This window comes from Achromobacter sp. Root170, from assembly GCF_001428165.1.
In the GTDB taxonomy this organism is placed as follows: Bacteria; Pseudomonadota; Gammaproteobacteria; order Burkholderiales; family Burkholderiaceae_B; genus Achromobacter; species Achromobacter mucicolens.
The window spans coordinates 1-57,405 of the sequence record NZ_LMHN01000021.1 but is presented as its reverse complement, the minus strand read 5'-3'; the positions used below and the strand labels follow the sequence as shown (position 1 = coordinate 57,405).

At 65.9% G+C, this 57,405-nt stretch carries 48 protein-coding genes (1 of these 48 only partly in view); 27 read left to right on the top strand and 21 right to left on the bottom strand.

What is annotated here, in order from left to right:
* From ASD87_RS25945 to pmbA, 3 genes are all read right to left on the bottom strand, one after another.
* Positions 1–222: the 5' end (the start) of an ABC transporter substrate-binding protein gene (locus tag ASD87_RS25945; protein WP_056327833.1), read on the bottom strand. It extends 933 nt beyond the left edge of the window; 222 of the gene's 1,155 nt are visible here — the first part of the coding sequence; it begins with the start codon at positions 220–222; its stop codon lies beyond the left edge, outside the window.
* A gap of 255 nt (positions 223–477) precedes the next feature.
* Positions 478–1,572 carry a TRAP transporter substrate-binding protein gene (locus ASD87_RS25940; RefSeq protein ID WP_056327832.1) on the bottom strand — a complete coding sequence of 365 codons (1,095 nt, stop codon included), beginning with the start codon at positions 1,570–1,572 and terminating at the stop codon, positions 478–480.
* 164 nt (positions 1,573–1,736) lie between these two features.
* Positions 1,737–3,101, bottom strand: a complete 1,365-nt coding sequence (gene pmbA, locus ASD87_RS25935; protein WP_056327831.1) for a metalloprotease PmbA — start codon at positions 3,099–3,101, stop codon at positions 1,737–1,739.
* 58 nt (positions 3,102–3,159) lie between these two features.
* On the opposite strand from pmbA, the gene yjgA reads away from it, so the two are divergent.
* The 6 genes from yjgA (at position 3,160) to ASD87_RS25905 (ending at position 8,132) form a co-directional block, all read left to right on the top strand.
* Positions 3,160–3,711, top strand: a complete 552-nt coding sequence (yjgA, locus tag ASD87_RS25930; RefSeq protein WP_056327830.1) for a ribosome biogenesis factor YjgA — start codon at positions 3,160–3,162, stop codon at positions 3,709–3,711.
* A 17-nt stretch (positions 3,712–3,728) separates the two neighbouring features.
* Positions 3,729–4,403 carry an alpha/beta hydrolase gene (locus ASD87_RS25925; protein ID WP_056327829.1) on the top strand — a complete coding sequence of 225 codons (675 nt, stop codon included), beginning with the start codon at positions 3,729–3,731 and terminating at the stop codon, positions 4,401–4,403.
* 367 nt (positions 4,404–4,770) lie between these two features.
* Positions 4,771–5,775: an ABC transporter substrate-binding protein gene (locus ASD87_RS25920; RefSeq protein WP_056327828.1), complete on the top strand. Its 1,005-nt coding sequence runs from the start codon at positions 4,771–4,773 to the stop codon at positions 5,773–5,775.
* Positions 5,775–6,590 carry an ABC transporter ATP-binding protein gene (locus ASD87_RS25915; protein ID WP_056327928.1) on the top strand — a complete coding sequence of 272 codons (816 nt, stop codon included), beginning with the start codon at positions 5,775–5,777 and terminating at the stop codon, positions 6,588–6,590. Before ASD87_RS25920 ends, ASD87_RS25915 begins: the two co-directional genes overlap by 1 nt.
* Positions 6,591–6,593: 3 nt before the next feature.
* Complete coding sequence (locus tag ASD87_RS25910; protein WP_056327827.1) at positions 6,594–7,430, top strand: ABC transporter permease; 837 nt, start codon at positions 6,594–6,596, stop codon at positions 7,428–7,430.
* A gap of 9 nt (positions 7,431–7,439) precedes the next feature.
* Positions 7,440–8,132 (top strand): isochorismatase family cysteine hydrolase, encoded by a 693-nt coding sequence (locus ASD87_RS25905; RefSeq protein ID WP_056327826.1) that lies wholly within the window; start codon positions 7,440–7,442, stop codon positions 8,130–8,132.
* A gap of 22 nt (positions 8,133–8,154) precedes the next feature.
* On the opposite strand, the gene ASD87_RS25900 is transcribed toward ASD87_RS25905, so the two are convergent.
* A complete protein-coding gene (locus tag ASD87_RS25900; RefSeq protein WP_056327825.1) occupies positions 8,155–10,596 on the bottom strand; it encodes a GNAT family N-acetyltransferase in 2,442 nt (813 codons plus the stop codon).
* Between the two features lie 134 nt (positions 10,597–10,730).
* Here ASD87_RS25900 and gltX point away from each other — a divergent pair, with 134 nt between their 5' ends.
* Positions 10,731–12,137, top strand: coding sequence for a glutamate--tRNA ligase (gene gltX / locus ASD87_RS25895; protein WP_056327824.1), 1,407 nt, complete (start codon positions 10,731–10,733; stop codon positions 12,135–12,137).
* A gap of 92 nt (positions 12,138–12,229) precedes the next feature.
* On the opposite strand, the gene ASD87_RS25890 is transcribed toward gltX, so the two are convergent.
* The 3 genes from ASD87_RS25890 to ASD87_RS25880 form a co-directional block, all read right to left on the bottom strand.
* Entirely contained in the window at positions 12,230–13,429 is a 1,200-nt protein-coding gene (locus ASD87_RS25890) for an MFS transporter (RefSeq protein ID WP_056327823.1), read from the bottom strand.
* 98 nt (positions 13,430–13,527) lie between these two features.
* Positions 13,528–14,034 (bottom strand): hypothetical protein, encoded by a 507-nt coding sequence (locus ASD87_RS25885; protein WP_056327822.1) that lies wholly within the window; start codon positions 14,032–14,034, stop codon positions 13,528–13,530.
* A 204-nt stretch (positions 14,035–14,238) separates the two neighbouring features.
* Positions 14,239–15,123 (bottom strand): LysR family transcriptional regulator, encoded by an 885-nt coding sequence (locus ASD87_RS25880; protein WP_056327821.1) that lies wholly within the window; start codon positions 15,121–15,123, stop codon positions 14,239–14,241.
* Between the two features lie 84 nt (positions 15,124–15,207).
* Here ASD87_RS25880 and ASD87_RS25875 point away from each other — a divergent pair, with 84 nt between their 5' ends.
* The gene (locus ASD87_RS25875; RefSeq protein ID WP_056327820.1) at positions 15,208–16,047 is read left to right on the top strand and encodes an alpha/beta hydrolase; all 840 of its coding nucleotides are present in this window, start codon (positions 15,208–15,210) and stop codon (positions 16,045–16,047) included.
* A 66-nt stretch (positions 16,048–16,113) separates the two neighbouring features.
* Positions 16,114–17,079, top strand: a complete 966-nt coding sequence (locus ASD87_RS25870; RefSeq protein WP_056327819.1) for a tripartite tricarboxylate transporter substrate binding protein — start codon at positions 16,114–16,116, stop codon at positions 17,077–17,079.
* Between the two features lie 63 nt (positions 17,080–17,142).
* Here ASD87_RS25870 and ASD87_RS25865 read toward each other — a convergent pair whose 3' ends face one another.
* Positions 17,143–17,592, bottom strand: a complete 450-nt coding sequence (locus ASD87_RS25865) for an Lrp/AsnC family transcriptional regulator (RefSeq protein WP_008159001.1) — start codon at positions 17,590–17,592, stop codon at positions 17,143–17,145.
* Positions 17,593–17,722: 130 nt separating this feature from the next.
* Between ASD87_RS25865 and ASD87_RS25860 the strand changes: the two genes are divergently transcribed.
* The 5 genes from ASD87_RS25860 (at position 17,723) to ASD87_RS25840 (ending at position 27,515) form a co-directional block, all read left to right on the top strand.
* Positions 17,723–21,229 carry an indolepyruvate ferredoxin oxidoreductase family protein gene (locus tag ASD87_RS25860; RefSeq protein ID WP_056327818.1) on the top strand — a complete coding sequence of 1,169 codons (3,507 nt, stop codon included), beginning with the start codon at positions 17,723–17,725 and terminating at the stop codon, positions 21,227–21,229.
* Between the two features lie 304 nt (positions 21,230–21,533).
* Positions 21,534–24,464 (top strand): ribonucleoside-diphosphate reductase subunit alpha, encoded by a 2,931-nt coding sequence (locus ASD87_RS25855; RefSeq protein WP_056327817.1) that lies wholly within the window; start codon positions 21,534–21,536, stop codon positions 24,462–24,464.
* Between the two features lie 20 nt (positions 24,465–24,484).
* The gene (locus ASD87_RS25850) at positions 24,485–25,684 is read left to right on the top strand and encodes a ribonucleotide-diphosphate reductase subunit beta (protein ID WP_056327816.1); all 1,200 of its coding nucleotides are present in this window, start codon (positions 24,485–24,487) and stop codon (positions 25,682–25,684) included.
* Positions 25,685–26,034: 350 nt separating this feature from the next.
* The gene (locus ASD87_RS25845; RefSeq protein ID WP_056327815.1) at positions 26,035–26,766 is read left to right on the top strand and encodes a histone H1-like DNA-binding protein; all 732 of its coding nucleotides are present in this window, start codon (positions 26,035–26,037) and stop codon (positions 26,764–26,766) included.
* 188 nt (positions 26,767–26,954) lie between these two features.
* Positions 26,955–27,515 (top strand): YggT family protein, encoded by a 561-nt coding sequence (locus ASD87_RS25840; RefSeq protein WP_056327927.1) that lies wholly within the window; start codon positions 26,955–26,957, stop codon positions 27,513–27,515.
* A 4-nt stretch (positions 27,516–27,519) separates the two neighbouring features.
* On the opposite strand, the gene ASD87_RS25835 is transcribed toward ASD87_RS25840, so the two are convergent.
* The 13 genes from ASD87_RS25835 to ASD87_RS25780 form a co-directional block, all read right to left on the bottom strand.
* Positions 27,520–28,968 carry a D-alanine--poly(phosphoribitol) ligase gene (locus ASD87_RS25835; protein ID WP_056327814.1) on the bottom strand — a complete coding sequence of 483 codons (1,449 nt, stop codon included), beginning with the start codon at positions 28,966–28,968 and terminating at the stop codon, positions 27,520–27,522.
* Between the two features lie 16 nt (positions 28,969–28,984).
* Positions 28,985–30,112: an MBOAT family O-acyltransferase gene (locus ASD87_RS25830; RefSeq protein ID WP_056327813.1), complete on the bottom strand. Its 1,128-nt coding sequence runs from the start codon at positions 30,110–30,112 to the stop codon at positions 28,985–28,987.
* A gap of 7 nt (positions 30,113–30,119) precedes the next feature.
* Positions 30,120–30,293: a hypothetical protein gene (locus ASD87_RS27245; RefSeq protein ID WP_128829895.1), complete on the bottom strand. Its 174-nt coding sequence runs from the start codon at positions 30,291–30,293 to the stop codon at positions 30,120–30,122.
* Positions 30,290–31,477, bottom strand: coding sequence for a D-alanyl-lipoteichoic acid biosynthesis protein DltD (locus tag ASD87_RS25825; protein ID WP_056327812.1), 1,188 nt, complete (start codon positions 31,475–31,477; stop codon positions 30,290–30,292). The genes ASD87_RS27245 and ASD87_RS25825 overlap by 4 nt, the downstream gene beginning before the upstream one ends.
* Positions 31,455–31,694, bottom strand: coding sequence for an acyl carrier protein (locus ASD87_RS25820; RefSeq protein WP_008159625.1), 240 nt, complete (start codon positions 31,692–31,694; stop codon positions 31,455–31,457). Before ASD87_RS25820 ends, ASD87_RS25825 begins: the two co-directional genes overlap by 23 nt.
* A 408-nt stretch (positions 31,695–32,102) precedes the next feature.
* Positions 32,103–32,606, bottom strand: coding sequence for a glycine zipper 2TM domain-containing protein (locus tag ASD87_RS25815; RefSeq protein ID WP_056327811.1), 504 nt, complete (start codon positions 32,604–32,606; stop codon positions 32,103–32,105).
* Between the two features lie 204 nt (positions 32,607–32,810).
* Entirely contained in the window at positions 32,811–33,752 is a 942-nt protein-coding gene (locus ASD87_RS25810; RefSeq protein WP_056327810.1) for a carbohydrate kinase family protein, read from the bottom strand.
* 12 nt (positions 33,753–33,764) lie between these two features.
* Entirely contained in the window at positions 33,765–35,228 is a 1,464-nt protein-coding gene (locus tag ASD87_RS25805; protein ID WP_056327809.1) for a DUF3426 domain-containing protein, read from the bottom strand.
* A 24-nt stretch (positions 35,229–35,252) separates the two neighbouring features.
* Complete coding sequence (prmA, locus tag ASD87_RS25800) at positions 35,253–36,185, bottom strand: 50S ribosomal protein L11 methyltransferase (RefSeq protein ID WP_056327808.1); 933 nt, start codon at positions 36,183–36,185, stop codon at positions 35,253–35,255.
* A 111-nt stretch (positions 36,186–36,296) separates the two neighbouring features.
* Positions 36,297–37,643 (bottom strand): acetyl-CoA carboxylase biotin carboxylase subunit, encoded by a 1,347-nt coding sequence (gene accC / locus ASD87_RS25795; protein WP_056327807.1) that lies wholly within the window; start codon positions 37,641–37,643, stop codon positions 36,297–36,299.
* A gap of 9 nt (positions 37,644–37,652) precedes the next feature.
* Positions 37,653–38,108: an acetyl-CoA carboxylase biotin carboxyl carrier protein gene (gene accB, locus ASD87_RS25790; protein WP_056327806.1), complete on the bottom strand. Its 456-nt coding sequence runs from the start codon at positions 38,106–38,108 to the stop codon at positions 37,653–37,655.
* Between the two features lie 88 nt (positions 38,109–38,196).
* On the bottom strand, positions 38,197–38,631 hold the full coding sequence (aroQ, locus tag ASD87_RS25785; protein ID WP_056327805.1) for a type II 3-dehydroquinate dehydratase: 435 nt from the start codon (positions 38,629–38,631) through the stop codon (positions 38,197–38,199).
* 89 nt (positions 38,632–38,720) lie between these two features.
* The gene (locus ASD87_RS25780; RefSeq protein WP_056327804.1) at positions 38,721–39,254 is read right to left on the bottom strand and encodes a TlpA disulfide reductase family protein; all 534 of its coding nucleotides are present in this window, start codon (positions 39,252–39,254) and stop codon (positions 38,721–38,723) included.
* Between the two features lie 97 nt (positions 39,255–39,351).
* Between ASD87_RS25780 and mpl the strand changes: the two genes are divergently transcribed.
* The 13 genes from mpl (at position 39,352) to ASD87_RS25715 (ending at position 56,462) form a co-directional block, all read left to right on the top strand.
* Complete coding sequence (gene mpl, locus ASD87_RS25775; RefSeq protein WP_056327803.1) at positions 39,352–40,722, top strand: UDP-N-acetylmuramate:L-alanyl-gamma-D-glutamyl-meso-diaminopimelate ligase; 1,371 nt, start codon at positions 39,352–39,354, stop codon at positions 40,720–40,722.
* 110 nt (positions 40,723–40,832) lie between these two features.
* Complete coding sequence (locus ASD87_RS25770) at positions 40,833–41,432, top strand: YqiA/YcfP family alpha/beta fold hydrolase (protein WP_056327802.1); 600 nt, start codon at positions 40,833–40,835, stop codon at positions 41,430–41,432.
* 75 nt (positions 41,433–41,507) lie between these two features.
* Positions 41,508–43,403, top strand: a complete 1,896-nt coding sequence (locus ASD87_RS25765; protein ID WP_056327801.1) for a ribonuclease catalytic domain-containing protein — start codon at positions 41,508–41,510, stop codon at positions 43,401–43,403.
* Positions 43,404–44,345: 942 nt separating this feature from the next.
* Positions 44,346–45,017 (top strand): response regulator transcription factor, encoded by a 672-nt coding sequence (locus tag ASD87_RS25760; protein ID WP_056327800.1) that lies wholly within the window; start codon positions 44,346–44,348, stop codon positions 45,015–45,017.
* Positions 45,004–47,541, top strand: coding sequence for an extracellular solute-binding protein (locus tag ASD87_RS25755; RefSeq protein ID WP_056327799.1), 2,538 nt, complete (start codon positions 45,004–45,006; stop codon positions 47,539–47,541). Before ASD87_RS25760 ends, ASD87_RS25755 begins: the two co-directional genes overlap by 14 nt.
* 143 nt (positions 47,542–47,684) lie before the next feature.
* Positions 47,685–48,782 (top strand): ABC transporter substrate-binding protein, encoded by a 1,098-nt coding sequence (locus tag ASD87_RS25750; protein WP_056327798.1) that lies wholly within the window; start codon positions 47,685–47,687, stop codon positions 48,780–48,782.
* A gap of 137 nt (positions 48,783–48,919) precedes the next feature.
* A complete protein-coding gene (locus ASD87_RS25745) occupies positions 48,920–50,698 on the top strand; it encodes an iron ABC transporter permease (protein WP_056327797.1) in 1,779 nt (592 codons plus the stop codon).
* A complete protein-coding gene (locus tag ASD87_RS25740; RefSeq protein ID WP_056327796.1) occupies positions 50,691–51,779 on the top strand; it encodes an ABC transporter ATP-binding protein in 1,089 nt (362 codons plus the stop codon). The genes ASD87_RS25745 and ASD87_RS25740 overlap by 8 nt, the downstream gene beginning before the upstream one ends.
* Positions 51,780–51,887: 108 nt before the next feature.
* Positions 51,888–52,760 (top strand): TonB family protein, encoded by an 873-nt coding sequence (locus tag ASD87_RS25735; RefSeq protein WP_056327795.1) that lies wholly within the window; start codon positions 51,888–51,890, stop codon positions 52,758–52,760.
* Positions 52,757–53,620 carry a shikimate dehydrogenase gene (gene aroE / locus ASD87_RS25730; protein WP_056327794.1) on the top strand — a complete coding sequence of 288 codons (864 nt, stop codon included), beginning with the start codon at positions 52,757–52,759 and terminating at the stop codon, positions 53,618–53,620. Before ASD87_RS25735 ends, aroE begins: the two co-directional genes overlap by 4 nt.
* A 5-nt stretch (positions 53,621–53,625) precedes the next feature.
* Complete coding sequence (gene mtgA, locus ASD87_RS25725; RefSeq protein WP_056327793.1) at positions 53,626–54,360, top strand: monofunctional biosynthetic peptidoglycan transglycosylase; 735 nt, start codon at positions 53,626–53,628, stop codon at positions 54,358–54,360.
* 93 nt (positions 54,361–54,453) lie between these two features.
* A complete protein-coding gene (gene lptG, locus ASD87_RS25720; RefSeq protein WP_056327792.1) occupies positions 54,454–55,632 on the top strand; it encodes an LPS export ABC transporter permease LptG in 1,179 nt (392 codons plus the stop codon).
* The gene (locus ASD87_RS25715; RefSeq protein WP_056327791.1) at positions 55,629–56,462 is read left to right on the top strand and encodes a symmetrical bis(5'-nucleosyl)-tetraphosphatase; all 834 of its coding nucleotides are present in this window, start codon (positions 55,629–55,631) and stop codon (positions 56,460–56,462) included. Before lptG ends, ASD87_RS25715 begins: the two co-directional genes overlap by 4 nt.
* Positions 56,463–57,405: the final 943 nt, after the last annotated feature.

Genomic DNA, 57,405 nt, shown 5'->3' with positions numbered 1-57,405 from the left:
CTCGTCTTCGATCACCAGCACGATCTTGTTGCCGTTGATGCCACCGGCCGCGTTGATTTGGTCAGCCGCGAGCTGGAAACCGTTGCGGATCGACACGCCGTACTGGGCGGCGCCGCCGGACAGGGCTTCAGCCACGCCCAGCTTGATGTCGGCTGCGTGGGCGGCCGGGACGATACCGGCGGCGATCAGCGCGGCCAGCAGCTTTTTGGTCTTGGATTGCATGGTTGTTACCACCTTAAAGTCTGTCTCGGAATATTGGTAATCCGGGCTGATGTAATCCTGCCGGATTGACGTCGATGCCGCCTAAAGGCCGCATGTATGCGCGTCAAGACCCGGGATATTACTCCTTTGTATCAGGCCGAAACTCGAATGCCGTTCAACAAAAGCCTCAAAACCGCCCATTTTTTTGTAAAAAACGTGTGGTTACTAGCACAAACCCTGAAACTCGCCGAATGCCATTCGGCACCGGCTTCCCTCCTAACTCCTGCCCGACAGCGCCACGCCCAGATACTGGCCGAACGCGCCCTCGGTCAGGCGAAACCACGTCATCTCGCTGTCGCGAAAGCCCATGTAACTATCGTGCAATGCCTTGAATCTGGGGTCTTTGGCGCTTAAGTCCTTGTAGACCTGTTGCGAGGCCTCGAACGCGGCGTCCATGATGGACCGGGGAAAAGCCCGCACTTGCGCTCCGTTGGCCGTCAGTTGAGCCAGCGCCTGCGGATTGAGCGCGTCATAACGCGCCGTCGCGGCGGTGTGCGCGGCCAGCGCCGCGGACTGCACCACCGATTGATAATGCTTGGGCAGCTGGTTCCAGGCTTCGTCGTTGATGTAGAGCGAGAGCTGTTCGCCGCCCGCCCACCAGCCGGGTGCGTAGTAATACTTAGCTACTTTATTCAATCCGAGCTTGGCGTCCTCGTAGGCGCCCGCCCCGGCCACCGCCTGCAGCCCCTCTTTTTCAAAGGCCTGCGCCAAGGCGGCGAGCTCAACCTGCTGGGGCGCCACGCCAAGCCTGGACAGCACCTCCCCCGCCAGGCCGTCCACCCGCATCTTCAGGTCTTTCAGGTCGCCTTCGCGCTTGATTTCCTTGATATACCAGCCGCCCATCTGGGCGCCGGTATTGCCCAGGGGAAAGTTGATGATCTTTTCGGGCTTGAAGAGTTCGCGCGTCAGGCGCAGGCCCTCGCCCTCGCTCATCCAGGCATTCATCTGGCGCGCGTTCAGGCCGAACGGCACGGCCGCATCGAAGCTGAACGCGGGATTCTTGGCGTGGTAGCGGCGCGAGGACACGTGGCCGCATTCCACCTTTTTGGTGGAGACCGCTTCCATCAGGTCGGCGGCGGCAACGACTTCGCCGTCCGGGAAGTGGCGGATGTTGAACTTGCCCGCGGTGGATTCGGCGACGAACTTGCAGAAGCTCTCGGCCGCGCCGACGCGCAGGTCCAGCGCGCTGGGAAAGCCCGAGGATAGGCGCCAGCTGATCGAGGGCATGTCCTGGGCGAACGCGGGCGAGCTGACGGCGGCGCCGGCGACGGCGCCCAGACTGGCGCGCTTCAGGAATGAACGTCGTTGCATCACTTTGCTCCTATACAGCAACACCCGGGACTTCGAGCAATACCCGCCGGATATTACACGCTGGCGAACACAGGAACGGCTAGAGGAAATCCCGGAAAGGCAAGGGATTGCAAAGCGGGCAAAACAGGAGCCGGCGGCGCACGGCGCGCCGCCGGCGGGCGCGATCAGGTGCCGGCAATGGCCATCTGTTCGATGAGGATGGAGCCGGTGGTCTTGGTGCCGCGCGAGATCGTGTCGGCGCCCACCGCGACGATCTGCTGAAACATGTCGGCCAGGTTGCCGGCGATGGTGACTTCCTGAACCGCGTGCTGGATCTGGCCGTTTTCGACCCAATAGCCGAAAGCGCCGCGCGAGTAATCGCCCGTCACGTAGTTGACGCCCTGCCCGATCAGCTCGGTGACGAGAAAGCCGGTGCCCAGCTTTTTGAGCATGGCTTCGAAATCGTCGCCACGCTGGGTCTGCGTGGAGCTGAAGACCAGGTTGTGCGAACCGCCGGCGTTGCCGGTGGTGGTCATGCCCAGCTTGCGCGCGGTGTAGGACGACAGGAAATAGCCTTCCAGCACGCCGGCCGAGACCACGTTGCGGCGGCGCGTGCGCACGCCCTCGTCGTCGAACGGCGAGCTGCCCATGGCGCCGCGGATGTGCGGATCCTCGACCAGGTTGATGTGCTTGGGAAAGAGCGGCTTGCCCAGCGAATCGACCAGGAAGCTCGCCTTGCGGTACAGCGCCCCGCCGTTGACGGCCTGCGTCAGCGCGCCGACCAGGCCCAGCGCCAGCGGCGCCTCGAACAGGACCGGGAACTTGCCGGTGCGCACGCGGCGGGCCGACAGGCGCGACAGCGTGCGTTCGGCGGCATAGCGGCCGATGGCCTCGGGCGAGGCCAGCTTGGCCGGATCGCGTTCGGACGAATACCAGTAGTCGCGCTGCATGCCATTGCCGCGACCTGCGATGGGCGCCACGGACAGGCTGTGGCGCGAATACGGATAGCCGCCCAGAAAGCCGCGCGTGTTGCCCATCACGAACTGGCCTTCGTACGTGCCGACGGTGGCGCCGTCGGTATTGGTGATGCGCGAATCGACCTCGCGGGCGGCGCGCTCGGCGCGTAGCGCCAGTTCGGCCGCTTCCTCGGTGGAAACGGTCCAGGCGCGATGCAGGTCCAGGTCGGGGAATTCGGTGGCCAGCTGGTCGGCATCGGGCAGGCCGGCGGCAGGGTCGGCAGCGGTGTGGCGAGCAATGTGCCAGGCGGCTTCGACCGTCTGGCGCAGCGCGGCCTCGGAGAAGTCGGACGTCGAGGCCGAACCGCGGCTCTGGCCGGCGTAGACCGTCAGGTCCAGCGCCCGGTCGCGGGTTTGCTCAACGGTTTCGATGTCGTTCTTGCGTACCGAGACGGACAGTCCCAGGCTTTCCGAGACTTCCGCGGCGGCGTCGGAAGCGCCGATCTGGCGCGCGTAGGCCAGGGTTTGCTCGACAAGTTCGGAAAAACGCGCGTGATTCGCCGCCAGCGGCAAGGATGAGGAGGTTTTAACCATTGCAGTCCAATTTGCAGAGACGGTTATCATAGCCAAGTCTGTCATTGCGCAGTTTTCCATGAATTCCCATCCCCAAGAAGATTCCGTCGACGACGGTTACGACGAGAACGGCTACGACCGTCCCAGCAAGTCCCAGGTCAAGCGTGAAATGCACGCCCTGCTGGACCTGGGCAAGCAATTGATCGCGCTGTCGCCCGAACGTCTGAAGCAGCTGCCGCTCGAAGAGCGCCTGTACGAAGCGATCCGCATGGCGCAACGCACCACCGGCCGCGAAGGCCTGCGGCGCCAGGTCCACTTCGTCGGCAAGCTGATGCGCGACGCGCCAGCCGACGTCATTCGCAAGCAACTCGACGTCTGGGAGAACGGCTCCCGCGAGGAAACGGCCGCCATGCACCGGCTGGAAACGCTGCGCGACCGTCTGCTGGATGACGACGACGCCTTCACGCGTCTGCTGAACAACAATCCTCAGGCCGACGTGCAGCAACTGCGCACGCTGATCCGGGCCGCCCGCAAGGAAAAGCTGGCCAACGCCTCGCTGTTGCAGGGCCAGGAGCCGCAAAAGAAGCATTACCGCGCGCTGTTCCAGGCCCTCAAGACGCTCACCCTCTAATTGCCTACCGCCCATCCATGACCGCAACCGACCTGCTCGACTGCATCGAGATCGAAACCGCCCCCAACCCCACGCACGCCGTGATCTGGCTGCACGGACTGGGCGCCGACGGCAACGATTTTGCGCCCATCGTGCCGGAGCTGCAGTTGCCCGCCGGACTTGGCGTGCGCTTCGTGTTCCCGAACGCGCCCGTACAGCGCGTGACGATCAACAACGGCATGGCGATGCGGTCCTGGTACGACATCCTGGTGATGGACCTGGTGCGGGTGGAAGACGGCCGCGGCATCCGCGCCTCGGAAGCGGCCATCCACAAGCTGATCGCGCGCGAAAACGCGCGTGGCATTCCCACGTCCAACATCGTGCTGGCGGGTTTTTCACAGGGCAGCGCCATGACCCTGCACACCGGCCTGCGGCTGAAAGAAAAGCTGGCGGGCATGATGGCGTTGTCGGGTTATCTGCCGCTGGTGGACAGCGCCGAGGCCGAGCGCCAGCCCGCCAACGACGCCACGCCCATCTTCATGGCCCACGGCCAGTACGACCCGGTCGTGTCGTTGGCGCGTGCCGAAGCGTCGTTGGCCGAACTCAAGCGGCTGGGTTACGACGTGCGCTGGCACACGTACCCGATGCCGCACTCGGTCTGCGCCGAGGAAGTGGCCGACATTTCGGCCTTCCTGAACGAAGTCCTGGTGTGATGCGACGGGCAGACTAGGGACGATGGCGGGCGGCGCGCCGCGCGCGGCCCGTGTTCCTGGCCGATGGGCGTCAAGCTTGCCCCCGCCTACGATGGAATGAGCCCGCCTCAGCGGCTCAAAATCTTATTCTGTATACCAACTGGTATTCCAGCCTCGAATTTTCGGGGCAGCGACGGCGTACGTCCATAGAGAAAAACGCCAATCGCAAAACGCTTGTCGCCTGCTTATCTTGAATATAGTATTCGATCCAAGCCTCACCGGCCCGGGCGTGCACTGTTCGGGCTTCCCTGTTGTTGTAGTCGATCCATCCCATTGGCCGTGTCGCGCCGATTGTCGGCGCGGCATTCAAGACGCAGGAGAAAGTCCCGTGAAGACCTCGCCCTTGCCCCGCCTGGCAGGCGCGGCGCTGCTCGCGCTGCTTGCCCCTTTGGCCGCTCAGGCCGAAGCCCTGAATCCCCCCGTGAAGGTGCGATACGAAGAGGTGGTGCGATCCATCCTGTACGTGCCCAAATACGTCGCGCTGTCGCAGGGCTACTTCAAGGACGCCGGCCTGGACGTATCCATGAAGACGTCGCAAGGCACCGACAAGGGCATGACCGCCCTGTTGTCGGGCAGCGCGGACATCGTGCTGATCGGGCCCGAGGCCTCCATCTATGTGCAGAACAGCGAATCGCCGGTCAAACCGAAGATCTTCGCCGGCCTGACCGCCACCGATGGCTTCTTCCTGCTGGCGCGCAAGCCGGTCGACAAGTTCGACTGGTCCATGCTCAAGGGCAAGGAGGTCATCGGCTTTCGCCCCGGATCGAATCCCATCGTGTTCCTGGAAACCGCGCTGCGCAAGCATGGCCTGGATCCGCAGAAGGACGTGAAGCTGCTCAACAACATCGGCATCCCCGCGCGCGCCGGCGCCTGGATGGCGGGCCAGGGTGAATACGGCATCTTCCTGGAGCCCGAGGCCGGCGAGCTGGTGCGCAACGGCAAGGGGCACATCGTCGCGTCCGTGGGACATGAGGTGGGCCAGGTGGACTACACGGTGTTCACCGCCACCGACAAATACATCCGCGACAACCCCAAGGTCATCCAGGCCTGGACCGACGTGGTGGCGCGCGCCGAGAAGTACGTGAAGGACACGCCCGCGGCCACGCTGGCCCCGCAGATCATGACCTTCTTTCCCGGCATGGATCAGGCCGCGGTGACCGAGGCGATCGAGCGCTACAAGCAATATCAGATCTGGAAGACCACGCCGCTCGTGACGGCGCAGGCGATGACGCAACTTCAGGACATGCTGATCGCCAGCGCGGTCATGAAGGACAGCGCACGCGTGAAGTACGAGGACGTGGTGATCGCCGACTTTGCCAAGAAGGCCCAATGATGGGAGCCGCCATCCACAACCTCAAGCCGGCGCCCGCCACGGCCAAGATCGAACTGCGCGACGTCTGTCTGTCGTACTTCACGCCGGAAGGCGAGACCGAAGCGCTGTCCAACGTGTCGTTCAGCCTGGCGCCGGGCGAGTTCGTCAGCCTGATCGGCCAGAGCGGCTGTGGCAAGAGCACTTTGCTGTCGCTGATCGCGGGCCTGATTCCCCCGACCTCGGGCGCGGTGCTGGTCGACGGGCAGGCGGTGACCAAGCCGAACGCGCGCATCGGCTACATGCTGCAGCAGGACTACCTGTTCGAGTGGCGCACCATCCTGGACAACGTGATGCTGGGCGCCGAGATTCAGGGGCGGCGCGATGCGCGCAGCGAGGCGCGCGCCGTGCACCTGCTTGAAAAATGCGGCCTGGGCGCGTTCCTGTCGCACACGCCGCGGCAGCTCTCGGGCGGGATGCGCCAGCGCGCGGCGCTGGCGCGCACGCTGGTCACCGAGCCCGACGTGATCCTCTTGGACGAACCGTTCTCGGCGCTGGACTCGCAGACCCGTCTGGCCATCTCCGACGAAGTCGTGGACATCCTGCGCCGCGAGGGCAAGACGGTGGTGCTGGTGACGCACGACATCGGCGAAGCCATCGCCATGACCGATCGCGTGATCGTGCTGTCGCGCCGGCCCGGGCGGCTCAAGAGCCAGTACCGCATCCACTACGGCGACGGCCAGGTCCGCCCCACCCCGTTCCAGGCGCGTTCGCGGCCGGAATTCAACACGTACTTCAAACAGCTCTGGGACGAGCTGGACGTCCATGTGGAGGGCTGAGCCATGAACGCGCCGATTGCCAATACCGTCCCGCTGCGCGCCGTGCCCGGCCCCAGCGAAAAGTACCTGAACTACCTGCGCCGCGACCGCGCGCGCCGCCGAAACATCCGTGTGGCCCAGGCGCTGCTCCTGGTCGTTTTCTTATGCGCATGGGAAATCCTGCCGCGCATGCACATCGTCAATCCGCTGCTCACCAGCTATCCCAGCGCGCTGTGGCCCACCTTCATCGAACTGTGGAATCACGGCAGCCTGGGCAAGCACATCATGACGACGCTGTCGGCCACGCTGGTGGGCTTTGTGCTGAGCATGGTCATCGGGATCGTGGTGGCGGCCGCGCTGTGGTGGTCCGAGTTTCTCTACAAGGTGCTCGACCCCTTCCTGGTGGTGGCCAACGCCATGCCCAAGATCGCGTTCGTGCCCATCTTCTACCTGTGGCTGGGGTCAGACTATGCGGTGTACGGCATGGCGGTCGCCATTGCGGTATTCGTGACGATCATGGTGGTGTATGCGGGGTTCCGCGGCATCGACCTGAACAAGGTCAAGCTTGCCCACACCTTTGGCGCCAGCCGCTGGCAGGTGCTGACCAAGGTTGTGCTGCCGGGCAGCGTGCCGACGCTGATCGCGGCCGTGAAGATGAACATCGGTCTTGCGCTGGTGGGTGTCATCGTGGGCGAATTCCAGTCGGCGGATTCGGGGCTGGGCTTTCTCATCATGAACGGCAGCCAGGTGTTCAAGCTGAACATCGTCATGACCGCCATCGTGATGCTGGCGCTGATCTCCAGCGTCATGTACCTCATCATCTACCGCGTCGAGTCCGCCGTGGCGCGGCGTTACGGCTAAGGAGGCAGCATGGAATTCCCCCAATGGGTGAAGGATCGCGTCGTGGCCCGCCAGGGCTGCCTGCATCCGTATGACGAGCTGCCGGCCGCGCGCACGGCGGTGGTCGTGATCGACATGCAGCAGTACTTCCTGCTGCCCGGCTACCAGGGCGAATGCGCGCCGGCGCGGGAAATCATCGGCCCCATCAACCGCCTTTGCAGCGCGGTGCGCGACGCGGGCGGCGTGGTGGTCTGGGTGCAGACGGCCTCGGACAACGCGGATGTGTTCTGGTCGCATCACCACGGCGTGATGCTGACGCCCGAGCGCAGCGCCCGCCGCCTGGAGACGCTGCGCCGCGACTCGCCCGGCTTTGCGCTGCATCCGGACCTGCATGCGCAGGCCAGCGACCTGCGGGTCGTCAAGCGCTTCTATAGTGCGATGGCCCCGGGCTCGTCGGAGCTGGAGCCGCTGCTGCGCGGGCTTGGCGTGGACACGCTGCTGATCGCCGGCACGGTCACCAACGTCTGCTGCGAATCTACCGCGCGCGACGCGATGATGCGGGACTTCCGGACCATCATGGTGGACGACGCGCTGGCCGCCGTGACGCCGGCCGAACACGAGAACGCCCTGCACGGGTGGATGCTGTTCTTTGGCGACGTGCTGTCGGTGGACGAGGCGGCCGCGCGGTTGACGCCCGCGCAGCCGTCCCGCAAGACCGCCTGAACCGTTCCGGCGGCACCCGGCCTTAAGCCAGGTTCAGCCAGACCCGGCGCATGGTCGGGTCTTCGGGGTCGGGATCGTTGGTGAAGCCCAGGCTGGTCATCAGCGCCAGCATGGGCCGGTTCGTCGACAGCACCAGGCCGTCGATGTATTCCAGCCCCTGCTCGCGCGCGGCGTCGATCAGCGCCGTCATGAGCTGACGCCCCAATCCGCGCCGCTGCCAGTCGTCGCCGATCACCAGCGCGTATTCCGCGCCGCGGCCATCGGGATTGCGCAGGTAGTGCGCAAAGCCCACCAGCACCTCGCGCGGATGGCCGCGATTGGCGGGATTGGGCACCTGCGTGGCCGCCACCAGCGCGAGTTCGCGGTGGTAGTCCACCTGGGTGTAGCGCGACACCATGCGCGGCGTCAGTTCACGCATCATCGACACGAACCGCATGTAGCGCGAGCGCTCCGACAGGCCGCGGATGAATTCCTGCAACGCCTCGCCGTCTTCGGGACGGATGGGGCGCAACACCCACGGAATGCCGTCGGCAAAACGGCGCACCTGCACCAGCCGGGCCGGATACGGGTGGATCGCCATGTGCGGATAGCCGGTGGTCTGCGGCGAGGCGCAGCCAGGCGTCTCGGTCAGCGTCATGCGCAGGCCGCCCGCGCGCAGGTGAGTTTCGCCTGCGTAGAGGGGATCGATGTCGAGCGTTTCGATATCGGGAAGTTCGGACACCAGCTCGGACACCAGCACCAGCGCCTGCTGCAGCGCCTCGGCCGCCATGTGGCCGACCCGCGGCGCCAGCACGCGGCGCCACAGCCGGCTGCGCTCGATGAGCTGGCGCGCCAGGTAGCCGTTGAGCGGCGGCAGGTCCATGCCGCGATCGGCCAGCGACAGCACCGCGTCCGGCCCGCCCGCGCCAAACCGGATGACGGGGCCGAACTTCGGATCGCGCCGCACCCGGATCGCCATAGGGCGGGATTCCGCTTCGCCGCGCGCCGCATCGGCAGAGAATTCGCTGAGCGGCACGTAGAACAGCGCCAGCAGTGTGCGGATTTCGGACGTGTTCAGCTCGCGCCGGCATTCGGCGCGCACCCGCGCAAGGATCTCGCGGGCGGCCGTCAGGTCGGGCACGTGGCTCGCGGGTTCGGGCGGCTGCGTCTGCAGCAGCAGCTGCTGGTTGTAGTGGTGCGAGGCCAGCACGCCGAAGGCATCGGCGGCCGATTCGGGCGTACGGAATGCCGACGTGCCGGCATCGTCCAGCATGCGCCGCAAGGGTCGCATGCCCGCATCGCCCATGAAACAGGTCACCACCGGCTTCTTGGCCGACGGGGCAATCTGCGCCAGCTCGCGCGCGACGGCGGGCATGTCGGCCAAGGCGTCGGGCGCCAGCAGCACCAGCACGCCGTCCACGCCCGTGTCGTCCAGGACAACGTCGAGCATGGCGCGAATGCGCTCGGGCGTCATGGGCAGGTAGGTGATGACGGGGTTGGCGATGGCGGCGTCGGGCTCCAGCATGTCGGCCAGCGCGCGCTGCGTGGCGGGCGCGAGGTCCGCGCGCAGCACGGCGGCGTCCGGGCCGATCAGGTCCATGGCGAGCTGCGGAGGCCCGCTGCCATTGGAGATCAGTGCAACGCGGCGGCCCTTGGGGCGGCGCGTGTAGCCCAGCACCTTCACGGCCGAGAACAGCTGCACGAAGTAGCGCACGCGCACGGCGCCGGCCCGGCGCAGGGCCGCGTCGAAGATGGCATCGCTGCTGTCGGCGTCCGAGCGCCCTGCCTTGAGCACGATGACCGGCTTGATGCTGGCCGCGGCCCGCAGCGTGCTCATGAATTCGCGCGCGGGTCCGACGTCTTCAAGGTAGAGAACGATGCTGTCGGTGCGCGGATCGCTGGCCAGGTAGTCCAGCAGCTTGGGCAGGCCCACCACGGCCTCGTCGCCCAGCGACACGGCGGTGGAAAAACCGATGTGCACGTCCTCGGCCCAATCCATGACGGCGGCCATGATCGAGCGCGACTGCGCCACCAGCGCCACGCGTCCGGCGCGCGCCAGCACCGGGTGCTGGCTGAAATTCAGGCCCGCGTGCGGCCGCTGCGCGCCGAAGGACCGCGGCCCGAGGAGTTCGCAGTGGTTTTCCTCGGCCCAGGCGCGGCACAGCGCCAGCGTGCCGCGCGGGTATGGGTCGGGCAGTTCGTGGGGCAGCAGGATGACCGCGCGGGGCGACAGCGGCGCCAGCCGGCGCAAGGTTTCCGGCAGCACGGCGGGCGAGACGCAAACCAGGGCCAGATCAGGACGGTCGCCCGCAGCCAGGCCTTCCAGCCTGTCCGGCAGGTCGGGCGCCGCGCCGGGTTCGACTGTGACGACCGTGGTCTTCGCCTTCAGGGCGGGAGACAGGGAACTTGCCGCGGGCAGGGGCCGGTCGGCCACGATCACCAGCGAGCCGGGTTCGAACATGGGCGCAAGAGCGTGTCTCAACATGGGGAGGTCGGGCCAGGGCCTGTTCACACTAATCTAAAATAGCGTCCATCGTATCAAGACAAGCCCGCTGTCCGCTTGATGAGGACACTGCCCGACGCCGCTTTGTGGCGCCGCAGCCGCTAACACTGCCACCTATGACTTCCAACGCCTCTACTCCCATTCGCACCCGCTTCGCGCCTTCGCCCACCGGTTTCCTGCATTTGGGCGGCGCGCGCACCGCGCTGTTCTCCTGGGCCTTCGCGCGCCATCACAAGGGCACTTTCGTGCTGCGCATCGAGGACACGGACGTCGAGCGGTCCACGCCGGAAGCCGTGCAGGCCATCCTGGACAGCATGGAATGGCTGGGCATGCAGCCGGACGAGGGCCCGTTCTACCAGATGCAGCGCATGGACCGGTACCGCGAAGTCGTGGCCCAGATGCTGGCCGCCGGCACTGCCTACCACTGCTACAGCTCGCCCGAGGAAGTCGAAGCCATGCGCGAGGCCGCCCGCGCCCGCGGCGACAAGCCGCGCTATGACGGCACCTGGCGCCCGGAACCGGGCAAGACGCTGCCCGCCATCCCCGAAGGCCGCAAGCCGGTGGTGCGCTTCAAGAATCCCCAGGACGGCGCCACGTCCTGGAACGACATGGTCAAGGGCACGATCAGCTTCGACAACACCGAGCTCGACGACCTGATCATCGCGCGCCCCGACGGCACGCCTACCTACAATTTCTGCGTCGTGGTCGACGACTGGGACATGGGCATCACGCACGTGCTGCGCGGCGATGACCACGTCAACAACACGCCCCGCCAGATCAACATCCTGCGCGCGCTGGGCGCCACGCTGCCCGAATACGGCCACGTGCCGATGATCCTGGGCCCGGACGGCGAAAAGCTGTCCAAGCGCCACGGCGCGGTCAACGTCATGGAGTACGACAACGAGGGCTACCTGCCCGAGGCCATGATCAACTACCTGGCCCGCCTGGGCTGGAGCCACGGCGACGACGAACTCTTCTCGCGCGACCAGCTGGTGTCCTGGTTCGACACCAAGCACCTGTCCAAGTCCGCGTCGCAGTGGGATCCCAAGAAGCTGAACTGGGTCAACGCCCACTACATCAAGCAGATGGACAACGCCGAACTGGCCGAGCGCGTGGCCACGCGCGTCGCGGCCCGCGGCGGCTACCCCGAAAAGATCGATCTGCCGGGCGTCATGGGTCTCTTGAAGGACCGCGCCGAAACGCTGGAGCAGCTGGCCGACGGCGCCATGCTGTTCTGCGGCGAGTTCAAGGGCGCACCGGCCGACCTGGCCGAGCAGCACCTGACCGCCCCCGCCCGCGAAGCGCTGGCGGACTTCGCGCAGCGCGCCCGGGATGCGGAATGGACGCGCGAGGCGCTGTCCGCGCTCATCAAGGGCGTGCTGGCCGACCGCGGCCTGAAGATGCCGCAACTGGCCATCCCGCTGCGCGTGGCCGTCACCGGCCAGACGCAGACGCCCGCGGTGGATGCGGTGCTGGCGCTGCTGGGCAAGGAAACGGTGCTCAAGCGGCTGTCGGCGATTTAAACCCGGGTGTCTGACACCTGCATAAGAAGGGCCTTTTCCTCCAATGATGAAAAGGCCCTTGTGTTTTCAATCCGGCGTGACGCCAACGCCGTTCACGCCCGCTGCAACGCGGCCCTCGCCTTCAGCGCCCGGGCAAAGAACGCCCCGAGCAGCGGCAGCAGCACGGCCGAACCGCCGAACAGCGCGGCCGCGCCGATCTCGTCCACCACGGCCCCCGCCAGCGCCACGCCCGCCGCCTGTCCCATGAAGAGGCACGAGGCAAACCACGCCACCGCCGTACCGCGCGCGGACGGCACCATCTGCGTGGCGTTCGTCTGCAGCGTCGCGTGCAGGAGGTAATAGCCGAAGCCCGCCAGCACACTGGCCGCCAGGCTCCATATCCAGACCGGTCCCAGCCAGTACGACAGGAACGCCACGCCCAGCACCAGTCCGCCCGCGACGGCCAGGCCGCGCTCGCCGAGCCGTTTCAGGATGCGGCCCGCGACAACCGTATAGATCAGTCCGCCCACCGCATACACGGCGACCAGCGCGCCTGCGGCCGTCAGCGAGATATCGAATCGCTCATGCAGGTACGAGGGAGCAAAGGCCAGCGCGCCGAACACCAGCAGGCCTTCGATGAACACCGTCGCCAGCACCACGCGCGCCCACGGTGCGCTCAGCACCAGCCGCGCCTGCGCGATGAAGCCTTGCCGAGGCGCGCTGGGATCGACCTGCGCAAAGCCGGCCGCCCGCTGACGCCGCACTTCCAGATGCAGCAGCCCCCCCACGATCAGATATCCCGCCACGAGCGCGGCAAAGGCCCAGCGCCAGCCGACGGTATCGGCAAAGAGCCCGCCCGCAAGCTGGCCGGCCGACATGCCGAGGATGGTGCCGGTCAGAAAGCGCGCCAGCGTCGCCTGCCGGCGTTCATAGGGAACGTTGTCGCCGATCCACGCCATGGACAGGGGCACGATGCCCGCGCCGGCCGCGCCGGACAAGGCGCGGCAAAAGACCAGCATGTCGAGCGATCCAGCCATGACGGCGCCAGCGCTGCCCAGCGCACACGCCACGGTCGCCACGCTGACGACGCGGTACTTGCCGTAGCGATCGCCCACCGGACCGAAGAACATCTGCAGCACGCCATAGGCCACGGCAAAGGCCGTGACGGCGCGCGCGGCCTGGCCGGTGGTGGTGCCGAATTCCGCCGCCAGTTGCGGCAGCATGGGATCACAGATTCGGAAAGCGCTGGCGCTGACGAAGGCGGCCAACGCGAGCAGCGCGATCGCGCGTGCTTCGGAGGACAGGGCGGGCATGGGAAACCGGCTGCGGGGCGAAAGTCGAAGCCCGCACCTTACCGCAGCCTGGCCCGCTTGGCTTGACCGCCGGGCGAAATGTCCGCCCGGCGCAACGGTCAGTAGGCCAGTCGGTAGCCCGCGGGCATGCGGCGCGCGGTCAGCAGCATGCCGCCCGACTTCAGTTCGCGCAGCGACAGCTTGGACTGCTCGACCTTCTCGACGCGGTAGCGGTTCAGATAGATCGGATCGGTGGGATCCACCGGCTCGCCCGCCGACTTCGTGGTGCGCATCGTGTAGACGCCGTCCGCCACGCTCCAGCAGCCCGTCTCGCGCAGCGCGGGACGGGTCTTGCGGCCGATCTTGAGCAGGGATTCGTAGGACATGGTGCCGTCGGCGGACAGCACGATCAGCGACTGCATGTCGCCCGCCACATCGCGCGGACGCGAATTGGACAACCAGGTGCCGATCATCGGGTCGCCAGTCTTGGCGGGCGTGCAGGCCACCGGCTTGGGCGGTTCAGCGGGTTGGGCCTCGGTGATGGCGGCTGGCTTCCTGGCGGCGCAACCGGCCAGGATCACGATGGCGCAGGCAATGCCTGCCGTACGCAAAAACACACTGCTCATGACTTCCTCAAGACGTCCGCCGACGCGCCGCGCCGATCACACCGGCCCGTCCCAGGCGCAGCGGACTTCACGCACTCTAAATAGGCGTCAGGGAAGAATCAACGACGATCCGCGCCGTGTGCAAATGCGCAACAGTGCGGGTGCGGACGCGCCCGGAATCCGCGCGGAAACCGCAAAAATGCGTTGGTTTCTAGCGACAGCGGCTCACCCGCGACGCGCCTTCTCGCGCAGCATTTCCTCCATGCGCGCGGCGGCCGGAGACAGACTTCTGCCGGCCAGACGGGCAATGCCCAGCTCGCGTTCGATGCGCGGCCGCGACAAGGGCACAAACGCCAGTCCCGGCGAATCCGGCGGCACGCCCAGGCGGGCCAGCACCGTCACGCCCACGCCGCGCTCCAGCATGGCCAGCAGCGACATCATGTTGGAGACGAACACCTGCCGGTCCAGCATGAACGCCGCTTGCGGATGACCGGCAAGCTGGCGGTGCGCAATGGTGCCCACCAAAGGCAGGTCGGCGATCTCGCGCCACGTCACGGACTTGCGGCCAGCCAGCGGATGGCCGCGATGGCAGACCAGGCCGAAGGCGTCGCGCATCAGCGGTTCGAACGACAGGCGGCGGTCGCGCGACACGGTGCTGCACACGCCCAGTTCGACCTCGCCCGCCAGCACCATGCGCTCGACCCCCTCGGAGTTGTCGTCGAACAGGCGCAGCGACACCGCGGGATACTGCGCCCGGTAGGCGGCCACCAGTTCGGGCAGCCAGTGCGTGGCGGCGGACGCAACGGACGCCATCGTCAAGCTGCCGGCGCCATTGTTGGCAAGCCCCGACAAGGCGCCCGCGACCCGGTCGTGGTGGTCAACCAGTTCACGCGCCAGCGGCAGGCAGTCTTGCCCGAAGCGCGTCAGCGTGCCGCGGTTGCCGGGCTCGAACAGCGGCTGTCCCAGGCGTTGTTCCATTTCCCGGATCGACAGGGACAACGCGGGTTGGGATCGGAAAGCCCGGACGGCTGCGGCGCGAAAGCTGCCCAGCTCGGCGACCAGCAAAAAATGCCGGTAATGGGAAATGGAGAGATCGGGAAGCGGGCGCATGGGGCGGCGGATTAGTAGAACTTATCAATCCATATGAAAAATAAAGTTTTCTCATCATAGGCGGCCTCTTAAGATGGCCGCAATATGCCTACCGCCAACCTTATCTCTCCCTCCGCCACGGACCCGCTGGACTTTGGCGTGGCCGATCGGCTGCCCGTGCGCGATGCGGGGCATGGCCGCCTGCGCATCGGCGCCGTCCCGCAAGACGGCCGGCCCGGCCTGTTGTTCGTGCCGGGCGCCTACCACGGCGCCTGGTGCTACGCGCACTATCTGGATTACTTCGCAGCCGCCGGTCTGGCGTGCGCGGCGCTGGACATGCGCGGCCACGGCGACCTGCCGCAAGACGCCGGATTTCCGAACGTCACCATTGAGGACCTGGGCCAGGACGTCGTCAGCGCACTGGATGCGCTGGATGCGCCGACCGTTGTCGTGGGCCACAGCATGGGCGCGTTGCCGGCGCTGCTGGCCGCCAGCCGGCGGCCCGTGGCCGGCGTCGTGCTGCTGGCGCCCTCGCCGCCAGGCGATCTGCCCGGTGCGCTGGCCCTGCCTGCCGTGCCCGAGGACGCGCCGCGCACCGCCCCCGGCGAGGCGGAAATCCGCTCACGTTTTCTGGCCACCACACCGGACCGGGACGTCCGCGAGGTGGCGCGGCGGCTGTGCGCGGAAAGCCCCCAGGCCCTGAACGACCGATACCTGCTGCGCGTGGCCATCGGCGCGGCATCGATCCGCGCGCCCGGCCTCTGCCTGGAAGCGGGCCTGGACACGCATGACCGGCATCCACCGGGGCAGGACGAAGCCATTGCGCGCCGCTACGGCTTTTCGCATGCCCTGCTTGCCGGACAACCGCACTGCATGATGTACGCAGATCATTGGCAGATCAGCGCCGCCGCCATCCTGGACTGGCATCGCAAGCGATTTGGCTGAGCCCCCGCAAGACAACGACGACCACAACGATAACGACGCGCCCAGGCGCACTCAGGAGACAGAGACATGACCATTTTCCGCTTGCTGCGTCCGGCGCTCGCCGGCGCCTGCCTGCTGTGGGCCGCGGCCTCGCACGCCGCCGGCTGGCCCGATAAGCCCGTGACGATCATCGTGCCCTCCGCGGCGGGCGGCGCGGCCGACCTGACCGCCCGCACCTTCGCGCAGTACTTGGGCGAGAAGACCGGGCAGACAGTGATCGTGGAGGATCGCCCCGGCGCCGGCGGCATCGTGGGCACCAACGCCAGCAAAAGCGCCGCGCCCGACGGCTACACATTCCTCTTGTCCACGAACTCCACGCATTCGGCCAACCAGTTCCTGTACAAGACGCTGCCGTACGACGCGCAAAAGGACTTCGAGCAGGTCGGCATGCTGGGCACGTTCGGCACGGTGGGCGTCGTCTCGCCGGACAGCCCGTACCGGACCGTGCCCGAACTGGTCGAATACGCCAAGAAACATCCGGGCGACGTCTTCTTCGGCTATTACAGTTCGTCCTCCCAGGTGCCGTCCGAACTCTTCAAGCAGCGGGCCGGCATCAACATCACCGGGGCGGCGTACAAGAACATCACGCAGATCATCACCGACCTGCGCGGCAAGCAGATCGGCTTCGCGTTCGTGGATTACCTGACCGCCATGGGCCAAATCGACGGCAAGGGCCTCGTCCCCATCGCCGTGACCGGCGCCCGGCAGCATGATGCCTGGCCCAGCGTGCCGACCATGGCCACCTACTATCCCGACTTTGTCGTGGCGGGTTGGCTGGGCCTGTCGGCGCCCGCCCGCACGCCTCCGGAGATCGTCGCCAAAATGAACGCCTACCTGCAGGCCGCGGTGCAGGACGACGCCACGGCGCGCAAGCTGCGCGCCTTGGGATTGACGCCGGAAGCGATGGACGTGGCGCGCTTTGACGCGTTCGTGAAGGAAGACACGGCCCGCTGGAAGGAATGGATCCGGATCGCCGGCATCCAGCCCCAATAAACCTGGCCCTTGCGCACGGCGGCGCGCCCTTTCTCTATATCTATATAGAGAAGGCGCGCCTTTCTACAGCGGCAGCCGCTGCTCGTGCTTGATTTCACGCAGCGCCACAATGGTGCGCGTCTGCCGGATGCCCGGCATGTTGAACAGGAACCGGTGCAGGAAGCGGTCGTAGGCTTCCGGGCTTTCCACCAGGATCTTCAACAGGAAGTCCGAATCGCCGGTCACGGCATAACACTCCAGGATTTCCGGGGCATCGCGCACCGACCGCTCGAAGTTCTCGACCGTGTTGGCCGAATGCCGCTCCAGGCTGATCTGCGCAAACATGCAGCCCAGCCCCACCTTGCTGCGGTCGACCTGGGCGCTGTAGCCCTGGATCACCCCGCTCGCCTCCATCGCCTTCACGCGCCGCCATACAGGCGCGGCGGACAGCCCCACCTTCTCGGAAAGCTGCTGCGCAGAGGCCCGGCCATCTTCCTGCAGCGCCTTGAGGATGCCGATATCGGTCTTGTCCATTCGTTTGTCTCCTGGTTTTCTTGGAATACGAAATGTTCATTGCGAATTATAGGGATAGCACGATCCAAAAACGCAATAAACCTGATCCCTCGCGAACCTATCATGGTGCCAAAGACGAGGAGCATTGACTATGGACGGTACCCCCGCCGCCGCACCCGAGCTGGACCTTGATTACCAGCTTGCCGACAACCTGACCCGCGAGTCCGGACGCATCTTCCTGACCGGCACGCAGGCCCTGGTGCGCCTGATGCTCACGCAGCGCCGGGTGGACCGCGAACGCGGCCTGAACACCGCCGGCTTCGTATCGGGGTACCGCGGATCGCCGCTGGGCGGCGTGGACATGGCCATGTGGAAGGCGCAGAAGGCGCTGGACGCCAACCAGATCACCTTCCTGCCGGGCATCAATGAAGACATGGCCGCCACGGCGGTCATGGGCACGCAGCAGGCCGGCGTGCGCGCTGACCGCAATGTCGATGGCGTGTTTGCCATGTGGTACGGCAAGGGTCCCGGCGTGGACCGCGCCGGCGACGCGCTGCATCACGGCAATGCCGCGGGCGCCTCGCGCCACGGCGGCGTGCTGGTGGTGGTGGGCGACGACCACACCGCCGTGTCGTCCTCGATCCCGCACGCCAGCGAAGCGTCGCTGATCGGCTGGCAGATGCCCATCGTGCATCCGACGTCCATCGACGAATACGAGACCTTCGCGCTCTGGGGCTGGGCGCTCTCGCGTTATGCGGGCACGTGGGTCGCCTTCAAGGCCGTGTCCGAAACCATCGAAAGCGGCCACTCGTTCACGCCAGCCGCCATCCAGACCTACGACATGCCCGATGATCCGGACATGCCGGCCGGATCGCTGGAATACTCCGCGCGTGACTTCCTGTCGCTGGCGGTCGAGACACGCATGAACCAGCGCATGAAGGCCGTCGCCGCCTTCGCGCGCCGGCACAGCATCGACAAGCTGACCTGTCCGGCGCCCAAGGCGACGGTGGGCATCGTCACCGTCGGCAAAGCGCACCTGGACACCATGGAAGCGTTGGCGCGCCTGGGCGTGGACACGGTTACGGCGAATGCACCGGTGCGGATCTACAAGCCCGGCCTGACCTGGCCGATGGACGAAGGCCGGTTGCTCGACTTCGCGCGCGGCCTGTCGCACATCCTCGTCATCGAGGAAAAAGGCGCAGTGGTCGAAAGCCAGATCAAGGACATGCTGTTCAACCTGCCCGAGCGGCCGACGGTCATGGGCAAGAAGGGACTGGACGGCGAGCCGATGGTGCCGTCGGCCGGCCAGCTTCGCCCGTCGCTGCTGGCGGCGCCGCTGGCCGGTTGGCTGTCGCGCGCCGCGGGGCTGCCCGTGAACCGCGACCTCTCGGCCTTCGAATGCCAGGCGCCGCTATCCAACGACGCGGACGGCATGCGCCGCCGCCCTTACTTCTGTTCGGGCTGTCCGCATAGCACGTCGACCAAGGTGCCCGAGGGCAGCCAGGCGCTGTCCGGCGTGGGCTGCCATTACATGGCCGCGTGGATGGACCGCGACACCGGCGGACTCACGCAGATGGGCGGCGAAGGCGTCGACTGGATCGGCCTATCCCGCTATACGAAGATGCCGCATATCTTTCAGAACATGGGCGAAGGCACGTATTACCACTCGGGCTACCTGGCCATCCGCCAGGCCGTCGCGGCGCGCGCCAACATCACCTACAAGATCCTGTTCAACGACGCCGTCGCCATGACCGGCGGGCAACCGGTGGACGGCCCGATCTCGGTGCCCCAGATCTGCCAGCAACTGCGCGGCGAAAACGTGGCGCGCATCGTCGTCACGACCGACGAGCCCGAGAAATACCAGGGCGTGGACCTGGGCCCCGGCATCAAGGTCCACCACCGCCGCGAGCTGGACGCGCTGCAGCGCGAGCTGCGCGAGATTCCGGGCGTGACGGTCCTGATCCATGACCAGACCTGCGCGGCCGAAAAGCGCCGCCGCCGCAAGAAGAACCAGTTCCCGGACCCGGCGCGCCGCATGCTGATCAACAGCGCCGTGTGCGAAGGCTGCGGCGACTGCGGCGTGAAGTCCAACTGCCTGTCGGTCGTTCCGCTGGAAACGCCGTACGGCCGCAAGCGCGCGATCGACCAGTCCAGCTGCAACAAGGACTACTCGTGCGCGGAAGGCTTCTGCCCGAGCTTCGTGTCCGTCATGGGCGGCAAGCCCAGAAAGAGTGCGGCGCCCAAGGCCGACCAGGAACGCCTGCAGGGCATGATCGCCGGCCTGCCGCAGCCCGCCCTTCCTGCCTTGGACCATCCCTATCGTCTGCTGGTCGCCGGCATGGGCGGCACCGGCGTCATCACCATCGGCGCCATCGTGTCGATGGCCGCGCACCTGGAAGGCCTGTCGGCCGCGGTGCTGGACCTGACCGGGCTGGCGCAGAAAGGCGGCACCGTCGTGAGCCACATTCGCCTTGCCCCGGCGGGCTCGGCCGCTGGCCCCGTGCGGCTGGACTGGCAGCAAGCCGACGCGGCCATCCTGTGCGATCCGGTTGCCGCGGTCGCCCCGGATTCGCTGGGTGCCTTGCGCCACGGCCACACGCAGGTCACGGTGAACACGTACGTGGCGCCCGTGTCCGAATTCACGCGCAATCCCGACGCCGCGATGCGCCCCGAGGCGCTGCTGGCCAAGATCCGTCACGCGGCGGGCGACGCGCACACGGCCGCGATCGACGCGCATGAAGCGGCGCTGGCGCTGTTTGGCGACAGCATCCTGTCGAACATGTTCATGCTGGGCTACGCCTGGCAGCGCGGCGGCGTGCCGCTTTCGCAGGCCGCCATCTATCGCGCGATCGAACTGAACGGCGTGGCGGTCGCGGCCAACCGCGCCGCCTTCGACAGCGGCCGGCTTGCCGCGCATCGCCCCGACGCCCTGGAAGGCGCGTTGCGCCCGCGGGCCCAGGTCGTGCAGCTGCACATCCCCGAAACCTTCGAGCGCGCCGTGGCGCGCCGTGTCGAAGACCTGACGGCCTATCAGGACGCGGCGTACGCGCAGGCGTATCGGGACGTCGTCGACGCCGTCGCGGCCCGCGAGCGGGCCCTGGCGCCCGATGCCAAGACGCCCCGCCTGGCGATGGCCGTGGCGCGCGGCCTGTACAAGCTCATGGCGTACAAGGACGAATACGAAGTGGCGCGCCTCTATACCGGCGAGACCTTCAAGGCGCAGCTGGAAGGCCAGTTCGAGGGCGACTACAGCCTGCGCTTTCACATGGCCCCGCCCATCTTCGCCCGCAAGGATCCGCGCACCGGCGTGCCGCGCAAGATGACGCTGGGTCCGCGCACGATGTCGGCACTGAAATTGCTGACCCGACTCAAGGGCCTACGCGGCACCTGGTTCGATCCCTTCGGCCATACCGCCGAGCGCAAGATGGAACGGGCGCTGGTCACGGAGTACCGCCAGACCATCGATCAACTGCTTGCAGGGCTGACGGCGGACAACCTCGCGCAAGCGGCTACAATCGCCGCCCTGGCTGAAAACATTCGCGGCTTTGGCCACGTGAAGGCCGCCAATGTCGAGAAGTACCGGACCGATCTGGCCCGGCTCATGCAGAGCTATACAGCACCGGCCCCGCACGCCAGCGCCTTGCGGAAAACCGCATAAACAGCCGGTCTGAGTGGTCACTGACCTGGGCGCGCCTTGCGGGGCGCGCCTAGTGCATTTGGTTACAATCTTTTGTGGGATTCGTCTTATCTTCTTCTTGTCCCTGTAAACCTCGATCACTAGAATTAGTGGCCAACGAGGGGTGCTACACTACATCTTGTGGTCGCCTAAGCGCTGATTCCCGCCGGCCACGCCTTACGGACTAGCCTGTCCGGACGTTGCGACCCCCATTACAAGATCCAATTTTGACCAGACATGACGTCGTCATGTCTTCATCTACGCGCTTTTTCGCACAGGAGCTTCCATGCAGACTACGATCGCCTCTGTGACCCGGCCTTCGGCCGTGCCGCCCTCCCAAACCGATTCCCCCGCCGACGCCAACAGCGGCAAATGGGCCAGCTACAACATCATCCGCCGCAATGGCTCGGTGGTTGGCTTTGAGCCCAGCAAGATCGCCATCGCCATGACCAAGGCCTTCCTGGCCGTCAATGGCGGACAAGGCGCCGCGTCCGCGCGTGTGCGCGAACTGGTCGAAACGCTGACCGGCCAGGCCGTCAACGCGCTGGTTCGCAACCGCCCCAACGGCGGCACCTTCCATATTGAAGACATCCAGGACCAGGTCGAACTGGCGCTGATGCGCTCGGGCGAGCATGACGTCGCGCGCGCCTATGTGCTGTATCGCGAAAAGCGCACGCAGGAACGCGCCGCCGCCGCTGCCGCCGAAGGCCAGCAAAAGGCTGACGCCGCGCCGCAGGAACACGTGCTGAACGTCACCGATGCCGGCGTGCGCCGCCCGCTGGACGTGGCCGAACTGCGCGCCACCATCGTCGCCGCCGGCGAAGGCCTGTCCGAGTTCATCGACGCCGAAGCCATCCTGAAGGAAACGGTCAAGAACCTGTACGACGGCATCCCCGTCGACGAAGTGTTCAAGTCCGCCATCCTGTCCGCGCGCGCGCTGGTCGAAAAGGATCCGGCCTACAGCCAGGTCACCGCCCGTCTGCTGCTGCACACGATCCGCAAGGAAGTGCTGGGCGAGGAAGTCTCGCAAGACGGCATGACCACGCGCTACGCTGAATACTTCCCCACGTTCATCGCCCGCGGCATCGAAGGCGGCCTGCTGTCGCCCGAACTGGCCAGCTATGACCTGACCAAGCTGGGCAAGGCACTGAACGCCAAGCGCGATCTGCAATTCGGCTACCTTGGCCTGCAGACCCTGTACGACCGCTACTTCCTGCACATCCGCGGCACCCGCATCGAACTGCCGCAGGTCTTCTTCATGCGCGTGGCCATGGGCCTGGCGCTGCGCGAGAGCGACCGCGAAGCGCGCGCCATCGAGTTCTACGAGATCCTGTCCTCGTTCGACTTCATGAGCTCCACGCCCACGCTGTTCAACTCGGGCACGCTGCACTCGCAACTGTCGTCGTGCTACCTGACCACCGTCTCGGACGACCTGGAAGGCATCTACGACGCCATCAAGGAAAACGCGCTGCTGGCCAAGTACGCCGGCGGCCTGGGCAACGACTGGACCCCGGTCCGCGCGCTGCGCAGCCACATCAAGGGCACCAACGGCGAAAGCCAGGGCGTCGTTCCGTTCCTGAAGGTTGTTAACGACACGGCCGTCGCCGTGAACCAGGGCGGCAAGCGCAAGGGTGCGGTCTGCACGTACCTCGAAACGTGGCACCTGGACATCGAAGAATTCCTGGAACTGCGCAAGAACACCGGCGACGAGCGCCGCCGCACGCACGACATGAACACGGCGAACTGGATTCCCGACCTGTTCATGAAGCGCGTTATGGAAGGCGGTGAATGGACGCTGTTCTCGCCGTCCGACTGCCCCGACCTGCACGACAAGTATGGCCGCGCGTTCGAAGAAGCCTACGTGGGCTACGAAGCGCGCGTCGCCAGCGGCGAACTGAAGCTCTTCAAGAAGATGCCGGCGCTGACGCTGTGGCGCAAGATGCTGTCGATGCTGTTCGAAACCGGCCACCCGTGGATCACGTTCAAGGATCCGTGCAACATTCGTTCGCCGCAGCAGCACGTGGGCGTCGTCCACAGCTCGAACCTGTGCACCGAGATCACGCTGAACACCAACGAATCCGAAATCGCAGTTTGCAATCTGGGTTCCGTGAACCTGGTCGCACACATGAAGCCGGCTGCCGGCGGCGGTTTCGAACTGGACCACGACAAGATCAAGCGCACCGTCAGCATCGCGATGCGCATGCTCGACAACGTGATCGACATCAACTACTACGCCGTCGACAAGGCCCGCAATTCCAACGCGCGCCATCGTCCGGTGGGCATGGGCATCATGGGCTTCCAGGACTGCCTGCAGATGATGCGCGTGCCGTACGCATCGCAAGCCGCTGTTGAATTCGCCGATCGTTCGATGGAAGCGGTGTGCTATCACGCCTACTTCGCGTCGAGCCTGCTCGCCGAAGAACGTGGCCGCTATCAATCGTATGAAGGCTCGCTGTGGTCGCGTGGCATCTTGCCGCAAGACACGTTGAAGATGCTGCGTGATGAACGTGGTGGTCACGTTGACGTTGATGAATCGAGCACGCTCGATTGGGATACGTTGCGTACGCGCATCAAAGAACATGGCATGCGCAACTCCAATTGCATCGCAATCGCCCCAACCGCCACTATTTCCAATATCATTGGCGTATCTGCGTGCATCGAACCCACTTTCCAGAACTTGTACGTCAAATCGAATCTCTCCGGCGAGTTCACGGTCGTTAACGATTACCTCGTGCGTGACCTGAAGAAACTCGGTCTCTGGGACGAAGTCATGGTCGCCGACCTCAAGTACTTCGACGGCAGCCTGTCCCGCATCGATCGCGTACCTTCCGAACTCCGCGAACTCTACGCCACCGCGTTCGAAGTCGAACCGCGCTGGCTGGTTGAATGCGCGTCGCGCCGCCAGAAGTGGATCGATCAAGCCCAGTCGTTGAACATCTACATGGCTGGCGCATCGGGCAAGAAGCTGGACGACACCTACAAGCTGGCATGGACGCGTGGCCTGAAGACCACGTACTACCTGCGCACCCTTGGCGCCACCAGCGCCGAGAAGTCCACGGGACGCGGCGGCGAACTGAACGCCGTCAGCGCGGGTAATCCGTCCACCGCCAACGCCGTTGCCGCAGCACCTGTTTTGCCGGAACCCGAAGTTCTCGGGGCGGTTTGCACCATGCGGCCGGGCGACCCCGGCTTCGAAGAGTGCGAAGCCTGCCAATAACCGCCTCCGGAGAATGAATCATGATTAATTGGGACGACGACACCACCGCCACGCAACCTGCACAACCTGCCGCGCCCGCGGCGGGCGGTCAGGCTGCCCCGGAAGTCCGGGCGGCGACGGGTGTGTTCGGCGACACCGCCATGCCCACGCCGGCCGCGCCTCAGCACGCAGCCGGCCTGGCTGCCAGCGGCGCGGCAACTTCGCAGCGCGTCAAGGTTGCCGACAAGCGCATCATCAATGGCCAGACCGACGTCAACCAGCTTGTGCCTTTCAAGTACAAGTGGGCGTGGGAAAAGTACCTGGCCACTTGCGCCAACCACTGGATGCCGCAAGAGATCAACATGTCGCGCGACATCGCCCTCTGGAAGAACCCGAACGGGCTCACCGAGGACGAGCGCCGCATCGTCAAGCGCAACCTCGGCTTCTTCGTGACCGCCGATTCGCTGGCCGCCAACAACATCGTGCTGGGCACCTACCGCCACATCACGGCCCCCGAATGCCGCCAGTTCCTGCTGCGCCAGGCATTCGAGGAAGCCATTCACACGCACGCCTATCAATACATCGTCGAAAGCCTGGACCTGGACGAAGCCGAGATCTTCAACGCTTATAACGAAGTGCCGTCCATCCGGGCCAAAGACGAGTTCCTGATCCCGTTCATCGACGCGATCGCTGATCCCAACTTCAAGACGGGCACGCCCGAAGCCGACCAGACGCTGCTCAAGTCCCTGATCGTCTTCGCTTGCCTCATGGAAGGCCTGTTCTTCTACGTTGGCTTCACGCAGATCCTGGCGCTTGGCCGCCAGAACAAGATGACCGGCGCTGCCGAGCAGTACATGTACATCCTTCGCGATGAATCCATGCACTGCAACTTCGGCATCGATCTGATCAACACCGTCAAACTGGAAAATCCGCATCTCTGGACGCCGGAATTCCGCGAAGAAATTCGAGAACTCTTCCGCAAAGCGGTCGAACTCGAATACGCTTACGCCGAAGACACGATGCCGCGCGGCGTGTTGGGCTTGAACGCACCCATGTTCAAATCCTACCTGCGCTTCATCGCCAACCGTCGTTGCCAGCAGATCGGTATCGAACCTCTGTACCCTCAGGAAGAAAACCCCTTCCCGTGGATGGCGGAAATGATCGACCTTAAGAAGGAACGCAACTTTTTTGAAACTCGCGTGATCGAATACCAAACCGGTGGCACGCTGAGCTGGGAGTAACGCAGTACGCCATTGAGCCCGGCGCGGGCACGCCCTTCTCTTTTCGATGGGCGTCGCGTTCGCGACAGGCTTGATGGCAAGCTCCTTGGTCAGGGTGTCTTCGAACACGTAGAACAAGCGGTCGGCGGCCTGTGAACAGGCCGCCTGCCGGCGCCATTTGAAATGGCTCGCGCCAAAGGGGCGGGGGCCATATCAAATGGCTGTGCCGAATTCATTAGCGCAAACCGTAGTAGCTGTTGCTCGCACAGAACAGCGGCATGCGCCGATGAATAGCCCGGGCACGGTCCGCCGATTGGCGGGTCGGGGCACGGGTTTAAGTTCTGGGACCCCTGAACCTAAGGAGCATGACCATGGCAACAGCCAAGAAAGCCGTCAAGAAAGCAGCGGTGAAAAAACCCGCCGCCAAGAAGGCAGCAGCAAAGAAGGCCGCTCCGGCCAAGAAAGCTGCCGTCAAGAAAGTTGCAGTGAAGAAAGTCGCAGCCGCCAAGAAGCCGGCCGTGAAGAAGGTTGCCGCCAAGAAGGCTCCCGCCGCCAAGAAAGCGGTTGCCAAGAAGGCCGTAGCCAAGAAGGCCGTCGCGAAGAAGGCTCCGGCCGCTAAGAAGGCTGTCGCCAAGAAGGCCGTTGCCAAGAAGGCAGTCGCCAAGAAGGCAGTCGCCAAGAAAGCCGTAGCCAAGAAGGCCGTTGCGAAGAAGGCCGTTGCCAAGAAGGCTGTTGCCAAGAAGGCAGTCGCCAAGAAGGCCGTAGCCAAGAAGGCTCCCGCCGCCAAGAAGGCTGTTGCCAAGAAGGCTGCCGCCAAGAAGGCCCCGGCCGCCAAAAAGGCTGTTGCCAAGAAGGCCGTAGCCAAGAAGGCTCCGGCTGCCAAGAAGGCTCCGGCTGCCAAGAAGGCGCCCGCCGCCAAGAAGGCTCCCGCTTCCAAGCCGGCTGTTGCCGCCAAGAAGCCTGCCGCCGCGAAGAAGCCCGCTGCGAAGAAAGCCGCTCCGAAGAAGCCCGCCACGCCGCCCACCACGGCTGCTGCCCCGGGCGCGAAGACCGCGCTGAACCCCGCCGCGTCGTGGCCCTTCCCGACGGGTGGCCGTCCTTAATCCGGACGCGCCGAAGCGTTAGCTTCATCAGAGCCGCCTGGTTTGCACCGGGCGGCTTTTTTAATGTCTGCGCGTCATGCCATCCAAATGGCTGACCCCTGCACCGGGCCCGATGCACTAGGACCGTACGCAATTTTTACGTCTGGCCGTGCGACAATTGATTCCTCTTTTTTGGGGTGATCGCGTCCATGCTCGGTGAAATCTTCCGCTTCCTTCTCGAAATCGTGTTCACGCTGTTTGGCGCGGCGCTGATTGCCCGCGCCTGGATGCACGCGATACGACTGCACCCCTTCAACCCGTTGGCGCGCGCGATCTACGGAGCCACCAACTGGCTGGTGCTGCCGCTGCGCAAGATCATCCCCGCAGGCAACAAGATCGATTGGACCAGCCTGGTGTGCGCGTGGCTGTCCGCGCTGGTCTATCTGGTCCTGTTGTGGCTGGTGGCCATCGGCGCGCTGATCCCCGCCGCGCTGCTGCCCGCCGCGATGGGCTCGGCCCTCATCATGACGGCAAAGTGGGCGCTGAACCTGGTGGTCTGGCTGACGCTGATCCAGGCCGTGCTGTCGTGGGTCAACCCGATGGCGCCGATGATGCCGCTGCTGCAATCGCTGACCGCGCCGCTGCTCGATCCCATCCGCCGCATCCTGCCGCGCACCTCGATCGACTTCTCGCCGCTGATCCTCTTGATCGCGGCCCAGATCCTGCTGATGGTCCTGGCTCGTCTGAGCTACGGCATGATGGGCGTGTGATCGCCTACACGGGAATCGCGCTGTAGATCTCGATCAGCTTCTTGCGGTCGATCTTGTGGTTGTTCGACATGGGCAACGCCGGGCAGGCGACCAGTTCGGACGGCACCATGTAGGGCGGCAGGCGCTCGGCCAGCCGCTCCTTCCAGCCGGACAGGGCCTGAGGCGCCAGCAGCGCGGCTTGCTCGCCCGCTGCTTCCGAGCCCGTCACGAAACCAATCAGCCGCACCGCCGTGCCATCGGGACGGCGCAGCACGGCGCAGGCGCTAGCCTCCACGCCCGGTAGCCCATGCAGGGCTTCGTCGATTTCCGCCAGCTCGATGCGGTAGCCGTTGAGCTTGATCTGGTCGTCCATGCGGCCGCGGCAGAACAGCAGCCCGCCCTCTTCCATCAGCCCCACGTCGCCGGTGCGGAACGCGCGGCGGCCGTCGTCGTAGGTGTAGAGCTTGGCCGCGTTCAGGTCGGCGCGGTTCAGGTAGCCGCGCATCACGTGGTCGCCCACGATGCAGATCTCGCCCTCGTCCACCAGCAGCACGCTGTCCGGTTTGGCGTGGCCGACCGGCAGCGGGTCATGCGCCGCCAGCACGGCGTCGGTGACTTCGATCCAGGTGGTGGCCACCGTGGCTTCGGTCGGACCGTAGGTGTTCAGGATGGACGCATCCGGAAAGCGCTGGCGCAGCTTTTTCGCCAGCGCCGCCGGCAGGGGCTCGCCGCAGAATAGGAACGTGCGCAGCGTGGGCAGCGTCGCCGGAGAGAAGTCGCGGTTGGCCAGCTGCTGATGCGCGAACGACGGCGTGGACACCCACACCGTGATGCCGTGGGCGGCCAGCCGGGCCATCCACGGACCGGGCGCGGCAATCTGGTCGCGCGCGTTGAGCACGCAGCTTCCGCCCGACGCCAGGGTGGCAAAGACCTCGTACATGGACAGGTCGAAACTGAAGGGCGCCTGGTTCATGAACACGGGCGCCTCGCCCAGACCAAAGCTGCCGAGCATCCAATCGCCAAGCAGGCCGACGCTTTCGCGGCCGATCTGCACGCCCTTGGGGTCGCCCGTGCTGCCCGAGGTGAACATCACGTAGGCCAGGCCGCGTTCTTCCAGCATGGCGCCCTCGCCCGCCGTGAAGCTGCCGGCCGCGGCGTCGAACACAGCGGCCGCCTGCACGATCTCCACGATGCGGCGCAGGCGCTCAGGCGGATAGATGGTGTCCACCGGCACGAACGGCGCGCCGATCAGCAGCGCGCCGACCATGGCGACGAAAAAAGCGGCTTCCTTGTGGCCGTAGATCGCCACGGGCACATCGGGCGCCACGCCGTGCTTGCGTGCGGCGTCGGCCCAGGCGTGCGCCTCGGTGCGCAACTGGGCCCACGTCAGGCTGCGGTCGGCGGCGGCAACCGCCAGCGCGTCGGGCGCGCGCCCTTCGTCGGCAAACTGGAAGGACTTCAGATCGAAACGCATGCCGTGACTCCCGGCGTCAGATAGGGCTGCGGCCGCTGAACACGTACAGCGCCAGCGCGGCCAGAATCAGGGTGAGCACGCGCCCCAGAAAGCGCATGACGGGCTTGGCCAGCGCGGCTTGCAGGGCAGGCCGGGTGCGCGCCGCATTGATCAGCAGGTTGTGCCCCACCGAATACAGGCCGAACATCAGGCCGCTGACGATGTAATGCAGCGACAGTCCGTTCCACACCCCCATCGCCAGCAGGGTCGCGAAAATGCCGATGTTCTGCGCCGCCAGGCGATGACGGCCAAAGAAGCTGGTCTTGCTCAGCGCCTTGTAGATCGGCATGAACACGACATCGCGCAGCCATTCGGACAGGCTGATGTGCCAGCGCCGCCAGAAATCCTGCGGGTTGAGCGTGGCCAGCGGATTGCGGAAGTTGATCGGCAGCGTGAAGCCGAACAGCATCCCGATCCCGATCGCCATCGTCGAATAGCCGGCAAAGTCGAAGAACAGGTAAGCGCTGTAGAGCGAGGCATTGAGCGCCACGCCCGTGAACGAATAATCGTGCGCGTCGAGCGTGGCCAGTCCATAACGCCAGATCAGCTCGGCCAGGCCGAATTTCTGAATGACGCCCACCATGATGAGTTCCAGCCCGATCAGCCACGTGTTCAGGTTGACCCCTTCGTAGCCGCGCTTCAGATCGGCCTGGAAGGCGCGCCAGCGGTACATGGGCCCCGCCAGCAGCGTCAGCGGGAAGAACAGGTAGATGAAATAGTCGAGCGGCGAGACCCGTTCGTTGCGCGGCGCGAACAGCAGCACGTCGATGGCGCGGAACGTGGCAAAGGACAGCCCGAGCATCGCGCCCAGGTGCGAGACCCCGGTCTTGACCAGCAGCAACGGCGTCATCGTGATGATGACGGCGAGCCAGGTGGGGATGTAGTTGCGGCGCATTGCCCACAGCGCGCCGCCGGAAATGGCCAGGAGCGCAATGGGTTGATAGGGCCGCGCCCAGAACACCGCCATCCAGACGCCCAGGCAGATGACGCCGATGATGTGGCGGTACCCGATGTGCAGCGGCATGCCGGACGAGCGGTATGCGACGAGGCCAAGGCCGCCAAACAGCGCGCCGCCAAAGAAGCTCAAGCTAGCAAAGAGTTCCATGGTGCGCTCAGAACTGCTGGTATTGGAATTCGACCTTGATCGGTCCGCCGCTGCCCGTCGTGGGCTGCGCCTGCAGCACGAACACGAGGATCACGCCCACGTACAGGCACAGATGCCAGAAGAAGCGGCGCGCCCAGGGCGCGCCCGCGTTGCGGGCTTCGTCTTTACGAAAGAATTTCATCGGGAAAAATACTCCGCAATGCCTTGATCGGCCATGGCCCAGCCGAGTTCGGCCAGGTGCATGTCGTCGCGCAGCATCCCCGGCTCGAAGGGAATGCTGTAGAGATCCAGGCACCCCATCTGATAGCGGGTGCACATGCCGGTGATGGCGGCCACCACGGGGTCGAACCGTTCGACGTCCAGGATGAGCTTGGGGTTGAACGGCTGGATGACGAAGTACGCCTTGACCTTGCGCTTTTGCAACAAGGCCATCACACGCGACAGGTCGCCCAGCTCGGTGCGCGTGATCGGATCGACATCCGCGAACTCGTTGCGCGCCGGCGAGTACAGCGGCGCCAGATATTGCTGGTAGTAGTCGTCGCGCACATCGTAGGGATTGTTGCCGCCCAGGGTGTGTTCGACTTCGCGCGCTTCGTGCGTGATCCGGGACCACTGCCCGGCATTCAGGCGGGCGGACATCGGCCACGACACGTACCGGTGCGCGGGCACCGACAACTTGCTGCGCGGCTTGTCGGGCGCCGGTTCCTTGCGGGCTTGCCACCACAACGCCAGCTTGTCCTTCAGCTCGGAGACCTGGCCGTTGGCGATGAGCCACAGCAGGCCCCAGTTCGCGTTGTCGCTGATCCAGTTCTGCATCTGCTCGCGCGTGCTGGGCTGGTCCCACAGACGATCCCAGACCGGGCCGGTGACGTGCTCGGCAAATGCGCTGCGCGGCAATTGGCCGCCGGAGGCGAACCACGCCGGCGACAGCATGATGACCAGCCGCGTGTTGGGCGTAAGCGAATCGGACACCGATTCCAGCACGCTGACGATGCCATACGACTGGAACATCGCATGGCCGTAAGCGAGCGTCGGCACCTTCAGCTCTTCCGGGAAAAAGCGGTAGGGGACGAAACGCAGGTCGTGGCTGGAGAGCTCCGAGGATCCCAGCACCACCAGCGTGCCGTCGCTCAGGGCATTGCCCAGACGATTCAGGTTGACGTGCTGGGTGCCCCAGTCGGGGCCCAGGTTGGGCAGGTAATTGCTCTTGTTGGCCGCCAGCGCCGAGGGCGAGGACGCCGGGTTGACGACGCGGCTGAGCAGGTCATCCGCGCCGCAATACGTGCCTACCGCCAACGCCACCGCCGTCGCTGCCGCAGCGACGTGCGACAGGAACCGGGTATTACGAAGTATGGGCAGCGACATAGCCGGCAAGCACGCGGACCGACTGAAGGTGCTCTGCGATTTCGGGAGCCGGAATGCTGCAGCCGTACTCGGACTCGACCGCGAGCGTGATGTCCACGGCGGCGAGCGAATCGACCAGGCCGGTGGCAATCAGTTGCGTGTCGGGGGTGACTTTCTTCATGACGATCGACTCGACGATCTCGCCGATCTTGGTGTGGAGTTCTTGCTCGGTGTGCATAGATCTTGCAGCGTAACGTTGCCTGTTCGGCAAACCATCCCCCGCCCCGGGATTTCAGGCGCTGAGGATACAGAAAACAGCTGAAACCAAACTGAAAAATTCCAGCCAGCCAGAACGGCCGCCGGATGCACGTGGTTACATTAAATCCGGACTGCCGCGCCGTCGCAATCATTGCACTTCGGCCGTCGAATCGCCATGAAACTTATGGTGGAAATGGCGAGAAAAGGCTGGGAAAGGTAACGTTCGCGGGTAAATCCGGGGGGCCGCGTTGTGAGCGAGCGACATATTTTTACGTGTCGGCCTCCTGCGGCATTTGACCCTGATTCAAGGCGGCCGCCGCCACCATGAAAAAAAGCCCGCTTGCGCGGGCTTTTTCGTACAGCGAGCTTTCCAAACGGTCGGCGCGGATTACATCGGCGTGACGCGGGTCGGACCGGCGCCGCTGATGACCTGGACACGCTGGCCCACGCTGACGGGCACGTCGGCTTCCTGGGCGACGACACGCGTTTCGCCGTTGTCCAGGCGCACCGTGATCTCCAGGCCGGAGTTCGTCTGCGCGCGGTTTTCGACGGCGTTGCCGGCCAGGGCGCCGAGGATGACGCCGCCCACCGTGGCGATCGTGCGGCCCGTGCCGCCACCGATTGCGTTACCGGCCACACCACCCAGCGCGCCGCCGGCCACCATGCCGACGCCGCTGGACTTGTCGTTCTGAATGACGATCGGACGCACGCCAGTGACCGTACCGGTGCGGACGATCTGTTCGCGCTGTGCTTGATCGTAGCTATAGACACCGCTGGAGGCGCTGCGATTGGCGCAACCGCCAAGCACGGCCATCGACGTCACCACGGCCGCGACAGCCAACCAGCGGCCAGTGCGCGGCGTCACCAGGGAAATAGACTTTATATGATTCATTTGGACTCCTCATTCGGGCACGGCCGACGGTAACTGATGATACTCCGAGCGCAACGCCCGGCAAGTGCGCCAGCAACAGACTGAAACCCTCCGCCAGAAGCTGCAAAACGGGCCGGGAAACAACGGGCTACAGCCCGTTGCCATTGCGCATGGATTGGCCTTCGACTCGTGCTGCGTGCGGCGGTTCCCGGAGTCCTTTTACGGTCAGGCGGGCAGATGGATGCCGTACGTGGCGTGCAGCACGGCGTCGATCTCGGCACGCGTGGGCGCGTGGTTTTGCGGGCCGCGCGAGGCGATCTTGATGGCGCCCATCACGTTGCCCAGACGGCAGCTGTCTTCCCAGTTCCAGCCGCTGGTCAGGCCATACAGCAGGCCGCCACGCTGTGCGTCGCCGCAGCCCGTGGGATCGACCACCTGCGAAGCGCGAACGGGTTCGATCTGGATGGTCTTGCCTTCGGTGTGCAGGGTGGCGCCCTCGGCGCCGCGCGTCACGACGACGGCCTGCAGGGAACGGGCGATGTCCGCGACGCTGCGGCCGGTGCGCTGCTCGACCACGCCGGCTTCATAGTCGTTGACCGTGAGCGCCTGGGTCAGCTTGAGCATGCGCTCCAGGTCCGCGCCGTCAAAGAGCGGCATGGCCTGGCCCAGGTCGAAGATGAAGGGGATGCCGCGCTTGTTCAGGCGCTCGGCATGGGCAAACATGCCTTCCTTCGCATCCGGCGCGACGATGGCCCAGGCGGCATCGGCGTCGCTCAGGTCGTTCTGCGCGGCAAAGGACATGGCGCCCGGGTGGAACGCGGTGATCTGGTTGTCGTCCAGGTCGGTCGTGATGAAGCACTGCGCGGTGAAGGTGTCGGGGATGACCTTGACGCGGCTGACGTCGACGCCCAGGTCCGACAGGCGCTGCATGTACTCGCCGGCGTCTTCGCCAACGGTGGCGACCGGCACGGGTTTGCCGCCCAGCAAGTTCATGTTGTAGGCGATGTTGCCCGAGCAGCCGCCGAACTCCTTGCGCATGCTGGGCACCAGGAACGACACGCTCAGCGACTGAATGCGGTCGGCAAGAATGTGTTCCTTGAAGCGTCCTTCGAACACCGCGATGGTGTCGAACGCCATCGAACCGCAGACCAGAACAGGGGTTGCCATGCTTGTCATCCTTTACGGAAAAAACTTGTCGAGTTGGTAGCCATTGACCTGAACGCCGGTCACTTCAATGGGGACGGAAATCTTCAGGGCGCCTTGCGGGCCGAACGGGCCGGCCAGCTGCTGCGGCGTGAGGTAGTCTTCGGGCATCAGCACCTTGCGCACGACCACCGTGTCCGACAGGTCATTCAGTTCCAGCACCAGCGCCGGCCAATACTGCGGCTTGTCGTAGCGGTTGTGCAGCATCACGGTCAGCACCAGGCGGGTACGGCCATCGTCGATGGCGGCGGCGCCCGTTGGCGGCTGCAGCGACGACGAGGAAATGCTGATGAGATCGCGCCGGCGCGCGTAGCCAACGGTGCAGTCCAGCGGCTTGCAGACGGCTTCCAGGACCGGGCGCAGCGCCGGCACGGAGTTGGCGATGTCGGTGCGATACGCGTACAGCAGTTGCAGCGCCAGTGCGATCAGGCCCACGAGGCAGGCGTAGCCCCACAGCTTGCGCACCAGGCCGCTGCGCTCGATGCGGTCCTGGTCCAGGAATTCGGGCGGCGCCCGGCCCACGTCCGTGGCGCTGGAGTAACGCGTGCGGGTGTCGCCCAGTACCGGCTCGTGCGCGCCGGCATCCCGGTCGTCGTCTTGATCGTATTCGTCGTCGCGCTCGAGGTCCCGCACGTCGTCGTACGCGTCGTCGTAAGTGTCGTCGTGCCGGTCGTCGCGCGGGTCATCGCGCAGATCTTCGCGCGGATCGTTGTACAGGTTGTTGCGCTCGCCGGCTGATGCGCGGCCGGCGCGCCAATCCAACGTCGGCTCGTCCGATCGGCGGGCAACGATGGGTTCCTGGCGATACGCCGGGAGCGGCTGCACGGGCGCGGCGCGAGGTGGCTCGGGCGCGCGCAGGAACGGCTCGCCGTCATCGTCGGCGTAATCGTCGTCTTCGATGTCGTCGTCGGCGGCGGCTTGCGGCTCGGTGCGCTTGCAAATGTCATCACGGCCACGCAGCACGGCGGGCGGAACCGCCGGTGCGGACGGCATCGTGGGTGCGGACCGGACCATGGGCGCGGGCGGCGCCTCGGGTTCGTCTTCCCAAGGCAGGACGATACGTGGTTCTTGGGGCGCGGGCGGCTTGGGCGGCGCGACCGGCGCGACTACTGGCGCGGGCGGCTTGGGCGGCGCGACTGCTGGCGCTCGCGCCGGGATGGCGGGCGGCGCGTAGGCGGGTTCAGGAATCGGGGCGGCGGGCGGGTGCGGCTCGGGCGCGGCCAGCACCGGCGCGGCGACGGCCGCGGCGGAAGACGGCAGCGGCGCACTGGCCGGCGCTGTCGCTACAACAGGCGCGCCCGGCGCGGATACCAGACACGCACGGCCGTCGAACACGGTGGAGCAGGCGCCGCAACGCACCAACCCATTGCGGACCCGAAGCTGGTCGGGCACCACCTTGAAAGACGTGCCGCACTGCGGGCAGCGGGTGGTCAGAGCCATGAGGCGTGCTCCTGCTGCCGCAGCTTAAGGCTTGCGGCCGTGCAGGCACACCCAGCCGTCGCGCGCACGCCAGACCGACATGGCAAGCCATGGCGCGTAAGCGGCGGCGACCTCCTCGGCCTGACGTTCTAGCACGCCCGACAGCACCAGATGGCCGCCCGCGGCGACGCGGCCGGCCAACATCGGCGCCAGCACCTTCAACGGATTGGACAGGATGTTGGCGACAACCACTTCGAACGTGCCGTCGGCCAGCGCATCGGGCAGCATGGCCTGCAGTTCAACCTTGTTGACCTCGGCGTTGAAGACCGTGCTTTGCACCGCCTGCGCGTCGATGTCGACCGCCTGCGTGGGGCCAGCGCCCAGCTTGCGCGCGGCGATGGCCAGAATGCCCGATCCGCAGCCATAGTCCAGCAAGGTCGCGCCGGCAGGCAGCTCGGCTTCCAGCCAGGCCAGGCACAGGTGCGTGGTCGGATGGCTGCCGGTGCCAAAGGCCAGACCCGGGTCCAGTTCGATATGGATGGCGCCGTCCTGGTCGGGCGCGGCCGCGGCGTCCAGGCCCGGCACGTCGGGATTGTCGCGATGCCAGCTGGGGACGATCCAGAGCCGCTCGGCAATGTGGATCGGGCCGAACTGCGATTGCGTCAGGCGCACCCAGTCGGCGTCCGGCACGTCGCGCAGGCTCCAGCCGTCAAACACCGACGCTTCGAGCTCTCCGGATTGCGCGGCTTCTTCCATGATCTGCGCGGGATCGGCTCCGTCCGGCAGCAAGGCGACGACGCGGTTGCGGTCCCAGGCCTGGACGTCGGGCTCGGTGCCGGGCTCGCCGAACAGGGGACGCTCGACGTCGGTGCCGAAGTCGGCGTCTTCGACGGAGACCGACAGCACGCCGGCTTCGAGCAACGCATCCGACAACGCTTCGGCCTGCGCCTCCGAGCAATGGAGCACGAGTTCACGCATGATTATTTCTCTTCCATCTGGTCAACGGGCCGCGGCATGCGCCGCGGCCCGATCAACCTTAAAACATCTACAAGGCAAAACGCAAAAGGGGCCGTGAGGCCCCAAAGTCGGTCAGGGACGCTGCGCCAACTTGTGTTCCAGATAATGGATGCTGGTGCCGCCTTCGATGAAGCGGGCGTCCTGCAGCATTTCGCGATGCAGCGGGATGTTGGTGGAAATGCCTTCCACCACCATTTCCGACAGCGCGATGCGCATGCGGGCCAGCGCCTGGTCACGCGTGTCGCCGTAAGTAATGACCTTGGCAATCATCGAATCGTAGTTCGGCGGCACGAAGTAGCCGTTGAACGCGTGCGAATCGATGCGAACGCCAGGACCGCCCGGCGTGTGCCAGTTCGTGATGCGGCCGGGGCTGGGCACAAAACGGAACGGATCTTCCGCGTTGATGCGGCATTCGATCGCATGGCCCTTGAACGCGATGTCGCGCTGGCGCAGCGTGAACTTTTCGCCGGCGGCGATCAGGATCTGCTGCTGCACCAGGTCGATGCCCGTGATCAGTTCGGTGACCGGGTGTTCGACCTGGATGCGGGTGTTCATTTCAATGAAATAGAACTCGCCGTTTTCATACAGGAATTCGAACGTGCCCGCGCCGCGATAGCCCATCTTGCGGCAGGCGTCGGCACAGCGATCGCCAATGCGCTCGATCAGGCGGCGGGCAATGCCGGGCGCCGGCGCTTCTTCGATCACTTTCTGGTGGCGGCGCTGCATGGAGCAGTCGCGCTCGCCCAGCCAGACCGCATTGCGGCCGCCGTCGGCCAGCACCTGGATTTCGATATGGCGCGGGTTCTCGAGGAACTTCTCCATATAGACTTCCGGGTTGTTGAACGCGGCGCCTGCCTCGGAACGCGTCATCGTGACGGCGTTGAGCAGCGCGGCCTCGGTGTACACCACGCGCATGCCGCGGCCACCGCCGCCGCCTGCGGCCTTGATGATGACCGGATAGCCGACTTCGCGCGCAGTGCGCAGGATTTCCTGCGGATCTTCGGGCAACGCGCCTTCCGAACCCGGCACCACCGGCACGCCGGCTTCGATCATGGCGCGCTTGGCGCTGACCTTGTCGCCCATCAGGCGGATCGTGTCCGGACGCGGGCCGATGAACACGAAGCCGCTCTTCTCGACGCGATCGGCGAAGTCGGCATTTTCGGACAAGAACCCGTAACCCGGGTGGATTGCCTCGGAATCCGTGACTTCGGCGGCCGAGATGATGGCCGGCATGTTCAGGTAGCTTTCACGCGACGGCGCGGGCCCGATGCACACGGATTCATCGGCAAGGCGCACGTACTTGGCTTCGCGGTCGGCCTCGGAGTGGACGACCACGGTCTTGATGCCCAGCTCGCGGCAGGCGCGCTGAATGCGCAGGGCGATTTCGCCCCGATTGGCGATCAGGATTTTTTCGAACATGTTCAGCTATCAGCCAATGACGAAGAGGGGTTGACCGTACTCGACGGGCTCACCGTTTTCGACCAGGATTTCTTTGATGACGCCGGACTTGTCGGCTTCGATTTCATTGAGCAGCTTCATGGCTTCAATGATGCACAGCGGGTCGCCTTCCTTGACGGTGGCGCCGACGTCGACGAACGGGGCGGCGCCCGGGTTCGGCGAGCGGTAGAACGTGCCGACCATCGGGGCCTTCACGACGTGGCCTTGAATGACCGGGGCAGCGGGCGCGGCCGGTGCGGCGGCGGGCGCGGCAGCAGCCACGGGCGCGGCGGGCACGCCGGCTTCGGGCTGGTGGTAGGCCACCGGCTGCAGGGTCTGCGAGAACTTGACGATTCTGACCTTGCCTTCGCCTTCGGTGATTTCCAGCTCGGCGATGCCCGATTCAGCCACCAGGTCGATCAGGGTTTTGAGTTTTCGAAGATCCATAGAAGCTGCTTCCCGAGATAGTGTCGGCGTCGCCCCAGCGTCGGGTTCGCGCCGTATAAGATGTAAAAGCGTTGAATTTGATGCGAGATCAGTGCCGCACTGCGTATCGCAGCGCGGCCTCGTAGCCGTCCGCGCCCAGGCCGCTGATCAGGCCCTGCGCCAAGTCGGACAGATAAGAGTGATGCCTGAACGGCTCTCGCTTATACAGATTGGACAAATGTACTTCAATAAATGGGATCGCGACCCCGGCCAGCGCATCGCGAATTGCGACGCTGGTGTGCGTATAGGCCGCTGCGTTGATGATGATGAAGTCCGTGCCGTCCTGCCGTGCCGCCTGAATGCGGTCAACCAGCGCACCTTCGTGATTGCTTTGCCACGCAGTCAGCGTGGCGCCCAATTCACCGGCGAGCAACTCGAGACGCTCATTGATCTGGGCCAGGGTAAGACTGCCGTAGATATGAGGTTCCCGGGTGCCAAGCAGGTTCAGGTTCGGGCCATGCAATACCAGTATGTTTTGCGCCATGCGCGTGCCAAATTGTGGATTGCCAATTGTTGGCAAAACAGCCGATAAACCAGCTTTTTACGCCAATTCCTACTATTTGTCCAACAGACTTACGCCTTCAGAGCCGCCAGCGTGCGATCCAGGTCATCGGGCTGGACTTCACCCAATATCTTCCGGTTAATGCTGCCATCTGCGTTGAAAACGATAGTAAAAGGCAAGCCCCCGCTGGGATTTCCCAATTTACGCAGGGTATCGATGGCGCCAGCGCCAATCACCCATAGCGGGTACGAAACCTGTACTTTCTCGACAAATTTTTGCATGTTGGCTGCAGTATCGACACCGAAGCCAACAAAGCGCACATTCGGGTACTTTTTTTGCAAGGCATCCAGCGCCGGCATTTCCTTGACGCACGGCGCGCACCACGTGGCCCAGAAATTGACCACCATGGGCTGCCCCTTCCAGCCGTCCAGCGAATGCGAAGCGCCGGCCAGATCGGGCAGCTTCATCTGCTTCAAGGCGGCCACCGGATCGCCGGCGTCGGCTGACGCCGCGGCGTCCTGGGACTTGCGTCCCATCAGCGTGTAGCCGCCCGCGACAGTCGCGGCCACGGCCACGGCGGCGGAAAGAAGTAGGCGTCGATTCATGGCGCGATGATAACCGTTGCGGCCGTTTTACGCCGCACCGGCGCGGCGCCGGCTTGTCGCGGCGCTATATATACAATGCAGGGCAGGAGATTTATCAATGCACCTGCACATTCTTGGCATCTGCGGCACCTTCATGGGCGGGCTGGCGCTGATCGCGCGCGCCGCCGGCCACAAAGTCACGGGTTGCGACGCGGGCGTGTACCCGCCGATGAGCACCCAGCTTTCCGAACAGGGGATCGAACTGATCGAGGGCTTCGGCGCGGAACAATTGGCGCTCAAGCCGGACCTGTACGTCATCGGCAACGTGGTCAGCCGCGGCAATCCGCTGATGGAAGCCATTCTGGAATCCGGGGCGCGCTACGTGTCGGGTCCGCAATGGCTGGGCGACAACATTCTGCCGGGCGCACATGTGCTGGCCGTCGCCGGCACGCATGGCAAGACCACCACCAGTTCGATGCTGGCCTGGGTGCTGGAAGCCGCGGGCCTGGCGCCCAACTTCCTGATCGGCGGCGTGGCGCAGGACCTGCACGTTTCCGCCCGCTACGATCCGGCGCGCCGCCCCTTCGTGATCGAAGCCGACGAATACGACACGGCATTCTTCGACAAGCGGTCCAAGTTCGTCCACTACCGACCCCGGACCGCCATCCTGAACAACCTGGAATACGATCACGCCGACATCTTCCCCGATCTGGCTGCCATCGAAACCCAGTTCCACCACCTGGTGCGCACGATCCCCGGGTCGGGCCGCATCGTCCGGCCGACGCACTCGGACGCCCTGGACCGCGTGATTGCGCGAGGATGCTGGTCCGATACCGTCACGTTCGGGGCCGACGGCCATTGGCAGGCCTCGCCGCCCGACGCGGACGGCGCCTTTGAAGTCACCCGCGCTGGCGAGCGAGCCGGCACGGTGCGCTGGTCGCTGACCGGCGAACATAACCGCATGAACGCGCTGGCCGCCCTGGCCGCCGCCGAGCACGTCGGCGTGCCGGCCGAACAGAGCATCGACGCCCTCACCCGCTTCGGTGGCGTCAAGCGCCGCATGGAACTGCGCGGGACGGTCAACGGCATCAAGGTCTATGACGACTTTGCCCATCACCCCACCGCCATCGCCACCACCCTCGAAGGTTTGCGCCGCCAGATTGGCGCCGCGCGCATCCTGGCCGTGCTGGAGCCGCGTTCCAACACCATGAAGCTGGGCACCATGGCCGCCCGTCTGCCCGAGGCCCTGGCAGACGCCGATCTGGTGTTCTGCTTTGGCGCCAACGAGGGCAAGCATGCGCTGGGCTGGAACCCGGACGAGGTGCTCGCGCCCCTGGGCGGCCGGGCTTCCAGTTACGATGACATCGGCGCGCTCGTGGCCGCGGTCGCCGGCGCCGCCCGCCCGGGCGACCAGGTGCTGGTCATGAGCAATGGCGGCTTTGGCGGCATTCATGGCAAGCTGCTGGACGCGCTGCAGGCGCGCGGCTGATTCCGCCGCCGGCCGATCGCGCGGGCCCAGCCGGAGCTGGCAGGCCCGCCCGACCGGCTCCAAGGCCGACTACGGGCGGCCTCCCGCAACGCAGACGGAAACAGCAAGCAATGATTCTCTATCTACACGGTTTCCGGTCGTCGCCTGATTCCTTCAAGGCGCGCATGATGGCGGGCGCCATGGCCGAGCGCGGCCTGAACGAGGCCTGGGCCTGCCCGCAACTGCCCGCCAGCCCGCGGGAAGCGATCGACCAGGCCATGGGCATGGCGCGCGACCGGCTGGCGAATGCCGACTCGCCGCGCGAACTGACCGTCATCGGCTCGTCGCTGGGCGGTTTTTACGCCACCTGGATCGCCGAACAGCTGGGCTGCAAGGCCGTGCTGCTGAACCCCGCCGTCAACGCCGCGCGCGACCTTGCCACCCAGGTCGGCGAGCACCACATGTATCATTCCGGCGCGCCGTTCGTTTTTTTGCCCGAGTATGTGGCTGAACTGGCCGCCATCCATGCGCCGCGCATCACGCAGCCCGACCGGTATTTTCTGGTCGCCGCAACGGGCGACGAAGTGCTGGACTGGCGCGAAATGCGCGACCGGTACGCAGGCTGCCGCCAGCGTATCGTGCAAGGCAGCGACCACGGCCTGTCCGATTTCGCGGACTGGATGCCGGAAGTGCTTGAGTTCGCCCTAGGCGGCAAGCCGGTACGCCCTTGATAATCAATATCGACTTTCAACACCCCTAAAGCTGCGCAAGGCGGCGCAAGGCCGCCGCCCAGGACGATCCTCACCATGTATGTGTTTTACGAAGACGACGGCAGCTTCAAGGCCGGCCATATCCTGTCCGAGACCGACGCCAGCCTGCAGGTGGAGTCGGAATCGGGCAAGCGCAGCAAAATCAAGCGCGCCAACACCCTGTTCAACTTCGCCTCGCCGGACCCGGCGACCCTGATGAGCCAGGCGGCCGCCACGGCCGAGACGCTGGACCTGCAATTCCTGTGGGAATGCGCGCCGCAGGAAGAATTCGACTCGCCCGCCCTGGCAGCCGATTACTTCGGCCACGCCCCCACGCCCGTCGAACAGGCCGCGCTGCTGATGCGCCTGCACGGCGCGCCTGCTTACTTCCATCGCCGCGGCAAGGGCCGCTACCGCCCTGCCCCGCCCGACATCCTGGCCGCCGCGCTGGCCGCGCTGGAAAAGAAGCAGCGTCAGGCCGAGCAGCAGCAGGAATGGGTCGACGAAATGGCCGCCGGCCGTCTGCCCGAGCCGATCGCGCAGGCCGCCGAATCGCTGCTGATCCGCCCGGACAAGAACTCGCAGCAATGGAAGGCGCTGGACGCCGCATGCGCCAAGCTGGGCAAGACCCCGGACCGCCTGCTGCTCGAACTGGGCGCCTGGCCGCACGCGCTCGCGCTGCACAAGCGCCGCTTCCTGGCCGTCAACTTCCCGCGCGGATTGGCCTTCCCCGACGTTGAACTGCCCCCCATCGACCGCGAACTGCCGCTGGCCGATGCCGAGATCTACTCCGTGGACGACGTCACCACCACGGAAATCGACGATGCGCTGTCGGTCTCGACCCTGCCGGACGGACGCGTGCGCGTCGGCATCCACGTCGCCGCGCCGGGCCTGTCCGTCACCCGCGACAGCGAACTGGACAAGCTGGCCCGCGCCCGCCTGTCCACCGTCTACATGCCCGGCGACAAGATCCCGATGCAGCCGGACAGCGTCATCCAGGCGTTCTCCCTGGACGCCGGCCGCGAAGTGCCCGCGTTGTCGCTGTACGTCATCGCCAATTCCGAAACCGGCGAAGTCATCGAATCGGAAACCAGCCTGGAACGCATCGTCGTGCGCGAGAACCTTCGCCACAACATGCTGGACACCCAGGTCACCGAGGCAAGCCTCGCGGATCCGGCAGCCGATCTGCCCTACGGGCACTGGCTGCGTCCGCTCTGGAAGCTGGCCCAGGCCCTGTCGGCGCAACGTGAAAATGTGCGCGGCAAGCCGGAAAACAACTCCCGGGTCGAATACAGCTTCTATCTGGACGGCAACCCCGACGATCCCGACACGCCCGTGCGCCTGGTCCCGCGCCAGCGCAACGCGCCGCTGGACCGCATGGTGGCCGAGTACATGATCCTGGCCAACAACCTGTGGGGCGGCCTGCTGAACCAGCACGGCGTGCCCGGCATCTACCGCTCGCAACAAGCGGGCCGCGTGCGCATGAGCACGCAGGCGCTGCCGCACGAAGCCATCGGCGTCCCGCAATACGCGTGGAGCACGTCGCCGCTGCGCCGCTATGTCGACCTGGTCAACCAGTGGCAGCTGATCGCCGCGGTGGAACACGGCGTCTCCGCCCGCCTGATCGCCCCCTTCAAGCCGCGCGACGCGGACCTGTTCGCCATCATCGGCGCCTTCGACGCGCAATACGCCGCCTGGGCGGAGTTCCAGAGCGCGATGGAACGCTACTGGTGCCTGCGCTGGCTGAAACAGAACGGCGTGACGCGGACGGTGGCGCATGTGCTGCGCGAGGATCTCGTGCGGTTTGCGAATGCGCCGCTGGTGACTCGGGTGGGTGGGATGCCGGAGTTTGAGCGGGGGACGGCTGTTGAAGTGGATATTCTGGGGATGGATGAGTTGTCTCTGGAGTTGGATTGTCGGTTTGTGGGTGAAGTTAAAGGGGAATCTGCGTAGGTCGCGGTTGGTTTTCGTCGGTCGCGTAACGTCTTCGTAGGCCGCAGTCTTCGTAGGTCGCCCGACGCCGCGGTCACCGTGGGCACGATCGCCCACGATTGCGGTCCGGAGCCTTCGCTCCGGACTGCCCCGTCGTCATCTTCGTCCGCCTTCGGCTCCCTTCAGATTCCCTCGGGCGCATCGACGGCGCTCGCACCCACGGTGCCCGCGACGCCGTGCTGCCAGGATCTTTGGTTTGCGCGCTACAAGACCTGTGTTCAGGGAAGGGAATTTGCGGGGCCGCCGAATTGCTGCCGCCCGGGCGGCGGCAATCGGCATCGGGGCGGTGGGACGTCGCGAGGGGGTGCGCTTCGCGCTGGCGGTGATTGGTTTGCTAATGGTCCGCCTCACGTTGGGGGTGGGCGGTGATGGGCGGCGCGGCGACGGGTCGCTACAGCTTGCCGATCTGTTCGCGCCGCCCTTCAAGCTTGAAGACTGTCTATACGGGTGTCAGACACCTGGTGAAATGCACACACCTACGCGCGAAGCGTCATCACCACGCCGCAAGACGCCGCGTAAGTCTCCGGAGGCCGCCCGCGCGGCCGAACGGGGACGGGCACCGCAAGACGACCACCCCGCCGGCCGTCAGATTTCTATTGCTCGAGTCCGGTGCGGTGGCGGCCCGGGGTGCGCGGGGCGTCGATAAGCCCGAGGGAATCTGAAGGGAGCCGAAGGCGGACGAAGATGACGAAGGGGAAGTCCGGAGCGAAGGCTCCGGACCGCAATCGTGGCCCCGCGCGCCCCGGGTCGCCGCCGTGCCGGACGCCTCAAGAACGCCAAAGACCCACCCAAGCAAACGCCCCTCCCAATCAGCCGGTAACCTGAAGAGCACCACCAACACCCCCGCATTTCAACGCCCCCCGTTAAACTTCCGATAAAAAAGCACAACGGAGGAGAAGAACCATGCGCATTCTGCTGGTCGAGGACAATCTCGATCTTGGCGATGCCGTTGAGAGCAAGCTGCGTTCGGCGGGTCATAGTGTGCAGTGGGTGCGTGATGGCGTGCAGGCGTTGCGTTGGGGGTTGGATGAGACCTGGGACGCACTCGTGCTGGATATCAATTTGCCCGGCAAGGATGGATTCACGCTTATCCGAGAGTTGCGGGCGGCGGGTCTTGAGGCGCCTGTGCTCGTCATGACCGCGCGCGCCGAGATCGAAGACAAGATCGACATGCTGGATCTGGGCGCTGATGACTACCTGGTCAAACCGTTCGATCTGCGCGAACTGGAGGCACGGCTGCGCGCCTTGTTGCGGCGGCCTGCGGGGCAGACCACCAGTGTGGCGCATTACGGCAATCTCAGTCTGGATCTGGCGAATCGGCATGTCGAACTGGCCGGCACGCCCCTGGAGCTGGGGCGGCGGGAATTCCGGTTGCTTGAGATCCTGGTCGGCAAGCTGGGCCAGACCGTTGCCAAGGAACGCCTCATGAACCAGATCTTCGACCTGGACGACGGCTCGCTCAATGCGCTTGAGCTGCTTATCTCGCGGCTTCGCAAAAAGCTTGCAGGTGCGTCCGTGGATATCGTCACCGTGCGGGGCGTCGGGTATCAGGCCCGCAGCCATGAACATCCCTGAAAGCTTTTCCATCCGGCAGCGCGTCTTCACGTTGGGCGCCGTGCTTCTCGCCTGCGCGCTCATCGGGCTCGTGTTCTTTTTGCGCGGTTATGCCCAGCGCGCCGCCGAGCAGGCGTTTGACCGGCTGCTCGCGGCCTCGGCGCTGACCATTGCCGGGTCCGTCCAGATCGAAGACAACGAAGTCACCGTCGAGCCGCCCGTGTCCTCGCTGGCCATGCTGTCCGGCGGCGAACGTGTGTTCTATGAAGCGCGCACTTCAAACGGCAGGCTCATCACCGGGTACGGCGACCTTGCGCCCGGCCTGCCCCTCGCGCAGTCGGCCACGCCCGTTTTCACCTATCTCAGCTATCACGACGAACCCATTCGGGTCGCGACCGTTGGCCGCCTGGTCTCGGCCAGCCAGCATGCCGGCTGGGTCACCTTGCGTGTCGCCGAGACGCTGGGCTCGCGCGAGGCGCTGGCCGGCGAAATTCTTGGCCGCAGCGTGCTGCCGCTGGTCGTCGTGTCCCTGGTCGCGCTGGGCCTGTTGTGGTTTGGCGTGCAGCGCGCCTTCGCGCCGCTTGCCGTCGTCGAGCGCGAACTGCGGCGGCGAGCGCCGGATGACCTGGAGCCGCTCGTCAAACCCGTCCCGCGCGAAGTGCGGCGGTTGATCGAAGCGCTCAACGGCTTCATGCAGCGGTTGTCTGGCGCCATGGACACGCTTAACACCCTGGTCGCCGACGCCGCGCATCAGGTCCGCACGCCCCTTGCCTCGCTGCGCGCGCAAGCCGAGGTAGCGCTGGACGAGACCGATCCGCAGCGCTTGCACGCCCGGCTCGAGCGCATTCATCTGAACGCCACCCACGCCAGCCAGCTCATCAACCAGCTGCTCATGGACGCCACCATCACCCACCGGCTCGGCAAGGGCGCCCGCGCGTTGGTCGGCGTGGCTGAAACCGTCAACGAAACGCGCCGCCGCATTGGCCCGTTGGAGGCGCAGCGGCTGCGCATCGCCATTGCGCCCGAAGTGCGCCGCGCGCGCATCGCCGGCGATCGCATCGCGCTGCGCGAAATGCTGCGCAACCTGGTCGACAATGCCCTGCGCTACGCGCCGGACGGGCCGGTTGAGATCCAGGCCACGCCCGTTGCCGGCTATCGCGTCGCGCTCACTGTCTCGGACCGCGGCCCCGGCGTGGCCGACGACGAAAAGGAATCCGTGCAGCAACGTTTCTCGCGCGGCCGCGCCGGGGAAACGCTGCCCGGATCCGGACTGGGACTGGCGATCGTGCGGTCCGTCGCTGTCGCCCACGGCGGGTCGCTGTGGCTGCTGGACCGGCCCGGCGGCGGCCTGACGGCCCGCGTCGTCCTGCCGCTGGCGCGCGCCGGGGCGAACCGCACGCTGATGGCAGCCGCCGCCGCGGTCTGCGCCGCCTGCCTGCTGCTGGCCGCGCCGTCCGCCGACGTACGGGCCGCGGGCGTCGAGGTGACCGGCGCGGCTGCTCCGCCCGCCGCACCGCAGGTTGCCGGCATCCCCGAGATCATCACCCGCTATCCCGCGCCCCAACCGTCCTCCCGCGTCCTCACCATCGCCGGCCCCACGGACACGCCCGTAGTCGCCCCGCTGATCCAGGGGTTCCAGTCGCATCGCCCCGACGTCAGCGTCGTGTACCGCGAAATGGGCAGCCGCGAACTCTACGAAGCCGCCATCGAAGGGCGATTGAAGGATGTGGACGTCCTCATGAGTTCCGCGTCGGACCTGCAGATCCGGCTTGCCAACGATGGCTACGCGCTGAGCTATGCCTCGCCCTACGCCGCGCGGCTTCCGTCGTGGGCCATATGGCGGCACGAGGTCTACGGCTTCACGTTCGAGCCCGCCGTCTTCGTCTACAACCCCAAGCGTTTCGCGGAAGCTGAAGTGCCGCGCTCGCGCCAGGACCTGCTGCGCCTGCTGGAGCAGGATCCGTTGCGCCTGCGCGGTCGCATCGGCACCTACGACATTGCCGCCAGCAGCCTGGGCTATCTGCTGGCCGAACAGGATGAGCTTGTCTCGTCCAACTTCTGGGGGCTGGCCAACGCCATGGGCCAGGCCGGCGTGCGGCTGGCGGCCACCAGCGCCGAGATCCTGGACGCCATCGAGCGCGACGAACTCGACATCGGCTACAACATCCTTGGCTCTTACGCGCTGTCGCGCCAGGCTGCGGGCCGGCCCATCGGCGTGGTGTTTCCGCAGGACTACGTGCTGGTGCTGGCGCGCTCGGTCCTCATCGCGCGCACCGCCCCCAACCCCGACCTCGGCCGCGCGCTGGTCGACTGGCTGCTGTCGCCCGCCGGCCAGCAGGTGGCATCCAGCCATGCCGCGCTGGGATCCATCATGGAAGACACGCCGGGACGGTGGACCTCGGAAGCCGTGCTGGCGCGGTCGCAGGGCATCGTGCAGCCCGTGGTGCTGAGCCCCGCGCTGCTCGTCGGCCTGGACCAGCGCCGCCATTCCCGGTTCGTGCAGAACTGGATCCGGCTCGTCACCGACACGCCGCAGCGTCCGTAACCCGGCGCGCAGGCGTGGCCCAGGGATTTCCCCTAGCCACCGCGTGCCGCCATGACAGGACGACGACAGACGCGCACTCCTAAGATGGCTGCACGCGGGCCCCAGAGCCCGCATCAAGCCAAATCCAATCGGAGACAACACCCATGCTTGCCAAGTCCAAACTGGCGGCCGCCTGCGCCGCCGCATTCGCCATCGCCTCGGGCAGCGCCTTCGCGCAGGCTGTGCCGGCGGGCTATCCGGCCGACTACCAGAAGGTCCTGGACGGCGCCAAGAAGGAAGGCAAGGTCGTCATCTATTCGACCACCGACACCAAGGCCGCCGGCCCCATCATCAAGGGCTTCGAAGCGATGTATCCGGGCGTCAAGGTCGAATACAACGACATGAACAGCACCGAGCTCTACAACCGCTACATCAGCGAACAGGCGGCGGGCGGCGGCAGCGGCGACATCGTCTGGAGCTCGTCGATGGACTCGGCCCTGAAGCTGGCCACCGACTACGCGCTGAAGTACAAATCGCCCGAGGCCGGCAAGCTGCCGTCGTGGGCCGTATGGAAGGATTCCGCCTACGGCACGACCTACGAGCCGGCCGTCTTCATCTACAACAAGCGGCTCATTCCCGCCAATGAAGTGCCCACCACGCACGGCGCGCTGGCCAAGCTGATCGCCAGCCAGCCCGACAAGTTCAAGAACAAAGTCACCACCTACGACATCGAGAAGTCCGCGGTCGGCTTCATGCTGGCGGTGCAGGACAAGGCCAACGATCCCAAGTATTTCGAGACCCTCAAGGACATCGCCAAGGGCGGCCTGGTCGTGCAGTCGTCCACCGGCACCATGATGGAACGCGTGTCCTCGGGCGAAAACCTGATCGGCTACAACATCCTGGGTTCCTACGCGGAGACGCGCGCCAAGAACGATCCGTCGCTGGGCGTGGCCTACCCCACCGACTACGCGCTGGTGCTGTCGCGCGTGGCGTTCATCAGCAAGAAGGCGAAGAACCGCAACGCCGCCAAGCTGTGGATGGACTACCTGCTGTCGCAGAAGGGCCAGGAAATCATGGCCAACCAGGCCGACCTGGCGTCCGTGCGCGACGACATCGAAGGCGACAACGACGTAGACGGCATGACCAAGAAGCTGGGCGCCTCGCTCAAGCCGATTCCGGTCGACGAAACGCTGCTGGACTACCTGGAGCAGAACAAGCGCCTGGAATTCATCAAGCAATGGCGGGCCGCAGCGGGCAAGTGATGCCCGGGCTCTGGGCGGCCTCGCGGCCCGGAGCCGCCGCAAACGCAGCGGACGGCGCGCCGTCCGCCTGACCCTGCCCCGGGGCCATCGCCCCCGGCGGCGCGGCCACCGCGTCCTTCAAGACCACAGGATTTCCCATGCAGTCATTGCGCAGAAAATGGCAGTCCCTGCCACGCGGCGTGGTGGTGCTGATCACGGCGCTCGCCATCTACGTGCCGCTGTCGTTCATCATCATCCAGAGTTTTCTCTCGGCGCCCTTCTTTGCCCCGTCCAAGACCTGGAGTCTGGACGCCTTCCGCTTCATCTTCGCGGATCCCGATTTCTACAAGGCGCTACGCAGCGGCTTCATCCTCGCGTTCGGGCTGGCCGCCATCGCCATCCCGCTGGGCGGCATGCTGGCGTTCCTGATGATCCGCACCGACCTGCCGGGCCGCCGCTGGATCGAGCCGCTGATCCTGGTGCCGGTGTTCGTGTCGCCCATGGTGCTGGGCTTCGGCTACGTGGTCGCGGCCGGCCCCGTCGGCTTTTTCTCGACCTGGACGCAGAACATCCTGGGCTTCGTGCCCTGGAACGTCTACTCGCTGACCAGCATCGTCATCATCGCCGGCCTGACGCACGTGCCGCACGCCTACCTGTACATCTCGTCGGCGCTGCGCAGCATGGGGTCCGACGTGGAAGAGGCCGCGCGGGTGACCGGCGCCTCGCCGCTGCGGGTGATGGTGTCCGTCAGCCTGCCCATGGTGCGGCCGGCCATGCTGTACGCCACCGTGCTGCTCTTTTTCCTGGGCCTGGAAGTGTTCGGCCTGGTGCTGGTGCTGGGTGATCCGGAAGGCAACCTGGTGCTGGCCACCTACCTGTACAAGCTCACCAACAAGCTGGGCATCCCGTCCTATCACCTGATGGCCGCGGTGGCCGTGGTGCTGATCTGCATGACGATCCCGCTGGTGATGCTGCAACGCCGCCTGATGCGCACCGCCAACCGCTTCGTCACCGTCAAGGGCAAGGCCTCGCGCGCGCGGCCGCTGCCGCTGGGCAAGTGGCGCTGGGTCGCGGGCGGGGTCGTGGCGTTCTGGCTGTTCGTCACCATCATCGTGCCGCTGACGGGCGTGCTGCTGCGCGCGTTCGTGTCCAACTGGGGCCTGGGCGTGTCGCTCTTTGACGTGCTGTCGCTGGACGCCTTCCGTACCGTGTTCTCGCAGCCCAACCTGATGCGCGCCATCGTCAACTCGGTCGCCATCGGCGTCTTCGGCGGCGCGCTTGCGGTCATGTGCTACATGTTCGTGGGCCTGGCCATGCACCGCAAGCCGGACAACGTCACGCGCTTCATGGACTACAGCGTGCTGGTGCCGCGCGCCGTGCCGGGCCTGCTGGCCGGCCTGGCGTTCTTGTGGGTGTTCCTGTTCGTGCCGATGTGGCTGGACAACGCGCTGGACGTGGACGAAGGCGGCTGGCTGTCGGCCCTGCCCTTCGCCGAATGGCTGCGCGAGAACTTCGTCGAATGGCTGCGCGCCCTGCGCAGCACCATCTTCAGCGTGTGGCTTGCGTACACCGTCGTGTGGATGGCCTATGGCTTGCGGCTCATCTCGTCGACCCTGCTGCAGGTGGGGCCCGAGTTGGAAGAGGCCGCCCGCAGCGCCGGCGCGCGCCGCGGCCAGGTCACCCGCCACGTCACGGTGCCGCTGGCCAAGTACGGCCTGATCGGCTCGTGGTTGCTGATGTTTCTGATCTTCGAGCGCGAATACTCCACCGGCGTCTACCTGCTGTCGCCCGGCACCGAGACCATCGGCTCCATGCTGGTGTCGCTGTGGGCCTCGGGCGCCATCGACATCGTGGCCGCGCTTTCCTTCATCAATATCGTTCTGGTCGTGATCGGCCTGGGCATCGCCCTGCGATTCGGAGTCAAACTTCATGATTGAGCTTTCTGTAGAAGACCTGCACCTGGACTACGGCGACAACCCGGTGCTCAAGGGCGTGTCGATGCAGCTGCGCCAGGGCGAAGTGGTGTCCCTGCTGGGGCCCTCGGGCAGCGGCAAGACCACGTTGCTGCGCGCCGTGGCCGGCCTGGAAGGCCCCAAGCGCGGCCGCATCACCATCGGCAACCGCGTCGTGTACGACGGCGCGGCCCGCCAGGAAATCCCGGCCGAAGAGCGCAACCTGGGACTGGTGTTCCAGTCGTATGCGCTGTGGCCGCACAAGACCGTGTTCGAGAACGTTGCCTATCCACTCAAGCTGCGCAAGACGCCGGGCACCGAGGTGCGCGAGCGCGTGCAGGCCGTGCTGGACCAGCTGGGCCTGGGCAAGCTTGGCCAGCGCCACCCGCACGCGCTATCCGGCGGCCAGCAGCAACGCGTGGCCATCGGCCGGGCGCTGGTGTACAGCCCGCCCGTCATCCTGCTGGATGAACCCCTGTCCAACCTGGACGCCAAGCTGCGCGAGGAAGCGCGCGCCTTCCTGCGCGAACTCATCATCCGCCTGGGCCTGTCCGCACTGATGGTGACGCATGACCAGAGCGAAGCCATGGCGATCTCCGACCGCATCCTGCTGCTGAACAACGGCAAGATCGAGCAGCAGGGCACGCCGCAGGAAATGTACGGCGCACCGTCCACCCTGTTCACGGCCGAATTCATGGGCAGCAACAACCGGCTGGACGGCAAGGTCACCGAGCTGCGCGACGGGCAAGCCCGCATCGAAGGCCCCGGCTGGTCGCTGTGGGGCAAGGCCGGCGCGGACGTCGCGGCGGGCCAGGATGCCACCGCGGTCATCCGGGTCGAGCAGGTGCGCCTGGCCGACGACCCGGACGGCAACCACGTCGACATGCCGCTGCTGACCAGCATGTACCTGGGCGACCGCTGGGAATACCTGTTCCGCACGCCGGACGCCGATCCGGCCCGCAGCCTCGCCCTGCGCGCCTACGGTCCGGAAGGCCGCGAGCCCGGCCCCTGCCGGCTTGCGCTGCCCGCCAGCAAGGTCTGGATCTTTCCCCGGCCGACCGCCTGATCCGGTCTAGACCGTCCGTCCGAGGGCTGTTACAGCCGTCGGACGGAGCGCACCGCGCCGCTGGACTCGACTTACAATGCGCTGGTGCAACACGCAGATTCCCCCTCGATGCTGAGCCGTTACCTGTGGTGGCTGGGCCAACCCGCCCAGCACTACCTGCGTATCGGCATCGCGATATCGCTGTTGGTGCACGCCGGCGCGCTGGCGTGGCGGTTCAGCGCGCCCGCGCAGACGCGGCCGCCCGTGACCAGCCTGGAAGTCGTGCTGCTGAACGCCCGCAGCGAAACCCCGCCTGAAACCCCGCGCACCGTGGCGCAGAACCAGATGACCGGCGGCGGCAACGCCGACCGCGGCGTGTCCACCACCCCGCTCCCCCAGACCGGAAGTTCGGCCGAGACCATCGTGCTGGAAGCCATGCGCCAGCGCCAGGTCCAGCTCGAAGCTGAACAGGCCCGGCTGATGACCCAGTTGCAGTCGCCGCACAACGCCGGCCCCGAGCGCCAGGCGGTCAATCCGTGGCCCGATGGCGCCGATGTCGGCCAGGACGCCCAGGACCAGGCCAGCGTCATCCAGAACGCCCAGGTGGCGGCGCTGGCGGCGCGGGTCCAGCAATACAGCGCCGAACCGCGCAAACAGTTCATCGCGCCCTCCGCCGACGCGTCCCGCTACGCCGCGTATCTGGATGCCTGGCGCACGCGCATCGAGACGGTCGGCACCCAGCATTACCCCGACGAAGCCCGCGGCCGCATCTACGGATCGCTGCGCATCACGGTGTCGGTCCGCGCCGATGGCAGCATCGCCGAGGTCGAGATCGACCAGCCTTCGCCGCATGCGGTCCTGAACCAGGCGGCGCGCCGCATCGTCCAGCTGGCCGCGCCCTTCCCTCCCTTCCCGCCCGATATCGCCCGCGATACGGACGTGCTGGTCATCACCCGCACCTGGCATTTCGTCAACGACACTCTGGAAACACAGGCCCCATGACCGAGGCGATTCCTCAAGCCCGCTACGCCGTCATCGGCAATCCCATCGCGCATAGCCGCTCGCCTCAGATCCACGCCATGTTTTCGCAGCAGACCGGCAAGCCGTTGCGCTACGAGCGCCTGCTTGCCCCGGTGGATGGCTTTGCCGGCGCGGTCGCCGAATTCGTGGCGGATGGCGGGCTGGGCCTGAATGTCACCGTGCCGTTCAAGCTTGAGGCCTATGCCCTCGCGGCGGACCACCTGTCGGCCCGCGCGCGGCTGGCAGGCGCCGTCAACACCCTGTCGTGGCGCGATGGCGTCTGGCACGGCTGCAACACCGACGGCGTGGGCCTGGTCAACGACCTGCTGCGCCTGGGCGTGCGCCTGGCGGGCGCCAACGTGCTGCTGGTCGGCGCCGGCGGCGCGGCGCGCGGCGTCCTGCAGCCGCTGGCCGAGGCCGGCTGCGCCCGCATCCACATCGTGAACCGCACGGCCGCCCGCGCCGAGGAACTGGCCGCGGCCTGGCGCGCCAGCGGCGTGTCGCCGCAGACCCAAGTCACCGCCGGCGCCCTGGCGAGCGCCGCCCTGCCCGGCGGCTGGAATCTTGTCATCAACGCCACCGCCAGCGGGCTGCAGAACGCCGCCCCCGACCTGCCGCCGGGACTGTACGCCGACGGCGCCGCCGCCTACGACATGATGTACGGCGCGCAGCCCACCGCCTTCATGCAGCAGGCCAAGGCCGACGGCGCCGCGCTGACCGCCGACGGGCTGGGCATGCTGGTCGGCCAGGCGGCCGAGAGCTTTTTCATCTGGCACGGCGTGCGCCCGGATGCGGCGCCCGTCCTGACGGCGCTGCGCGAGGCGCTGGCCGCCGGTAGCTGAACGGCATGGCGACCCGAACTGGCCGCAGCGGCGGCCGAAACTGGTTCCGTATCACCACCGGCTTGCTCATGGCGCTGGTGTGCGCCGTCCTGCTGTACCAATTCTGGCTGTTCGCCCAGGTGGTCTGGTACAACTACCGCGACCCGGGCAGCAGCGCAATGATGCGCGAAGAGCTGTCGCGTCTGCGCAAGGAAGACCCGGGGATCGAGCTCAAGCACGAATGGGTGCCCTACGACAAGATCAACCGTTCGCTCAAGCGCGCGGTGATCGCGTCCGAGGACGCGAATTTCACGGACCACGACGGGATCGAATGGGACGCCATCCGCAAGGCCTGGCAATACAACCAGAAACAGGAAGAGGCCGGGCGCTCCAAGCGGCGCGGCGGCTCCACCATCACCCAGCAGCTGGCCAAGAACCTGTTTCTGTCCGGCTCGCGAAGTTACCTGCGCAAGGGCCAGGAACTGGTCCTTGCCTACATGATCGAACACGTCATGAGCAAGGAACGTATCCTTGAGCTCTACCTGAACGTCGCCGAGTGGGGCGTGGGCGTATTCGGCGCCCAGGCCGCCGCCAAGCATTATTTCAATACCACCGCCGCCAACCTGGGCAACGCCCAGTCCGCCCGGCTGGCGGCCATGCTGCCCAATCCGCGCTTCTACGACAGCCATCGCAAGTCCAATTACCTGAACTCCCGCGTCGGCATCCTGACGCGCCGGATGCAGCTGGTCGACATCCCCTGAAAGGGGAATGGGACGATTCGATCCTCCCGGCCGTCTTCGGGCTGCGGGATTTGTTAAGCTTTCACGTTTACGCGCTCCACTCCTTTTTCCTCCATGCGTACTGCACGTCGCTACCTGGCCCGCGAGGTCTATCGCTCTTGCGCAGTGGTCCTTCTGGCCCTGCTGGGCCTCTTCACGTTCTTCGCTTTGGTGGACGACCTGGACAACGTGGGCGACAAGTTCTCCATGATGGCCCTGCTGTACATGCAGGCGCTGGCGATCCCCACCCGTCTCTATGATCTTCTGCCCATCGGGCTCCTGATCGGCGCCATCCTGGCGCTGGCGGGCCTGGCCCAGCGCAACGAACTCGTCATCCTGCGGGTCTCCGGCGTCAGCGGCATGCGGCTTCTGCGTATGCTCTGGATCGTCACCATCCCGCTGATGATCGGCGCGGGCCTGCTGTCCGAATACGTGACGCCCTGGGCCGAGGTCAAGACCGGCGAGGCCAACCTGATGTTCCGCGGCAAGGCCGGCGGCGATCGCTTGAAGAGCGGCTACTGGTTCAAAGAGCCCACCGCCAACGGCGGCACCCGCATCATCAACATCGCCGAACTGAAGGGCGACGGCCAGGTGGCGGGCGTCACGCTCTACGAATTCAAGAAAGACCTGACGCTGACGGCGCTGTCCACCGCCCCCACGGGCACGTTCACGCGGGGCGACCTGGTGCTCAAGGACGTCTCCGAGACGCGCCTGGACGCCGAGGCCGCCGAGGCGCTGGCCAACGCCCGGCCGCCCAAGAATCCGCCCGCCACCGTCGTCAAGCTGCCCGAACGCTCCATCGACACCACCCTCAGCGCCGAACGCCTGCTGGCCCGCGTGCTGACGCCCGAACGCATGTCGATCGTCACGCTGCTCGACTACGTGGAATACCTGCGGGACAACCAGCTTCAATACGGCCGCCAGGTCGTCGCCCTGTGGCGCAAACTGGCCTACCCCTTCACCCTGATCGTGATGATCACCATCGCTGCCCCCATCGGCCTCATGCAGACCCGCCGCGGCGGCGTCGGCGCCAAGGTGTTCGTGGGCATCCTGCTAGGCGTGGCCTTCTTCATGCTGAACCAGCTTGCGCTGAACGTGGGTATGCTGGGCAAGTGGCCGCCCTGGCTGACCGCCCTGGGCCCGAACCTGGGCGCCATGGCGCTGGCGCTGGGCGCCATGAGCTACATGGAATACCGCCACACCATTACCCGTCTCGTCCAGCAACGTTGGCCTTGGAGCAAGAGTCCCGCATGAACGGCAGTATCTGGATGATCGGCGACGTGCAGGGCTGCTGCTCGCCGCTGGATCGCTTGCTGTCCCACCCCGAACTCGTCGGCGACCCCAAGTCGCGCTTCTGGTTCGCTGGCGACCTGGTCAACCGTGGCCCGCAGTCGCTCGAAACCTTGCGCCGCATCATCGACCTGGGCGACCGCGCCACGGTGGTCCTGGGCAACCACGACCTGCACCTCTTGGCCGCGGCCGCGGGCGTACGCAAGCCGTCCAAGTCCGACACGCTGGAATCCATCCTGCGCGCGCCGGACGCCACGGACCTGCTCAACTGGCTGCGCTCCCGCCCGTTGGCGCACTTCGAACAGAACCACCTGCTGGTCCACGCAGGCACGCTGGCTAAGTGGGACGTCGCCAAGACGCTGGCCCTGGCCGGCGAAGTCCAGGACGCGCTGCGCGGCCCCAACTGGCAGAAGGCGCTTCAAAAGATGTACGGCAACGAGCCGGCCACCTGGAAGGAAGACCACAAGGGCGGCAAACGGTTGCGGGTGATCATCAACGCGCTGACGCGGATCCGCCTGTGCACGCCCAACGGACACATGGAGTTCGCAACGAAGGTGACGCCGGGGGCTTGGCCGCCCGGGTTGGTGCCTTGGTTCGATGTGCCTAACCGGGCGACCCGTAACGTGACGACGGTGTTCGGGCATTGGTCGACGCTGGGGTTGTTGCAGCGGCCGGATGTGATCTGCCTGGACACCGGATGCGTGTGGGGCGGGTCGTTGACGGCTTTGCGATTGCAGGATCGGAAGGTCGTGCAGGTTAAGTGTTCTCAGTTTCAGGATCCGATGGCGGAGTGAGGGCTGGCGGGTGTTTTGGCGGGGTTCTTTCGTTCTTCTGTTCTTCTTAGGCCGTTCTCGGGTGGGTCTTCGTAGGTCGCCAGACGGCGTCTGATCTTCGTGGGTCGCGTAACGTCTTCGTAGGTCGCGTCCGGTCTTCGTAGGTCGCGTCCGGTCTTCGTAGGTCGCGTCCGGTCTTCGTAGGTCGCGTCCGGTCTTCGTAGGTCGCCCGACGCCGCGGTCACCGTGGGTTCGTCCGCCTTCGGCTCCCTTCAGATTCCCTCGGGCGCATCGACGGCGCTCGCACCCACGGTGACCGCGACGCCGTGCTGCCAGGGTCTTTGGTTTGCGCGCTACAAGACCTGTGGACAGGGCAGGAGATCTGCAGGGCCGCCGAATTGCTGCCGCCCGGGCGGCGGCAATCGGCATCGGGTCGGTGGGACGTCGTGAGGGGGTGCGCTTCGCGCTGGCGGTGATTGGTTTGCTAATGGCCGCCGTCACGATGGGGGGTGGGCGGTGATGGGCGGCGCGGCGACGGGTTGCCACAGCTTGCCGATCTGTTCGCGCCGCCCATCGGGCACTTGAGTTCAAGTGACGATTAGCGGCGACTGGTGACGTTATCGCGCGGGTGCTGATCTCTCTCGCAAAGGTGTCTGACACCCCTGAAACGCTCCTTCACGCTTGAAGACCATCTATACGGGTGTCAGACACCTGGTGAAACGCACGCACCTACGCGCGAAGCGTCATCGCAAAGGTGTCTGACACCCCTGAAACGCTCTTTTAAGCTTGAAGGCCGTCTATACGGGTGTCAGACACCTTGTATCTTGGCCACTGTAGTGATTAGCTATCGCTACACGCGGACCGATGAGCGTGTTCAGACACCTAGAGCCTGGACTTTGTGGTTCAGATTACGCCTCGGTTCCGCACCTCTGAGCCGGCTGGACACTGGACGGTAGCCTAGGGC

Bases quoted from the DNA above. Each gene is read 5' to 3' on its own strand.
- ASD87_RS25940 (WP_056327832.1), bottom strand. From the start codon at position 1,572: ATGCAACGACGTTCATTCCTGAAGCGCGCCAGTCTGGGCGCCGTCGCC.
- pmbA (WP_056327831.1), bottom strand. From the start codon at position 3,101: ATGGTTAAAACCTCCTCATCCTTGCCGCTGGCGGCGAATCACGCGCGT.
- yjgA (WP_056327830.1), top strand. From the start codon at position 3,160: ATGAATTCCCATCCCCAAGAAGATTCCGTCGACGACGGTTACGACGAG.
- ASD87_RS25925 (WP_056327829.1), top strand. From the start codon at position 3,729: ATGACCGCAACCGACCTGCTCGACTGCATCGAGATCGAAACCGCCCCC.
- ASD87_RS25915 (WP_056327928.1), top strand. From the start codon at position 5,775: ATGGGAGCCGCCATCCACAACCTCAAGCCGGCGCCCGCCACGGCCAAG.
- ASD87_RS25910 (WP_056327827.1), top strand. From the start codon at position 6,594: ATGAACGCGCCGATTGCCAATACCGTCCCGCTGCGCGCCGTGCCCGGC.
- ASD87_RS25905 (WP_056327826.1), top strand. From the start codon at position 7,440: ATGGAATTCCCCCAATGGGTGAAGGATCGCGTCGTGGCCCGCCAGGGC.
- ASD87_RS25900 (WP_056327825.1), bottom strand. From the start codon at position 10,596: ATGTTGAGACACGCTCTTGCGCCCATGTTCGAACCCGGCTCGCTGGTG.
- gltX (WP_056327824.1), top strand. From the start codon at position 10,731: ATGACTTCCAACGCCTCTACTCCCATTCGCACCCGCTTCGCGCCTTCG.
- ASD87_RS25890 (WP_056327823.1), bottom strand. From the start codon at position 13,429: ATGCCCGCCCTGTCCTCCGAAGCACGCGCGATCGCGCTGCTCGCGTTG.
- ASD87_RS25885 (WP_056327822.1), bottom strand. From the start codon at position 14,034: ATGAGCAGTGTGTTTTTGCGTACGGCAGGCATTGCCTGCGCCATCGTG.
- ASD87_RS25880 (WP_056327821.1), bottom strand. From the start codon at position 15,123: ATGCGCCCGCTTCCCGATCTCTCCATTTCCCATTACCGGCATTTTTTG.
- ASD87_RS25875 (WP_056327820.1), top strand. From the start codon at position 15,208: ATGCCTACCGCCAACCTTATCTCTCCCTCCGCCACGGACCCGCTGGAC.
- ASD87_RS25870 (WP_056327819.1), top strand. From the start codon at position 16,114: ATGACCATTTTCCGCTTGCTGCGTCCGGCGCTCGCCGGCGCCTGCCTG.
- ASD87_RS25865 (WP_008159001.1), bottom strand. From the start codon at position 17,592: ATGGACAAGACCGATATCGGCATCCTCAAGGCGCTGCAGGAAGATGGC.
- ASD87_RS25860 (WP_056327818.1), top strand. From the start codon at position 17,723: ATGGACGGTACCCCCGCCGCCGCACCCGAGCTGGACCTTGATTACCAG.
- ASD87_RS25855 (WP_056327817.1), top strand. From the start codon at position 21,534: ATGCAGACTACGATCGCCTCTGTGACCCGGCCTTCGGCCGTGCCGCCC.
- ASD87_RS25850 (WP_056327816.1), top strand. From the start codon at position 24,485: ATGATTAATTGGGACGACGACACCACCGCCACGCAACCTGCACAACCT.
- ASD87_RS25845 (WP_056327815.1), top strand. From the start codon at position 26,035: ATGGCAACAGCCAAGAAAGCCGTCAAGAAAGCAGCGGTGAAAAAACCC.
- ASD87_RS25840 (WP_056327927.1), top strand. From the start codon at position 26,955: ATGCTCGGTGAAATCTTCCGCTTCCTTCTCGAAATCGTGTTCACGCTG.
- ASD87_RS25835 (WP_056327814.1), bottom strand. From the start codon at position 28,968: ATGCGTTTCGATCTGAAGTCCTTCCAGTTTGCCGACGAAGGGCGCGCG.
- ASD87_RS25830 (WP_056327813.1), bottom strand. From the start codon at position 30,112: ATGGAACTCTTTGCTAGCTTGAGCTTCTTTGGCGGCGCGCTGTTTGGC.
- ASD87_RS27245 (WP_128829895.1), bottom strand. From the start codon at position 30,293: ATGAAATTCTTTCGTAAAGACGAAGCCCGCAACGCGGGCGCGCCCTGG.
- ASD87_RS25825 (WP_056327812.1), bottom strand. From the start codon at position 31,477: ATGTCGCTGCCCATACTTCGTAATACCCGGTTCCTGTCGCACGTCGCT.
- ASD87_RS25820 (WP_008159625.1), bottom strand. From the start codon at position 31,694: ATGCACACCGAGCAAGAACTCCACACCAAGATCGGCGAGATCGTCGAG.
- ASD87_RS25815 (WP_056327811.1), bottom strand. From the start codon at position 32,606: ATGAATCATATAAAGTCTATTTCCCTGGTGACGCCGCGCACTGGCCGC.
- ASD87_RS25810 (WP_056327810.1), bottom strand. From the start codon at position 33,752: ATGGCAACCCCTGTTCTGGTCTGCGGTTCGATGGCGTTCGACACCATC.
- ASD87_RS25805 (WP_056327809.1), bottom strand. From the start codon at position 35,228: ATGGCTCTGACCACCCGCTGCCCGCAGTGCGGCACGTCTTTCAAGGTG.
- prmA (WP_056327808.1), bottom strand. From the start codon at position 36,185: ATGCGTGAACTCGTGCTCCATTGCTCGGAGGCGCAGGCCGAAGCGTTG.
- accC (WP_056327807.1), bottom strand. From the start codon at position 37,643: ATGTTCGAAAAAATCCTGATCGCCAATCGGGGCGAAATCGCCCTGCGC.
- accB (WP_056327806.1), bottom strand. From the start codon at position 38,108: ATGGATCTTCGAAAACTCAAAACCCTGATCGACCTGGTGGCTGAATCG.
- aroQ (WP_056327805.1), bottom strand. From the start codon at position 38,631: ATGGCGCAAAACATACTGGTATTGCATGGCCCGAACCTGAACCTGCTT.
- ASD87_RS25780 (WP_056327804.1), bottom strand. From the start codon at position 39,254: ATGAATCGACGCCTACTTCTTTCCGCCGCCGTGGCCGTGGCCGCGACT.
- mpl (WP_056327803.1), top strand. From the start codon at position 39,352: ATGCACCTGCACATTCTTGGCATCTGCGGCACCTTCATGGGCGGGCTG.
- ASD87_RS25770 (WP_056327802.1), top strand. From the start codon at position 40,833: ATGATTCTCTATCTACACGGTTTCCGGTCGTCGCCTGATTCCTTCAAG.
- ASD87_RS25765 (WP_056327801.1), top strand. From the start codon at position 41,508: ATGTATGTGTTTTACGAAGACGACGGCAGCTTCAAGGCCGGCCATATC.
- ASD87_RS25760 (WP_056327800.1), top strand. From the start codon at position 44,346: ATGCGCATTCTGCTGGTCGAGGACAATCTCGATCTTGGCGATGCCGTT.
- ASD87_RS25755 (WP_056327799.1), top strand. From the start codon at position 45,004: ATGAACATCCCTGAAAGCTTTTCCATCCGGCAGCGCGTCTTCACGTTG.
- ASD87_RS25750 (WP_056327798.1), top strand. From the start codon at position 47,685: ATGCTTGCCAAGTCCAAACTGGCGGCCGCCTGCGCCGCCGCATTCGCC.
- ASD87_RS25745 (WP_056327797.1), top strand. From the start codon at position 48,920: ATGCAGTCATTGCGCAGAAAATGGCAGTCCCTGCCACGCGGCGTGGTG.
- ASD87_RS25740 (WP_056327796.1), top strand. From the start codon at position 50,691: ATGATTGAGCTTTCTGTAGAAGACCTGCACCTGGACTACGGCGACAAC.
- ASD87_RS25735 (WP_056327795.1), top strand. From the start codon at position 51,888: ATGCTGAGCCGTTACCTGTGGTGGCTGGGCCAACCCGCCCAGCACTAC.
- aroE (WP_056327794.1), top strand. From the start codon at position 52,757: ATGACCGAGGCGATTCCTCAAGCCCGCTACGCCGTCATCGGCAATCCC.
- mtgA (WP_056327793.1), top strand. From the start codon at position 53,626: ATGGCGACCCGAACTGGCCGCAGCGGCGGCCGAAACTGGTTCCGTATC.
- lptG (WP_056327792.1), top strand. From the start codon at position 54,454: ATGCGTACTGCACGTCGCTACCTGGCCCGCGAGGTCTATCGCTCTTGC.
- ASD87_RS25715 (WP_056327791.1), top strand. From the start codon at position 55,629: ATGAACGGCAGTATCTGGATGATCGGCGACGTGCAGGGCTGCTGCTCG.